Below are 56,944 nucleotides of genomic sequence, written 5' to 3'. Positions count from 1 at the left end.
CACGCTGCGTACGAGGGTGATTTCAAGTTTAGCCATGAGATTCCCTCCTTAACCCAACAGCTCTTCGACGGATTTGCCGCGAAGCTTGGCAACTTCTTCAACACGCTTCAGACGGGACAACCCTTCCAAAGTCGCATTGACCATGTTCATGGAGTTCGAAGAACCTAGAGATTTTGTCAAAATGTCGCCAACGCCAGCCAGCTCGAGTACTGCACGAACCGGTCCGCCAGCGATAACCCCAGTACCTTCAGATGCTGGCTTCAATAATACGCGGCCTGCTCCGAAGTGACCTGTTACGAGGTGAGGGATAGTTGTTCCAACGAGTGGAATGTGAATCAGGTTCTTCTTAGCATCTTCAATACCTTTGCGGATTGCATCCGGTACTTCGCCTGCTTTACCGATACCTGCTCCTACCCAACCTTTGCCATCACCGACAACTACCAGTGCACTAAAGCTAAAGCGACGTCCGCCTTTTACAACTTTAGCAACGCGGTTAATGTTTACAACTCTTTCAGTCAGTTCTAAAGTGTTAGGATCTATACGCAAGTCGTTTACCTCCTTTTGAAAATATCTTAGAATTCAAGGCCTGCTTCGCGAGCTGCTTCTGCAAGTGCTTGAATACGTCCATGGTACAAGTATCCGCCACGATCGAATACGATCGATTTATGACCTTTGTCTGCTGCACGTTTTGCAACGAGTTCGCCGACTTTACGAGCGGCTTCAACGCTTCCGCCGTTCTTAATGTCGCTAGCCAGTTCTTTGTCCAGCGTAGAAGCTGATGCCAAAGTCACGCCAGCCACGTCGTCGATCAATTGAGCATAGATGTGTTTCGAAGAACGGAACACGTTCAGACGTGGACGTTCTGCAGTGCCCTGGATTTTCTTACGGACACGCAGGTGTCTTTTTAGGCGAGCTTTGTTTTTGTCTTGTTTCGTGATCATGCTTCCATTTCCTCCCTTCAGTTTTGCCTCAAGAGCTTCACTTTTAGACGCATCGGGTAAGTATGGGAGAAGAGGCAAGTTATCCACCAGGCGAAATCCCGGTCAGCTAACCTTACTTCTTCTTACCAGCTTTACCTTCCTTACGGATAATGCGTTCACCTTCGTATTTAATCCCTTTACCTTTGTAAGGCTCAGGCTCACGTACGGAACGAATCTTAGCAGCGTATGCACCCACACGCTCTTTATCGATACCACGAACCGTGATTTTCGTATTAACTGGTACTTCAAATTCAATACCAGGCTCCGGTGTAATTTCAACTGGGTGGGAGTAACCCACGTTCAGAACGATTTTATCTCCGGATTTGCTTGCACGGTATCCGACACCGACCAACTCAAGGTTTTTCGAGAATCCTTCAGTTACACCGCTGACCATATTTGAGACAACGCTGCGGGTCGTGCCGTGAAGAGAGCGATGTGTTTTGTTGTCGGAAGGACGAACAACATTGATCTCGTTGTTTTCTACTGTAATTTGCATGTCTTTATGCAATTCACGAGTCAGGGTACCTTTAGGGCCTTTTACAGTGATTACAGTGTTATCCAGTGTGACTTCCACACCGTTTGGAATAGCAATTGGTTTACGACCAATACGGGACATTCATTACACCTCCTATCTTGTGACGTTGATTACCATACGTAGCAGAGAACTTCTCCGCCGGCTTTGGATTGACGAGCTTCTTTGTCGGTCATAACTCCCTTGGAAGTGGAGATGATCGCGATACCCAAACCACCAAGTACACGAGGTACTTCATTGCTCTTCGTGTAAACGCGAAGACCTGGTTTGCTGATTCTTTTCAGACCTGTAATTACACGTTCGTTGTTGGAACCATATTTCAGGAACAAACGAATGATCCCTTGTTTATTATCTTCTACAAACTCCGCATCACGAATGAAGCCTTCACGCTTCAAGATGTCTGCGATTTGCTTTTTAATCGTCGAAGCAGGCATTTCTACTGTTTCGTGGCGAACCGTGTTCGCATTACGAATACGAGTTAGCATATCTGCAATTGGATCGGACATAGTCATGTAGGATAAACCTCCTTCCCGTTTATAAACTTCTTACCAGCTTGCTTTTTTCACGCCAGGAATCTGGCCTTTATAAGCTAATTCACGGAAACAAATTCTGCAAATTTTAAACTTCTGCAGTACCGAATGTGGGCGACCACAACGTTCACAACGGGTATAAGCCCGCACTTTAAACTTAGGTGTACGTTGTTGTTTAACTTTCATCGAAGTTTTTGCCACTTAGCCTGACACCTCCTAAATAGTTTCGGAGAAAAGGATCAACCGTCTTATTTCGCGAAAGGCATTCCCAGTTGAGCGAGCAGCTCACGGGACTCTTCGTCGGTTTTAGCAGTCGTTACGAAAACGATGTCCATACCGCGAACCTTATCTACTTTGTCATACTCAACTTCAGGGAAAATGAGTTGCTCTTTCAGACCGAGCGTATAGTTACCGCGTCCGTCAAATGCTTTGGTGGACACGCCTTGGAAGTCACGTACACGTGGAAGTGTAACGTTGAACAGCTTGTCGAGGAAGTAGTACATACGCTCACCGCGCAGTGTTACCTTCACACCGATCGGCATGTTCTCACGCAGTTTGAATCCAGCGATGGATTTCTTCGCACGAGTGATAACCGGCTTTTGACCAGCGATCAGCTGCATGTCGTTCACAGCAGAATCAAGCACTTTCGAGTTAGCTACAGCTTCACCAACACCCATGTTGATGACAACCTTCTCGATTTTTGGTACTTGCATTACTGTTTTATAGCTAAACTTCTGCATCAGAGCAGGAGTTACTTCGTTCAGAAAACGTTCTTTCATTCTTGCTGCCATAATTCAAGGTCCTCCTTTCTAAACCGTCTTATTTATCGATAACTTCTCCGGATCTTTTCGCTACACGAACTTTTTTGCCGTTGTCCAGTACTTTGTAACCGATACGAGTTACGTTTCCGCTCTTCGGATCAACGTGCATAACGTTCGATACATGGATCGGAGCTTCCTTCTCGATGATACCGCCTTGTGGGTTCATCTGGTTTGGCTTCTGGTGCTTCTTGATCATGTTCACACCTTCAACCAAAACACGATTTTCACGAGGGTACGCTGCGATGACGCGGCCTTTTTTGCCTTTGTCTTTACCGCTGATGACGATAACTGTATCATCTTTTTTCACGTGCAATTTGTTGCTGTGGGATTCCAGAACTTTTTTCACTTTAGGCATTCGTTACACCTCCTATGACTAGCCAGATCAACTATTTATCGGGTTCCCGAAAAGTTACGTCACTTTTTGGGGTGTTATTAGATTACTTCCGGAGCCAAGGAAACGATTTTCATGTAGTCTCTTTCGCGAAGTTCGCGAGCAACTGGTCCGAAAATACGAGTTCCGCGTGGGCTTCTGTCGTCTTTAACAACAACAGCTGCATTCTCGTCAAATGAGATGTAAGATCCGTCTTTACGACGTACAGAACGCTTCGTACGAACGATTACCGCTCTTACAACATCACCCTTTTTGACAACGCCGCCTGGTGTTGCTTGTTTGACGGAACATACGATCAAATCACCGATTTGAGCTGTACGACGACCAGTACCACCCAATACGCGGATACACATCAGTTCCTTCGCACCGGAGTTGTCAGCAACAGCTAAACGTGTAAATGGTTGAATCATTTATATTTCCTCCTTCCATCAAAAACTGATCATATCTTAGATAATAACTGCTTTTTCAGTCACTTCTACCAGTCTCCAGCGTTTGTCTTTAGAGAGAGGACGAGTTTCCATGATTTTAACAGTATCTCCGATTCGAGCTTCGTTGTTCTCATCATGCGCTTTAAACTTTTTCGTGTATTTAATGCGCTTGTGATACAAGTCATGCTTCTTATAAGTTTCAACAGCTACAACGATGGTTTTATCCATTTTATCGCTGACAACTTTACCTACTTGCACTTTACGAGCATTGCGTTCTTCGCTCATTTGTTAGCCTCCTTCCTGAATACAGAACATGACGTTCCATTTCATTAACTAATCCCAAGTTCTCTTTCACGGATAACGGTTTTAGCACGAGCTATTTCTTTGCGAACGTCACGGATCCGAGTCGGGTTATCAAGCTGGCCAGTGGCCAATTGAAAACGGAGGTTAAAGAGTTCCTCTTTAAATCCGGAGATTTTTTGCTCGAGTTCTGCAGTGGTTAAGTTGCGCAGTTCATTAGCTTTCATTTGCTTCACCACCCACTTCTTCTCGTTTCACAAACTTCGTTTTAACAGGCAGCTTGTGAGCGGCGAGACGCATCGCTTCGCGGGCGATTTCCTCGGACACGCCTCCAAGTTCAAACATGATCTTGCCTGGTTTTACAACGGCAACCCATTTCTCAACGTTACCTTTACCGCTACCCATCCGCACTTCGAGAGGCTTTTGAGTAATCGGCTTATCTGGGAAAATCTTAATCCATACTTTACCGCCACGACGGATGTAACGAGTCATCGCGATACGAGCAGCTTCGATCTGACGGTTCGTGATCCAGCCTGGCTCTGTAGCTTGCAGACCGAATTCGCCGAAGTTCAGTTCAGTACCGCCTTTCGCTTGGCCTCTCATATGGCCGCGCTGTTGTTTGCGGTGTTTTACACGTTTTGGTACCAACATGATTAGTTGCCTCCTTCCTGAGCAGCTTGTTTCTTAGCCGTAGGAAGAACCTCTCCACGATAGATCCATACTTTCACGCCGATACGGCCGTAAGTCGTATGCGCTTCTGCTGTACCATAGTCGATGTCTGCACGAAGCGTATGAAGTGGAACAGTTCCTTCACTGTAGCCTTCCGTACGAGCAATCTCGGCTCCGCCAAGACGTCCGCTGACCGATGTTTTAATCCCTTTCGCTCCAGAACGCATTGTTCTTTGAATCGCTTGTTTCAGTGCACGACGGAAAGAAACACGACGTTCCAGTTGTTGTGCAATGCTCTCTGCAACAAGAATTGCGTCCAGTTCAGGGTTTTTAATTTCAGAAATGTTGATGTGAACTTTTTTACCACCGGCAATTTTAGTCACTTGTCCGCGCAGTACTTCTACTTCGGAACCACCTTTACCGATAACCATACCTGGCTTCGCAGTGTGGATCGTCACGTTCACACGATTAGCCGCTCTCTCGATTTCAATACGGGATACAGCGGAGTCTTTCAATTTATTCTTCAGGTATTCACGGATTTTAACGTCTTCCAGCAAAAGATCACCGAAGTCTTTGCCTGCATACCATTTGGATTCCCAATCACGGATAATACCGATACGGAGTCCTACTGGATTTACCTTTTGGCCCACACGTTTTCCCTCCTTATTTTTCAGCTACCACCAAAGTAATGTGGCTGGTGCGTTTATTGATCCGGCTTGCACGTCCCATCGCACGTGGGCGGAAACGTTTCATAGTCGGTCCTTGGTTTACATAAGCTTGCGTCACAACCAGTTTAGTTACATCCAAAGAGTAGTTATGCTCAGCGTTTGCGATAGCCGAGTTCAAAAGCTTCTCAAGAACCGGGGATGCAGCTTTCGGAGTGTGACGAAGAATTGCGATCGCTTCGCCCACTTGCTTACCGCGGATCAAGTCAACAACGAGTTGAGCTTTACGAGGAGCAATACGAATCGATCTAGCATGTGCTTTTGCTTCCATATGTTTAACCTCCTCTCAAACAAAGAGCTTCATTAATTATCTTCTTGTTTTCTTGTCGTCTTCATGACCTTTGTAAGTACGAGTTGGAGCAAATTCACCCAACTTGTGTCCTACCATGTCTTCCGTTACATATACAGGCACATGTTTACGGCCATCGTATACACCGAATGTGTGACCGATAAATTGCGGGAAAATAGTGGAGCGGCGGGACCAAGTTTTGATCACAGCCTTTTTGCTTGCGCTGTTCATGTCTTCCACTTTTTTGAGCAGGTATCCATCAATAAAAGGTCCTTTTTTCAAACTACGGCTCATATAGAAATCCTCCCTTCACCAAATTGTCTCGTTACCTTCGAGCCTGACACGAAGTTATGCACTAATCGCATTACTTCGTGCGGCGGCGAACGATATATTTGTCAGAAGCTTTACCTTTTTTACGTGTTTTGTAACCAAGGGTTGGTTTACCCCAAGGTGACATAGGCGATTTACGTCCGATTGGAGCGCGGCCTTCACCACCACCGTGTGGGTGATCGTTAGGGTTCATAACAACACCACGTACTTCTGGACGTTTTCCGAGCCAACGGCTGCGGCCTGCTTTACCGATTTTGATCAACTCATGGTCTTGGTTACCCACAGAACCGATGGTTGCACGGCAAACTTTCAGGATACGACGAACTTCACCGGAAGAAAGACGAACCGTTACGTACTTATCTTCTTTACCGAGAAGCTGAGCTTCTGTACCAGCAGCACGAACCAATTGTCCGCCTTTACCTGGTTTCAACTCGATGTTGTGGATAACTGTACCTACTGGAATGTTTTCCAGTGGAAGTGAGTTACCGATCTTGATGTCAGCACCTACTCCAGATACTACTTGGTCTCCAACTTTCAGACCTTTAGGAGCGATGATATAACGCTTTTCACCATCTACATAGTGAATCAGAGCAATGTTGGAAGTACGGTTCGGGTCATACTCGATTGTAGCAACGCGACCTGGAATGCCGTCTTTATTCCGTTTAAAGTCGATAATACGGTATTTACGCTTGTGTCCGCCGCCATGGTGACGAACCGTAATTTTACCTTGGTTGTTACGGCCAGCTGTTTTGCTCAGCGGAGCCAACAACGATTTTTCCGGCTGATCCGTAGTGATTTCTTCGAAAGTCGATACGGACATGTTGCGTCGAGCCGGGGATGTCGGTTTATACTTTTTAATAGGCACTGAATTTTCCCTCCTTACTTAAGAAATTCTTATTCAACCGATTCAAAGAACTCAAGCGGTTTGCTGTCTGGAGCCAAAGTCACGATCGCTTTTTTCCACTCAGTTGTGTAACCGAAATGACGTCCGTAACGCTTTGGTTTAGCAGGAACACGCATTGTATTCACGTTCGATACTTTAACTTTAAAAATAGATTCAACAGCTTGCTTGATCTCGGTCTTGTTAGCACGGATATCTACTTCAAAAGCATATTTCAGCTCTGCCATGTAGTCAGCCGTACGTTCCGTGATCACCGGGCGCTTGATTATATCGCGTGGGTCTTTCATTACGCGAGCACCTCCTCTACCTTCTGGACTGCTTCCTTCGTAATGATCAGTTGATCGTACGACATTACATCAAGAACATTAATGCCGTCAGCCGCTACGAATTTCACACCAGGAATATTACGTGCGGAAAGGGCTACATTATCATCATAGCTAGGAGCAACGATCAGAGCTTTACGGCCTACTTTCAGGTTGCTAAGAATGCTAGCAAACTCTTTTGTTTTCGGCGCGTTCAGCGTCAATTGATCCAGTACAATAATTGCGTTGTCCATCACTTTGGAAGACAATGCAGATTTAATAGCCAAACGACGAACTTTTTTAGGAAGTTTGAACGTATAGCTGCGCGGAGTCGGTCCAAATACCACACCGCCGCCTTTCCATTGTGGAGAACGGATCGAACCTTGACGAGCACGGCCGGTACCTTTTTGTTTCCAAGGCTTACGTCCGCCGCCGCGTACTTCAGAACGTCCTTTCACTTTGTGGGTACCACGACGAAGGGAAGCGCGCTGCAGCAATACTGCGCTGTGCAGAACATGCGTGTTCGGCTCGATACCGAATACTGCTTCGTTCAATTCTACTTCGCCAACTTGGCTACCGCTGACATTATAAAGTGCTACTTTAGGCATTGTTTGTTCCTCCTTTCTTCAGGCGATTATTTCTTCACCGTTTCTTTGATTTGCACGAAACCTCTTTTTGGTCCAGGAATGGAACCTTTAACGAGGATCACGTTACGCTCTGCATCGACTTTAACAACCTCGAGCTTTTGAATCGTAACTGTTTCATTACCCATATGACCTGGCAGACGCTTACCTTTTGGAACGCGGTTCGCTTGGATAGAACCCATGGAACCTGGTCCGCGATGGTAACGGGAACCGTGAGTCATCGGTCCGCGGCTTTGGCCCCAACGCTTGATTACACCTTGGAAACCTTTACCCTTGGAAATACCTGTTACGTCAACAAATTCGCCTTCTGCGAAGACATCAGCCTTCAGCTCTTGTCCAACCTCGACACTCGCGAGGTCAACACCACGAATTTCGCGAACGTAGCGCTTAGGCGCAGTGTTTGCTTTTTTCGCATGGCCTGCTTCTGGTTTGTTAGATCTGTTCTCTTTCTTATCGGAGAAACCAACTTGGATCGCTTCGTATCCGTCGTTTTCCAGATCTTTCTTTTGAAGAACAACACAAGGACCTGCTTCGATAACCGTAACAGGAATTACAATACCCTCTGGGGTAAACACTTGAGTCATTCCGAGCTTTCTACCTAAGATACCTTTCATGTTGACACCTCTTTTCTCTTCTCTAATTCGTTATGCAATGCTTACAGTTTGATTTCGATATCTACACCGGACGGCAGGTCCAAGCGCATCAAGGCATCCACAGTTTGTGGAGTCGGGCTCACGATGTCGATCAAGCGTTTGTGTGTACGCATTTCGAACTGTTCCCGAGAATCCTTATACTTGTGCACCGCACGGAGAATGGTAATTACTTGTTTTTCAGTTGGAAGCGGGATCGGACCGGATACACCAGCACCAGAACGTTTTGCTGTCTCAACAATTTTCTCAGCGGATTGATCAAGAACTCTGTGGTCGTATGCTTTCAAGCGAATACGAATTTTTTGCTTTGCCATTTTATTCCCTCCTTCTATCGCCCAATTTGGTATCGGACATACTCCGTGAAAATTTTCCTACCACCCACCTCATGGCAAAGGGGCCGGGTGTGTCGGTAACCTCTCACATCATCGCAACGTCGCAGAACAACATTCACTATTATATATAAAAGATAGGCGCATTGCAAGCATTAATTCTTAAATAATATGTATTCACATCTGCTCCGTATTTTCTTTGAAATTCTCAGCGGAGGATGCCGCTTCCGACGTTGCTACCTGGATGCTTCCAATCGTCATGGACAGCAGTTTCATCTCTTTTTCTGCGGTGATCATTTGATCTGCACTCGACTGGACAGACAGCATAATATCACTGAACAGTTTCTTGGTCTCCTCTGATTGTCTTTTCCCTTCGTCCGTTAACCGATGCACAGTATTAATCGATTCAACCACTTCTGTAATGATAGATCTGGATTTCGTTACGATATCAGCTATGCGGTTGACCGTTGTTCTTGTATCCTCGGATAAACGACTTACCTCCTGTGCTACCACCGCAAATCCCTTTCCATGTTCCCCTGCACGCGCTGCTTCTATAGTAGCATTAAGAGAGAGTAGTTTAATCTGTGCTGCCACTTCCTGAACGCTTACGGCAATCATCGCAATCTGTTTGGAAGAATCGTGTAGTTCCTGTACAGCATGCTGCATGCCTGCTGTGCTTTCATCTATCGCCTTCATCTGAATGGCCAAGTCTGCTAGCTTCGCCTCTCCTTCTATGGCATAAGAAATAGAGCCTTGCGTTGCGCTTGAAGTGCTCTGAAATGTAGTAGCCACTTCACCACTGCTCGTCATTAAACGTTCTACAGCTTCATTAATGTCCAGTGTCAGGTCTGATAACTCTCCTACAAAGGCGGCAATACTCTGCTTTAATTCCTTTCTCACTATATCATATTGAAGCTGCTTCTCATTTGCGTTTTCTTTCTCATAGGCTTCCAGCACAAGCTGCTGTTCCAAGCTCAGCAATTTGGTAATCGTTGAAACTAACCGTACTTGTTGTCCTTCTTCTTTAATCTCCCGATATATTAATCTTAAAAATTCATTCTGCAAATTCTGAAAAGCCGACAAGTACCACTTAGGTTCTAAACCGACCCGTTTATGCACCTGGGCAATCCGTAATCGCTTAGCCACGTAAGCTTCATTAATTTCTCCATTACATATTTCCAAAAGATGTGCCTTCAGAGTTTGCTTTAATCTTTCAATTGTACTATGTTCCAGGATAATGTTTTTAAGCTTTTCTACATCTAATACAGATTGGTAGAACGTTTCAATAATGGCATCAAGCCTCTGTTCCATCTGTGGACGAACCTGTCTCAGAAGCTGCAGATCTCCTTCCGTAAGACCAATCATGCGCATTTGTTCGTTCAGTTCACCTAATGTTTCATGATATATGTATTCTTCCTCTTCCTCATGATGCAGTCTCTCTGTGGATGGAACGACATTAACCGCATTTCTCTTCATAAACGCAAACGGATATTTCATCTCTTGTTGTAATCTCCATTCTATATAGTAGATGATTTCTATCCCGGTAACAGATCTCAATCACAGATTTTAATCATTATGAACCCAAATATATAGAATGAATCCTTCTATATATGGCATATTCTGTACAGAATCCTTACTTTTTTTCCGCAAGTCACCATTATTCATAAGATATCATGATGACACCAACCATCGTGAAATCGTCGATAAAATAAAAAAGGGCCTGATCCCTTGGGATCAGGCCCTTTTGAAATGACAACACATTGTTACTCGTTACAATACACTGTTGCTATATGCAAGGCTGTTCGTAAGCCTTAATTATTTAATGATGGAAGCAACGGAACCAGCACCTACGGTACGGCCGCCTTCACGAATGGAGAATTTTGTTCCTTCTTCAATCGCGATTGGGCTGATCAGGGTAACCGTTACAGTGATGTTATCACCAGGCATAACCATTTCAGAACCTTCTGGCAGTGTGATTACACCAGTTACATCCGTAGTACGGAAGTAGAACTGTGGACGGTAGCCAGTGAAGAAAGGCTTATGACGTCCGCCTTCTTCTTTGCTCAGTACGTATACTTGAGCAGTAAATTCTGTGTGTGGTTTAACGGAAGCAGGCTTAGCAAGTACTTGGCCGCGCTCGATTTGAGTACGGTCAACACCACGAAGCAATGCACCGATGTTGTCACCAGCTTGTGCGGAATCCAAGAGTTTACGGAACATTTCAACGCCCGTAACAACGGATTTCTTAGTTTCTTCAGTAATACCAACGATTTCGATCTCGTCGCCGACTTTGATCGTACCACGCTCTACACGGCCTGTAGCAACTGTACCACGACCAGTGATGGAGAATACGTCCTCGACAGGCATCAAGAAAGGCTTGTCAGTGTCGCGCTCTGGCAATGGGATGTACTCGTCGATAGTTTTGAACATTTCAACGATTTTTTGAGCCCATTCGCCATCTGGGTTTTGCAGAGCTTCACGAGCGGAACCACGAGTGATCGGAGTGTCGTCGCCTGGGAAGTCATACTCGCTCAGAAGGTCGCGAACTTCCATTTCAACCAATTCCAAGAGCTCTTCGTCTTCAACCATGTCGCATTTGTTCAAGAATACAACGATGTAAGGAACACCTACTTGACGGGACAAGAGGATGTGCTCACGAGTTTGCGGCATTGGGCCGTCAGCTGCGGATACAACCAGGATTGCTCCGTCCATTTGAGCAGCACCAGTGATCATGTTTTTAACATAGTCGGCGTGACCTGGGCAGTCAACGTGTGCATAGTGACGGCTGTCAGTTTCATACTCTACGTGGGAAGTAGAGATTGTGATACCGCGCTCGCGCTCTTCTGGTGCTTTATCGATTTGGTCGAAAGACATTGCAGCACCACCGTAAGTTTTGGACAATACAGAAGTGATAGCAGCTGTCAGAGTTGTTTTACCATGGTCAACGTGACCGATAGTACCGATGTTAACGTGTGGTTTCGTACGTTCGTATTTAGCCTTTGCCATTTGAACAATTCCTCCTTAAGGGGATATATATGTTGGGCCGGAAGCGGTGTTAACGGGATGTTGGTCCCGCCTTCTCCTATCCGGCAGGTAAAACGTTATTATTCTCCGCCCTTGATCTTGGACACGATTTCGTCGGAGATGTTCTTAGGAACTTCTTCATAGTGGGAGAGTTCCATGGAGAACACACCGCGTCCTTGTGTACCGGAGCGCAGGGTTGTGGAGTAACCGAACATTTCGGAAAGAGGTACTTTCGCACGGATAATTTGAGTACCACCACGGGAGTCCATACCTTCGATACGTCCACGGCGGGAGTTCAGCATACCCATTACGTCGCCCATGTATTCCTCAGGCACGGTAACTTCAACTTTCATGATTGGCTCAAGCAGGACAGGCTTACACTTTTCTTTAGCTGCTTTCAGTGCCATGGAGCCGGCGATTTTAAACGCCATTTCGTTGGAGTCAACATCATGGTAAGAACCGTCGACGATGGTTGCTTTAACGTCAACAAGCGGGAAGCCGGCAAGAACACCGTTCTTCATTTGCTCTTCAATACCTTGTTGTGCTGGTCCAATGTATTCTCTTGGTACGGAACCACCGACAACTTTGCTGTCGAATTGGTTACCACTACCTGCTTCCAGAGGTTCGAACTCAACCCATACGTGACCGTATTGACCACGACCACCGGACTGACGAACGAATTTACCCTCAACGCGAGCTGGTACACGGAATGTTTCACGGTAAGCAACCTGTGGTTTACCCACATTGGTTTCAACCTTGAACTCACGACGCATACGGTCGATGATAACGTCCAGGTGAAGCTCACCCATACCTGCCAGGATCGTTTGGCCAGTTTCCTCGTCGGTATGAGCACGAAGAGTCGGATCCTCTTCCGTCAATTTGCCGAGAGCCACGCCCAATTTATCTTGGTCAGCTTTTGTTTTTGGTTCAACCGCGATTTCGATAACCGGATCAGGGAAGTTCATGGACTCCAGAATAACTGGATTCTTCTCATCACACAGTGTATCACCAGTACCTGTATCTTTCAAACCAACAGCTGCTGCGATATCACCTGCGAATACTTCAGTGATCTCTTGACGGCTGTTTGCGTGCATCTGAAGAATACGTCCGATACGCTCGCGTTTGTTTTTCGTTGCATTCAGTACGTAAGAGCCGGATTGCAATACACCGGAATACACGCGGAAGAACGTAAGTTTACCAACATAAGGGTCAGTCATGATCTTAAATGCCAGAGCAGCAAACGGCTCTTCGTCGGAAGAGTGACGCTCTACTTCTGTACCGTCTTCCAATTGACCCTGGATGCTCGCTACATCAGTAGGAGCTGGCAAATAATCAATAACAGCGTCCAGCATAGGCTGAACCCCTTTGTTACGGTAGGATGATCCACAGATTACAGGGAAGATCTTAACTTCTACAACACCTTTACGAAGAGCAGCTTTAATCTCATCGACTGTAAGCTCCTCACCTTCAAGATATTTCATAGTCAAGTCTTCGTCAAGCTCTGCTACCTTCTCGATCAGTTCGTTACGCAGTTCTTCAACTTGTTCTTTGTATTCCTCTGGAACATCGGTTTCTTCGACATTTTGGCCAAGGTCGTCTTTGTAGATATACGCTCTTTCCGAGATAATGTCGATGATGCCGATAAAGTCAGACTCTGCGCCCATCGGAAGCTGAATAGCTACCGCATTAGCTTGCAGACGCTCCTTCATGTCTTTAACAACATTAAGGTAATCAGCACCGATAATGTCCATTTTGTTTACATATGCGATCCGCGGTACACCGTAACGGTCTGCTTGTCTCCATACGGTTTCCGATTGAGGTTCTACGCCCTCTTTCGCACTGAATACACCTACTGCCCCATCCAATACACGAAGGGAACGTTCAACTTCTACTGTGAAGTCAACGTGCCCCGGGGTGTCGATAATATTAACGCGGTGACCCTTCCAGGAAGCGGTAGTCGCAGCGGAAGTAATCGTAATTCCGCGCTCCTGCTCCTGCTCCATCCAGTCCATAGTAGCGGAACCCTCATGGGTCTCACCAATCTTATGAGTACGGCCTGTGTAGAACAAAATCCGCTCTGTTGTGGTCGTTTTACCAGCATCAATATGCGCCATGATCCCGATATTACGTGTATTTTTCAAGGAGAACTCTCTTGTCGCCATGCGAATAGTCTCCCTTCAAAATTAAAGTGTAAAGTTAATTGCTGAATCCTACCAGCGATAGTGTGCAAACGCTTTGTTCGCTTCAGCCATTTTGTGTGTGTCTTCACGTTTCTTAACGGAAGCACCAGTGTTGTTGGAAGCGTCGATGATCTCAGCCGCCAAACGCTCTTCCATTGTTTTCTCGCCGCGGTTGCGGGAGTAGTTTACGAGCCAACGTAATCCAAGGGATGTACGTCTCTCTGGTTTAACTTCGATTGGAACCTGGTAGTTAGCACCGCCGACACGACGAGCTTTAACTTCCAATACTGGCATGATGTTCTTGATGGCTGCTTCAAACACTTCCATCGGATCATTACCTGTACGTTCCTTGATGATGTTGAATGAATTGTAAAGGATGCTTTGAGCAACACCTCTTTTACCATCCAACATGATGCGGTTGATCAGACGAGTTACCAGCTTGCTGTTATACACTGGATCTGGCAGCACGTCTCTTTTAGTTACAGGACCTTTGCGTGGCATGGATATCCCCCTTTCTTCAGTCGTCAGTCATATTTCGAAAATATGATCAACTATTAGCTTTTTGCTTTAGGACGTTTCGCTCCGTATTTGGAACGAGCTTGCATCCGGTTGTTAACACCAGCAGTGTCAAGTGCACCGCGAACGATATGGTAACGAACACCCGGAAGGTCTTTTACTTTACCGCCGCGAACCAATACAACACTGTGCTCTTGCAGGTTATGTCCGATACCCGGAATATAAGCTGTCACCTCAATGCGGTTCGTCAAACGAACACGAGCATATTTACGAAGTGCAGAGTTCGGTTTTTTCGGCGTCATTGTGCCTACACGTGTGCAAACACCGCGTTTTTGCGGAGCGCTCAATTCAGTCTCCTCACGTTTCAAAGCGTTGAACCCTTTATGAAGAGCTGGAGATTTTGATTTGTACACTTTAGCTTGACGGCCCTTGCGAACCAGTTGGTTAATTGTTGGCATACTAGCCACCCCCTTCCCGTATTTATCATCCTATTACAAACTCGTTTAAGTCCACAGACCCAGGCGGTTCATAAAAGAACAAATGAAAAGTTTTTGCCGAGAGAAGTAACGCCTTCTCCAACAAAAACGATTTCTCAAATCATGATTTCAAGACAGCTACCATAGCTGCACCGACTTCAATTCCGCATGCTTCTCCAAGCTCGACCATCGTGGATACATAATGGATATGCACACCATTCTTATCGCACTCGGACACGACTTTTGAAATCAAACGCTGGTCGCAATCTTCAGCCACATATACTTCTGCAGCCAGACCAGATTCAATGGCCTTCATTGTTTGTTTGGTGCCAATCTTGATATGTGCATCCTGTAATCCTTTATCATTAGACATAAGTCATTCCTCCAAAAGAACAGGGAACAAAGAGACTAGTCACGCACCTTTGCTATATTAGCATCTGCCCAAAACGATGTCAAGCTATTTTAGCTAGAAAAAAAGAAACTTTGGGATGGAAAGAGTCCAGCGCCTTGCGGCGCTAAAATCCCCCCATCACCAGAACGTCTCTTAATCTATCGAAGCTGCTTCGAGTTGCTGACTTTCGTCATTCAAATCATCCTGTCCCTCGAACTTCACGCTGCGATAACGGTTCATACCGGTACCTGCAGGGATCAGCTTACCAATGATAACATTCTCTTTCAGACCAAGCAGCTGATCGACTTTACCTTTGATGGCTGCATCGGTCAACACGCGAGTCGTCTCCTGGAAGGAAGCCGCTGACAAGAACGAATCGGTTTCGAGAGAAGCCTTCGTAATCCCGAGCAGAACCGGTTTGGCAACCGCTGGTTCTTTTCCGGAGAGAATGGCCTCTTTATTGGCAGTTTCGTATTCATGCATATCCACGAAGGAGCCTGGCAGCAGGTTGGTATCTCCCGCATCAACGATACGGAATTTACGCAGCATCTGTCTGATCATAACTTCTACGTGTTTGTCATTAATTTCTACACCTTGGTTACGGTATACGCGCTGTACTTCCTGCAGGATGTAGTTCTGCACGCCACGGATACCTTTGATGCGAAGCATTTCCTTCGGATCAATGGAACCATCGGTCAGTTCATCCCCGGCTTCAATGTGCTTGCCTTCGCTTACGCGCAGACGGGAGCCATAGGTAACCGCGTATACTTTAGTCTCAGCTTCACCTTGTATTTCGATTTCACGACGGTCTTTCGTTTCGCGGATTTCTTTAACGACGCCGTCGATCTCACTAATGGTCGCTTGACCTTTAGGATTACGGGCTTCAAAGAGCTCCTGGATACGCGGAAGACCCTGCGTAATATCATCACCGGCAACGCCGCCTGTGTGGAATGTACGCATCGTAAGCTGTGTTCCCGGTTCGCCGATGGATTGAGCCGCGATAATTCCAACCGCTTCACCAATCTCAACATGCTTACCTGTAGCCAGGTTACGACCATAACATTTCTTACAAACGCCGTAACGTGCACGGCAGCTCAAGATGGAACGAATTTGAAGTTTCTCAACGCCAGCTGCCACGATTTCTTCAGCTTTGTCGGAGTCAATCAATTCGTTACGATTAACGATGATCTCCTTGGTCTCCGGATGACGGACAGTTTCAAATGCATAACGTCCTTCAATACGGTCGTAGAGATCCTCGATAACTTCTTTACCGTCCTGAATACGGCTAACGGTAAAGCCTTTATCTGTGCTGCACTCGTCTTCGCGGACGATAACATCCTGAGCAACGTCAACGAGGCGGCGAGTCAAGTAACCCGAGTCAGCGGTACGAAGCGCTGTATCGGCAAGACCCTTACGAGCACCGTGCGTGGACAGGAAGTACTCGAGTACTGTCAGTCCTTCACGGAAGTTCGATTTGATTGGGAGTTCGATGATACGACCCGACGGGTTCGCCATCAGACCCCGCATACCACCGAGCTGGGTGATCTGCGATTTGTTACCCCGTGCCTTGGAGTCCACCATGAGCATGATGGAATTGAAGCGGTCCATCGACTTCATGAGTACTTCCGTAATATCGTCTTTGGTCTTGGACCAAATGTCGATGACACGGTCATAACGTTCTTCATTCGTGATCAAGCCGCGACGATATTGATTCGTTACCACTTTAACCTTCTCGTCGGACTCTTTCAGAATTTCATTCTTCTCGTCAGGTACGATAACGTCCGATACCGCAACGGTTACGCCTGCACGAGTAGAATAGGTGAAACCGAGCTGCTTGATTTTATCCAAAATCACAGAGGTTTCCGTTGTATGGTACGTTTCGAAGCAGCGTGCAATGATGGAACCCAGGTATTCCTTGCCAACAGCTCCGCTGATCGGCAGCTCCTGAATCACCTTCTGAATATCTGCACCCTTTTCGTATACGAAATACTTCTCCGGCGTACCATTCAGCAGATTTGTGCGAGTCGCTTCATTGATATACGGGAAGCTGGCTGGGAAAATCTCGTTAAAGATAATCCGGCCGATCGTCGTAACCAAAATCGCATCCTGCTGTTTTTCCGTAAAGCTGGTTTTGCCAAGTGCCTTAACCGGAATCGCTACGCGTGCATGCAGACCAGCTGCTTCACGCTGATAAGCGGATACCGCTTCGTTTACACTGCCCAGGATCATGCCAGTACCTTTCTCTTCCTTGTTATCCATGGTGAGATAGAAGGAACCCAGCACCATATCCTGAGATGGTGTAACAACCGGTTTACCGTCTTTCGGGTTCAAAATGTTACCCGAAGCCAGCATGAGCAGGCGTGCTTCAGCCTGTGCTTCAGCAGACAAAGGAACGTGAACCGCCATTTGGTCACCGTCAAAGTCAGCGTTATACGCTGTACATACGAGCGGGTGAAGACGGATCGCATGGCCTTCGACCAGAATCGGTTCAAATGCTTGAATACCGAGTCTGTGAAGCGTCGGTGCACGGTTCAGAAGAACCGGATGCTCTTTAATGACTTCTTCGAGCACATCCCATACTTCTGGACTTACACGTTCTACTTTGCGTTTGGCACTCTTGATATTATGGGCAAGGCCTTTGTTTACGAGTTCCTTCATCACGAAAGGCTTGAAGAGCTCAAGGGCCATTTTCTTAGGAAGACCGCATTGGTACATTTTCAGGTAAGGACCTACAACGATAACGGAACGACCGGAATAGTCAACCCGTTTACCGAGCAAGTTCTGACGGAAACGTCCTTGCTTACCTTTCAGCATGTGGCTGAGAGATTTAAGCGGACGGTTACCAGGACCTGTGACCGGACGACCGCGGCGGCCGTTATCGATCAGTGCATCGACGGCTTCCTGCAGCATGCGCTTCTCGTTCTGTACGATAATGTCCGGTGCCCCGAGATCAAGCAGTCTTTTCAGACGGTTGTTCCGGTTAATAACACGACGGTACAGATCGTTCAAGTCGGAAGTCGCAAAGCGTCCACCATCAAGTTGAACCATTGGACGAAGCTCCGGCGGAATGACCGGCAATACATCCATGATCATCCATTCCGGACTGTTGCCCGAGTTGCGGAACGCCTCAATCACTTCCAGACGTTTGATCGCCCGGTTGCGGCGCTGACCTTGTGCAGTGCGCAGTTCTTCTTTGAGGAATTCAAGCTCTTTGTCGATATCAATATCTTGAAGGAGCTTCTTGACAGCTTCAGCACCCATGCCTGCCTGGAATCCGTAACCATATTTCTCGCGATAGCTGCGGTATTCTTTCTCGGACAGCAGTTGTTTCTTCTCCAGTGGTGTATCTCCTGGATCGGTTACAACATACGATGCGAAGTAAATGATCTCCTCAAGAGATCTTGGGGACATATCCAAAGCCAGACCCATACGGCTAGGAATCCCTTTGAAATACCAAATATGCGATACGGGAGCTGCAAGCTCGATATGACCCATCCGTTCACGACGAACTTTAGCCCGTGTAACTTCAACGCCACAGCGATCGCAGACGACTCCTTTATAACGGACACGCTTATACTTACCGCAATGACATTCCCAGTCCTTCTGCGGACCAAAAATCCGTTCACAGAACAAGCCTTCCTTCTCCGGCTTCAATGTACGGTAGTTAATCGTTTCGGGCTTCTTCACCTCTCCGCGAGACCAGGAGCGAATTTTTTCCGGTGAAGCAAGGCCGATCTTCATATACTCAAAATTGTTAACGTCCAACAAGGAGCAACCCTCCTCAACTTAGTCCTATTTATGTGCTATACGACCATAACACCACCGCCGACCATAAGCCGACGGGGGTGAATGATGACCGTTATTCCACTCCGACTTCAGTGCCTTCCAAGTTAAGGCTCAGTTTATCGCCTTGAGCATCATCTTCGTCATCGAGCTCTTTCATCTCGATTTCCTCTTCGTTCTCGCTGAGGATCTTGACATCCATACCGAGAGACTGAAGCTCTTTAATCAATACCTTGAATGATTCAGGAACACCCGGTTCCGGCACATTCTCGCCTTTGACGATGGATTCGTAGGTTTTCACCCGGCCGACCACGTCATCCGACTTGACGGTAAGAATTTCTTGCAATGTGTATGCAGCACCGTAAGCTTCAAGCGCCCACACTTCCATCTCACCGAAACGCTGTCCGCCAAACTGTGCTTTACCACCCAGCGGCTGCTGTGTAACAAGCGAGTATGGTCCCGTAGAACGGGCGTGGATTTTATCGTCAACCATGTGCGCGAGCTTGATCATATGCATGACACCAACGGTAACTTCACGTTCGAAACGCTCACCTGTCCGTCCGTCATACAATACGGTCTTACCATTGCGCTGCATGCCGGCTTCTTCCATCGTATCAAACACGTCATACTCACTCGCACCGTCAAATACCGGCGAAGCTACATGAATACCGAGCTGGAGTGCAGCCATACCCAAGTGAACCTCGAGTACCTGACCGATGTTCATCCGTGATGGAACCCCTAGCGGGTTCAACACAACTTGAACTGGTGTGCCATCTGGCAGGAACGGCATATCTTCTTCAGGCAAAATACGGGCAACGACACCCTTGTTACCGTGACGTCCGGCCATTTTGTCGCCTTCGGAGATTTTACGTTTCTGTGCGATGTAAACGCGAACCAATTGGTTAACTCCCGGCGGCAATTCGTCGCCGTTCTCACGTGTAAACACCTTCACATCCACGATGATACCATCACTACCGTGAGGAACACGCAGCGAGGTATCGCGCACTTCGCGAGCCTTCTCACCGAAAATCGCATGCAGGAGACGTTCCTCGGCTGTCAGCTCGGTTACACCCTTAGGTGTTACCTTACCAACCAGAATATCCCCGGCGCTGATTTCGGCACCGATACGGATGATACCGCGCTCGTCAAGATTCTTCAGCGCATCTTCACCAACGTTAGGAATATCACGCGTGATTTCTTCTGGTCCAAGCTTCGTATCACGAGCTTCGGACTCGTACTCCTCGATATGAATCGAAGTGTACACATCTTCTTTGACAAGTTTCTCAGAGAGAAGAATCGCATCCTCGTAGTTGTAACCTTCCCAAGTCATGAACGCAACGACAACGTTGCGACCCAGTGCCAATTCGCCCATCTCTGTAGATGGTCCGTCTGCGAGGATGTCACCTGTTTTGATTACATCGCCACGTTTAACGATCGGACGCTGGTTAATGCATGTTCCTTGGTTCGAACGCATAAATTTGTGTAATTTATGTTTAATAAGATCGCCTTTGACTTCTTGTCCGTCCACATTCTCCACGCGGCGGAGCCAGATTTCATTAGCGGAAGACCGTTCAATAATCCCGTCATATTTGGATACAATACATACACCAGAGTCTTTCGCAGACTTGTGTTCCATTCCTGTTCCCACCAGCGGTGCTTTAGGAATAAGAAGTGGAACAGCCTGACGCTGCATGTTGGATCCCATCAGGGCGCGGTTGGAGTCATCGTTCTCAAGGAACGGAATGAGCGCTGTCGCTACCGACACAACCTGCTTAGGCGAAACATCCATGTAATCTACGCGATCACTCGGCATAGGCAGGATGTTATCCGACTGCTTGTTATAACGGACGATAACCATTTCATCAGCAAAAGTGTTATCTTCCTTAAGCTCAGCGTTCGCCTGTGCCACGATATAGTTATCCTCTTCGTCCGCGGTCAGATAATCGATTTGTTCGGTTACTTTACCCGTCTTCGGATCCACCCAACGATAAGGTGCTTCAATAAAGCCGTATTCATTGATACGCGCAAACGTTGACAAGGAGTTGATCAAACCGATGTTCGGTCCTTCCGGCGTCTCGATTGGACACATACGGCCATAGTGACTGTGGTGAACGTCCCGCACTTCAAAGCCCGCGCGTTCGCGTGTCAAACCGCCCGGTCCGAGTGCAGACAAACGACGCTTATGCGTAAGTTCCGCAAGTGGGTTCGTCTGATCCATGAACTGGGACAACTGAGAGCTGCCGAAGAACTCTTTAATCGATGCAATAACCGGACGTATGTTGATCAGCGCCTGCGGTGTAATTACGTTCGCATCCTGAATCGACATTCTTTCACGAACGACACGCTCCATCCGGGACAAACCGATACGGAATTGGTTCTGCAGCAATTCACCCACAGAACGCAAACGACGGTTACCCAGGTGGTCAATATCATCCGTGTTTCCGATTCCATGCAGCAAGTTGATGAAGTAGCTGATGGAGGAAATGATATCCGCTTGCGTAATATGCTTCACGGATTTATCAATGTTTGCGTTGGCGATGACCTTCACGACTTTCCCATCCTCGATTGGAGAGAATATGTCGATCGTCTGCATTGGAATATCCACGCTGTCCATGACACCGCCGGCAACATGATAATTCTTAAAGCCAACACTCTTCTCAAGGTAAGGCATAATCTCGTCCAAAAGGCGACGGTCTACGGTTTGACCAGCTTCTGCAACGATCTCCCCTGTATCCGTGTCTATCAAACTCTCTGCCAAACGCTGATTAAAGAGACGATTCTTAATGTGAAGCTTCTTATTAATCTTGTAGCGGCCTACATTAGCCAGATCATAACGCTTTGGATCGAAGAAACGGGCAACAAGAAGGCTCTTTGCATTCTCCAGTGTTGGCGGCTCGCCCGGACGAAGACGTTCATAGATTTCGATGAGCGCTTTTTCCGTAGAGTCCGTATTGTCTTTATCCAGCGTGTTTTGAATATATTCATCATTGCCCAGAAGATCCAGAATCTCGGCATCTGTGCCAAAACCAAGTGCACGCAAAAGCACCGTCACAGGGATTTTACGGGTACGGTCGATCCGGACATAAATTATGTCCTTCGCGTCCATCTCCAGTTCAAGCCAAGCGCCGCGGTTAGGGATCACTGTAGCAGTGTACGTCGTCTTACCGTTTTTATCCACTTTTGTGCTGAAATAGACGCTGGGAGAGCGAACCAACTGGCTGACAATAACCCGTTCGGCACCATTGATAATGAATGTTCCGGTTTCCGTCATTAACGGGAAGTCTCCCATGAACACTTCCTGCTCCTTGACCTCTCCGGTCTCTTTGTTAATGAGCCGGACTTTCACGCGGAGCGGCGCCGCATAAGTAACGTCGCGTTCTTTCGCGTCATCGACGGTGTATTTCGGTTCTCCAAGGCTGTAGTCAATAAACTCTAGTACCAAATTACCCGTGAAATCCTGAATCGGCGAGATGTCCTGGAACATTTCGCGGAGTCCTTCCTCCAAAAACCATTCATAAGATTTTTGTTGGATTTCAATCAGGTTCGGAACTTCGAGTACCTCGTTAATACGAGCATAACTTCGCCGAGTGCGTCGACCATATTGAACAAGATGTCCTGCCAACTTAAACTCACCCCTCATGTCTACTCACTTTAAAAATTTCGTTGCGAACCTCTGTTTGTAACACTATAATGGACATACAGAGGACACTCCCATAAATAGAGAAAAGCCCTTATCGAATACCTTTTCGAAAAAAGAGCAGCTTATCCATGGTTATGATAATCATCTCATATCTTGTAGATTTGCCCAAAATGTACATATTATACGTCATTACGACCGACTTTATGCATAACTTCACACATTAAGTCTTGACATTTCAGTCAACTAAAGACAAAGAGACCATCCTAATACTGACATTTTATAATAATACCACACCAGCATACCCAAGTCAACAGCCTAGTTTAATCTATTTAAGAGGTTGTTCAAAAAGTCCGATTTTGATCACGAAGCGAATCAGGAAGCAACTTGGCATCGAATCTTGAATTCAGCCGGGCCTTCCGGTGCTCACGTACCCAAAACGTACGCTCCGCTCCTCGGTCCCTAGCTTCATCCAACCTTCTCGGTGCTGAAAATCGACCTTTTTGAACACGCATTTTAAGAATGTTTAATCGCTTTATAAATCCGATACCCTTTATCCTTTGTTACTTCCTCCACCTCTTGAAACAGACTCTCCAATTTTGCTTTCGCGGAAGGCGCACCCTGCTTCTTCTGAATGACAACCCACAACTGCCCATCTTCAGCCAAGTGACTCCAGGCTTTCTCGAATACAGCATGTACCGTATCTTTCCCGGCACGGATCGGTGGATTGGTTAGAATCACATCGAATTGCTGCCCCTCTACCGCTGCAAACAGATCACTCTCCAGAATGGACACATTGGAAATCCCGTTTCGCTTTGCATTCTCCTTAGCCAATTCGACAGCCCGGCTATTGATGTCGATCATTGTCACATGTCCCTGCGCTGCCAGCTTTGCCGCTGATAGACCAATTGGACCGTAACCACAGCCTACATCCAGCACTCTGGCATTTGAACGAAAGTTCATGGCTTCTATCAAAACCCGGCTTCCATAATCTACACCGCTCTTAGAGAACACACCTGCATCACTGATGAATTTGAAAGTCTGCCCACGCAGCTCCGTCTTTAACTCCTTGCGGTCATGAGCAATCTCCGGCTGATTTGAGTAATAATGTTGATTCGGCATCATTTCCTCCGTTTTGAATCAAATTCTGCCATCCTAAGATATCTAAGCTCCAAAATGCTCCATTATCCCAGTATAACCTTCCTTATGAAGAATCAATACGCTGTGCATTGAACTCCCTGCCACAATAACAAACCCCTTGAACAAATATTCAAGGGGTTTGTCTCTTGCTGACATGATCCAAAAAGTCGTTATTACTTAACTTCTACGGATGCGCCTGCTTCTTCCAATTTAGCTTTAACAGCTTCTGCTTCTTCTTTAGCTACTTTTTCTTTCAATGGTTTTGGAGCGTTGTCAACCAGTTCTTTTGCTTCTTTCAAGCCAAGACCTGTGATTTCGCGAACCACTTTGATTACGTTGATTTTGGACGCGCCTGCACCAGTCAGGATTACGTCGAATTCGGATTGCTCAGCAGCTTCAGCTGCACCAGCGCCACCTGCAACAGCTACTGGAGCTGCAGCAGTTACACCAAATTCTTCTTCGATTGCTTTTACAAGATCGTTCAGTTCCAGAACAGACATACCTTTAATTGCTTCCAAGATTTGCTCTTTGCTCATTTAAGTTGAACCTCCATTTATTATTAAGATTTAATGTTGTCGTTACATAGCTGAGGCAAGACAAAGCTTATGCGCTTTGCTCTTCCTTCTCAGCAACAGCTTTAACTGCAAGCGCGAAGTTGCGCACTGGCGCTTGAAGCACGCTGAGGAGCATGGACAAGAGACCTTCGCGGGAAGGAAGCTCTGCCAGAGCTTTGATTTCGCTCTCTCCGATTACGCGACCTTCTACTACGCCGCCTTTCAATTTCAACGCGTCGTTTTTCTTAGCAAAATCGTTAAGGATTTTGGCTGCAGCGACAGCGTCATTGGAACTAAATGCAACAGCAGTAGGACCAGTCAAGACTTCGTCCAGATCACTCAGTTCTGCTGCCGCAGTTGCGCGGCGAAGCAACGAGTTTTTCAGTACTTGGAACTCGACGCCAGCTTCGCGAAGCTGTTTACGAAGTTCAGTTACTTGCGCAACGTTCAGACCGCGATAGTCAGCAACTACTGTAGATACACTCTCGCGCATCTTAGCAGCAATAACATCAACCGCTTCTTGTTTCGCTTGAATCACTTTTGCGTTTGCCAATGATTACACCTCCTGGTTGTATTAGTAGCGTAAGAGCACCAGGCTCTCCGCTCTTCCTACGGGCACTAAAAAAGCCTCCGTAGAATCACGAAGGCCTGATGAATCATCATTTGGCCGGCATAACCGGACAAATCGTTGACGTTCTATCATAACACCTCGGTAGGAGATTAAGCCTGCTTAGGGCACCTACTGTCTACGGTAAGCATATTCAACTTTAGGGGTCAGTCTCGAAGACTCACAACTTTTACATAATAACAAACTTCATCGACATAAGTCAATGGTAATATTATTTGTAAGAAGCAGTGTTCACGCGAGCGCTAGGTCCCATAGTCGAGGAAACAGCCAAGCCTTTCAGGTATACACCTTTAGCAGCCGCTGGTTTCGCACGATTCAATGCATCGATGAGAGCTTTGAGGTTCTCATTCAGTTGAGCTGCATCGAAAGACACTTTTCCGATTGGCGCGTGAATTTGACCAGCTTTGTCCAGACGGTACTCGATTTTACCAGCTTTGATTTCTTGAACAGCTTTGGCAACATCGAATGTAACCGTACCAGCTTTAGGGTTAGGCATCAGGCCTTTACCACCGAGCAGACGGCCAAGTTTACCGACTTCACTCATCATATCAGGTGTAGCTACGCAGACATCAAACTCGAACCAGCCTTGTTGGATTTTGTTGATCATATCCTGATCACCAACATAATCAGCGCCAGCCGCTTCTGCCTCTTTCACTTTGTCACCTTTTGCAAATACCAGAACGCGTTGTGTTTTACCCGTGCCGTGAGGCAGGACAACAACACCACGAACAGCCTGGTCTTGTTTACGAGGGTCTACACCCAAACGTACAGCCGCTTCAACAGTTTCGTCGAATTTGGCAGATGCAGCCTTCTTCACAAGCTCTACAGCTTCCAAAGGCTCATAAGTTGCTTCGCTGTCAATCAGCTTCGCAGCTTCAACATACTTCTTACCATGTTTAGCCATGTTTGTTTTCCTCCTTTGTGGTGTTAGCGGAAATTCCTCCCACATAATCCGGACAAACGTCCGGTTTCAATCATAAGACGATTAGTCTTCGATTGTGATACCCATACTGCGGGCAGTACCTTCTACCATCTTCATTGCAGCTTCAACAGTTGCAGCGTTCAGGTCAGGCATTTTTGTTTCAGCAATTTGACGCACAGCATCACGCTTAACAGTAGCCACTTTTACTTTGTTAGGCTCGCCGGATCCTTTTTCGACCTTAGCAGCCACACGAAGCAGAACAGCAGCCGGTGGTGTTTTAGTGATGAACGTAAAGGAACGATCTTCAAACACCGAAATTTCAACCGGAATGATCAGACCAGCTTGATCAGCAGTACGAGCATTGAATTCTTTACAGAATGCCATGATGTTGACACCCGCTTGACCCAATGCAGGACCTACTGGAGGAGCCGGGTTCGCTTTACCTGCAGGAATTTGCAGTTTCACAATCTTGATAACTTTTTTAGCCATGGTTGACACCTCCTTGCATCAATAGTGGTAGCGGACGACAGAATGCGCCCTCCCACAAGAAACCTGAAGATTTAGATCTTCTCCACTTGAGTATAATCCAACTCCAGCGGGGTTTCCCGTCCAAACATGTTGACGTGAACTTTCAACTTGCTCTTTTCAGCCAAAATCTCTTCCACGGAGCCCACAAAATTCGCAAAAGGACCCACCTTGATCCGAACGGATTCCTTGATGTCGAATTCGATCCTCGGTTTCGGTTCTTCCATGCCCATATGCTTCAGAATCTGTTCTACTTCTTCTGGAAGCAAAGGCGTCGGTTTAGAACCGGACCCTGTCGAACCAACAAAACCGGTCACTCCTGGTGTATTGCGGACAACATACCAAGAATCATCGGTCTGAATCATTTCGACCAAGACATATCCCGGGTAAACTTTACGCATGACGGTTTTTTTCTTGCCGTCTTTGTTTACAATTTCTTCTTCCATCGGAACAAGAACGCGGAATATTTTGTCCTCCATGCCCATGGACTCGACACGTTTTTCCAAATTGGCTTTGACTTTATTCTCATACCCAGAGTAGGTATGAACTACGTACCATCTTTTTTCCATATCAAGCCACCTGGGACCCTTCTAAATTATCGCTTCGATCACAGCGGAAATACCGATGTCTACAACCCAAAAATAAATCGTGACAAACACAATGGTGCCGAGAACAATTAGAGTATAGTTCGTCAGTTCTTTACGATTGGGCCAGCGAACTTTTTTAAGTTCCGCCCAGCTTTCAGAGAAAAAGGAAAACAGAGACTTGAAACCACGTTTCACGCCGACTACACCTCCAAAAGAAAACTATCTGGTTTCGCGATGAGGAGTTTGCTCGTTACAGAACTTGCAAAATTTCTTCATCTCCATGCGGTCGGGGTGATTTCGCTTGTTTTTGGTGGTTGTGTAGTTTCTTTGTTTGCAGCTTGTACAAGCCAAAGTGATAATTACCCGCATGATGTGCACCTCCCGAAGACGTCCTTCTTTGACAGAAGAATCGATATTAATCCTAGTAGAAACAACCTCGTTCTCATCGAAACTCGGTTATTTCTGCGAGATGAATAAAACCGTTGTTCCAAGAGCTGTAACAACGATCCATCCATAAAACACGCGAATTTAGGCCTACCTAAAACACTTTATCACAAGGATAGCGCCATTTCAAGCCTTTTTCTCTCTGATTGCGGACTGCAATAAATGCCATTGCAAGCTGAACCAAGGAGCAAATCCCCGGTTATTGTAAACATGCCACTGTAAAAAACTGTGGCGTTTCACAGTCTTTGCCCATCCTGCATTGCATTTATTCCTATATTCAGTATGTTCAATCTTCTGACAGATGAAACACAAAAGAATATCATTTTGCAGGATGGACATCTTAGATTTATTCCTCATCATGTCTCGCCAGCTAAAAATACTGATAGAAAAGTAGACGAAAGATCCTGCCTCAGCCAACTTCCCATGCTCAGCAATTAAAAAAAGGCTCTGTTGAGCCTTCTGCTAATTATCCGACATTCACTTCTAGTTATCCCTGACCTCCAAATAACGTTCAAGCTTACGCTTTACCCGCTGGAGAGCGTTGTCAATCGATTTCACATGACGTCTTAAATCTACCGCAATTTCCTGGTAGGATCGACCGTCCAAATATAGCATCAGGACTTTCCGTTCCAGGTCACTCAAGATCTCGGACATCTTATCTTCCAGGCCGACAAACTCTTCTTGGTTGATGATCAGTTCTTCCGGATCGCTTACCGTTGTGCCGCAAATAACGTCCAGCAGCGTGCGATCAGAGTCCTCATCATAAATCGGCTTGTCCAATGAGACATACGAATTGAGCGGAATATGCTTCTGTCTCGTAGCGGTCTTGATTGCCGTAATAATCTGCCTGGTAATGCAGAGTTCGGCAAAAGCCTTAAACGAGGACAGCTTATCCCCTTTAAAATCACGAATTGCCTTGTACAGCCCTATCATGCCTTCCTGGACAATATCCTCCCGGTCAGCGCCAATCAAAAAATAAGAACGGGCTTTAGCTCGTACAAAATTCCGGTATTTATTGATTAAATACTCCAACGCTCCGCTGTCACCCTCACGGACCGCCTCGACAATGTCTTCATCACTTATCACATCATACCCTGACAACATGACTTCCTTGAGGTCCACACTCAATAGAATCCCTCCGGCCCGGAACGCACGGTAGCCCGTCACTCGCTTGAAATATATGACAAGTATATATGATGTCTACTAGACCGTCAACCATGTTCTACCTAAAATAGGCCGATAATAACATTTAATGTAAATCGTTTCATAGATTCACATACCGTTTCACTTTTTCCATGAGCCGGTCATACGTCCCTATTGTATCCGAACAGGGCTACTCCCTCCGCCAGCGCTCGAACATCTGCCTCACATCCGGCGGGAGCTTCCCATCCAGTGTATTTCTGCTCTTGGCCTGCTCTTTCGTTATCTTCTGCTTCACTTCACGCTCGCTCTGCTCTACTTCATTGAGCAATTCCCGGGCGGATAGCCGGAGTGCTCCGCGAGCAAAAATCACGTGCTGCTCAATCAAATCACTAGTCGCCACATAGATTTTTCGCCGGCGATGACTGAACTCTCCAACTAGCCGTTCAATGCACTCGTCGGCTGTCTCCTTCTCTTTCGTGAAGAATACCTGCACCTTGCCCTGCGTATAGGATCTTCCCAATCCAGGAACCCGGTAAGCATCAAAAATCACCACGACTCGAAGGCCTGAAAACGCTTGGTAATCCGCTAACTTTTCAAGCAGCACGTCCCGCGCTTCATGCATGCTGCTATTGGCGAGCTTCGCAAGAAATGGCCAGCCGCCGATCATATTATAACCGTCGACCAGCAGCACATCCCGCCAATCGGCCATCATCGCTAACCTTGAAGGCGGCGACGGCGAAGCACTTCATACATCACGACTCCAGCAGCAACCGAGGCATTAAGCGAGTTGATCTGGCCGGCCATCGGCAGCTTCACAAGCACATCGCATTTCTCGCGGATCAATCGCCCCATCCCTTTATTCTCATTACCGATGACGATAGCAACCGGCCCATCAAAAACTTCAGTGTCATACAGTTCCTGATCAGCGTCCACGACGGTTCCTACTACCCACACGCCCATTTCCTTCAGCTGGTCGATGGTTTGGCCCAAGTTGGTCACTCTGGCTACAGGCACATACTCTACTGCGCCGGCGGACGTTTTGGACACCGTTGCTGTTACTTGCGCGGCTCTGCGCTTAGGCAGTATGACGCCGTGAGCGCCCGTGCAGTCTGCCGTACGGAGAATCGAACCCAGATTGTGCGGATCCTCGATCTCATCAAGCAGCAGCAGGAAAGGCGGTTCGCCTTTTTCCTCCGCAACCTTCAGCAAATCTTCCACTTCCACATAAGCATAGGGTGCCGCTTGGGCAACCACGCCTTGATGCTGAACGCCCGGAACCATCTGATCCAGCTTGCGTTTGTCCACATGCTGAATGACGATGCCCAATTTCTTTGCTTCGGCGATAATCGGCAGGGTCAGATGCTTTTGCGCGTTTTCGGCAATCCATATTTTGTTGATCGTACGTCCTGATTTCAGCGCTTCCGTTACGGAGTGCTTACCGGCTACTATTTCCTCTTCTTGCATCATGTCGGTTTCCTCCTGCATATCAACCGGTCTTCCCTATCCTGTAACCTGAGGATACCGGCTGTATTGTTTCAATGTTGATGCTATTCTTTTCCCGCGGCTATTGAACAGACTCCTCAATAAACATAATGCTCTTCCCAATCAGATCACGGAGCCGATCCTGCTCTCCTGTATAATATAAATATCCGACCAGTGTTTCAAACGCTGTTGCATGCCGATATTCGAGCACGTCAGCATTTTTCGGGATGCTGCCTGACTTGGCATTGCGTCCCTGACGCACAATATCGCGTTCTTCCCCTGTCAGCTCTGGCTCCAGAAAAGCCAATATTCGGCTCTGCGCCTTCGCTGACACATATCCCGTTGCTGTACGGTGCAAGTGATGAGGGCGAAGATTGGCTTTTGATATCAAAAACTGGCGAACCGCCACCTCATAAATAGCATCCCCGATGTAGGCAAGCACGATGGGCGGGATTAACCTCGCCGGCTTTGATGGCGGAAAGTCAAACCAGCCTGCTGCGGGATCATGATGCTCCGGCCCGCCGCTCATTTGCGCCGCCAGCGCATGCCTTGCGCTGTATCCTCGAGCACGATGCCTTCGTCCGCCAGCTTGTCGCGAATTTCATCCGCTCTGGCCCAATTCTTGTTCTTCCGGGCTTCGATACGTTCGGCGATGAGCGCTTCAATCACCTCGTCCAGAAGTTCCTCCGTGCCTGTATTTACGATACGCAGCACACCGTTCATTTCATTGAAAGCACGCAGCATATCATGCAGATCAGCGGCTGGAATAGAGGCCTCCTTCAGCAGCTGGTTGGCCTCACTGGCCCATTGGAACATCGCGGTAATAGCATCCGGCGTGTTGAAATCATCCTGCATCTTCTGGTGGAATTCCGCCAGTACAGCTGATATTTTCTCCGCAACATGCGGACTCACTTGATCTTCCTTGGAGCCGATTGCCGTATTCAATCGATAATTGATATTCGCTGCCGCATTCGCCAAACGCTCCACACTCTTCTGTGCTTGATCCATCACCTCATCGCTGTAATTCAGCGGGTTGCGGTAGTGGGTGGACAACATAAAGTAACGTACAGCTTCTTTTGTATATTGTTCGCGAAGTTCCTTAACCAATACACCATTGCCTAGCGATTTCGACATTTTCTCGTTATTAATACGGATATACCCATTGTGCATCCAATAATTCGCAAGCGGTTTACCTGTCAATGCTTCGGATTGGGCTACCTCGCATTCATGGTGCGGGAACTGCAGATCCTGACCGCCTCCGTGAATATCCAGCGTATCCCCAAGATAGCGGCGCGCCATAGCGGAGCACTCAATATGCCAGCCTGGACGTCCATCCCCCCACGGGCTGCTCCAGGAAATCTCTCCTGGCTTCGCGGCTTTCCAAAGAACAAAATCCTCCGGGCTCTCTTTCCGCTTATCCACCTCGATCCGAATACCGAATTGCAGCTCATCCAGGTTTTGCTGGGACAGCTTGCCGTAATCGTCAAACTTGCGTGTCCGGTAGAACACGTCTCCCCCGTTCTCATACGCAAAGTCACGATCTATAAGTTCCTGGATGAACTCAATGATGCTCTCCATATTGTCCGTCACCCGCGGATTCAACGTCGCTCTTGGAATGCCGAGGCCATCCAAATCTTCGTAATAAGCGCCAATAAACTTATCCGCCACTTCGGGAACTGTCGTGCCAGTCTGCTCAGCTTTGCGAATCATTTTGTCATCCACGTCGGTAAAGTTGACTACATAATTCACATCATTACCCTGATTCTCAAAATAAGCTCGAACCACGTCGAAGAAGATCATCGGCCTGGCATTTCCGATATGGATATAATCGTAAACTGTAGGACCGCATACATAGATCTTTACTTTCCCAGGTTCCTGAGCGATAAACGTTTCCTTCATACGGGTTAGTGTATTATAGATTTGCAGTGCCATATTGTATCATCTCAATCCTTTCGTTCTATGGTTTGTTTCAATAAAAACTCTCTATTCTTCTTTAGTCGTAGATACGACCGCCCCCGAAACTCTTGCCTGCTGCTGATCCTGTTTGTTCTCATGAAGCTCTGCGCGCAGCTGATCGATCTCCTTCTGCATGGAGCGCAGGGTATCAACGATCGGATCGGGCAGGTTCGTGTGATCCAGCCGGTCGCGCACCCGCTCCCCGTTCTGCTTCACGATCTTCCCTGGGTTCCCAACGACGGTACTGTTTGGAGGAACCGGCCTTAAGACAACGGCATTGGAACCAATATTACAGTTATCCCCTATCGTGAAGGAACCTAGCACTTTGGCCCCGGAACCGATGACCACGTTATTGCCAATGGTCGGATGCCGCTTCCCCTTTTCCTTACCAGTTCCGCCGAGCGTGACTCCCTGGTAAATCACCACATCATCTCCGATTTCGCAGGTCTCTCCAATGACAACCCCCATACCATGGTCAATAAACAAACGCTCTCCGATACGAGCTCCTGGGTGAATCTCAATCCCGGTCATAAACCGGCTGATCTGAGATATGATCCGGGCCAGCGAATACCAGCGCCGCTTAAACAATGCATGAGCTACCCGATGCCCCCATAATGCGTGAAGCCCCGAGTAGGTGAATACCACTTCGAAAAGTCCCCGGGCAGCCGGGTCATTCTCGAACACTGTCCGAATATCCGATTTCATCTGTTTAAACATGAACGCTCCCTCTTTCCCCTCTTCCAATCGCGCATGCCATTTGCTGTCCATCGTTATTCCTGTAAATAAAAAACGCCCCTGCAGCTTATCGCTGCAGAGGCGCTTGACCGCGGTTCCACTCTGCTTAGAACCGGTACAAGCTTCCTCCCTTGGTGAGGGACGGATTCTACCGATTCTCTTCATGTCATTAACGGCAGACGACCGGCATGATCTAACGATATTGTTCGCTTCAACCATGCAGCTCACAGGTGCATTTCCGCTGCAGGCGACGGGACAATTCTCAGCCGGCAAATTCAAGGTGGTCCTTGTCTTCTGCCGATTGCCCTCTCTGGAACGTGCCTGTTTTACGCGTACTTCTCCTGATCGTAGCTTTTATATGTTTTATATTTGTTGATCTAGTTGATGGCAACCACAACGCTCTATAGAACGCTGCGCTGACGGATTGTGCTTCCGATCGCTGTTGCCTCCCGATTTCTTTAACGATATTACTAAGGTTGAAATCGGAAGACAAAGGCGAACGCTTCGCTTCTACAACACAATTCCGTCCTCTCCGCTACTTTCGCCGTAAAAGTGGTTGCAACTAACCTAGATCAAATAATATTCGACTTATAGTTTGGAGTAATTATAACTGATGTTATACAGACTGACAAGGCACGTTTATCAGGGGAAACGTCTGCTCGGTTTATGCACCCTTAATCTGCGAACGCAAACGGTCAAGCACGCGGCCCTTGCCCAGCAGCCAGATCGTTTGATTGAGATCGCGGCCATGCGTTTGACCAGTTAAAGCCACACGGATCGGCATGAAAAGCTGTTTGCCCTTAAATCCGGTCTCCTTCTGCACTTCTTTGATCATGGCAGCGATCTTCTGTGCGTTAAACTCATCGGACTGTTCAATCTTCGCAAGGAATGCGGACAATACGGCTGGCACCTGCTCACCGCTCATCACTTCAATCCCCTCGGCATCCAGCTCCAGATGAGTACGGAAGAACACATCGGACAGATCTACGATATCCGAAGCCGCCGTCATCTGCTCTTGATACAGCGCTACGAGTGCGCGTGCCCATTCTTCTTGCTCTGCGGTCAGCTCGGATGGCAAGCGGGTGGCTTTCTGCAAATGCGGAATGGCTAGATCAGCAATGCGATCCGGATCGGCATTCTTGATATACGTATTGTTCAGATGAGCCAGCTTATTCGTATCGAATACCGCCGGGCTCTTGGAGAGGCGATGCTCATCAAAGATCGAGATCAGCTGCTCCCTAGAGAACACTTCCTCTTCCCCTTCCGGAGACCAGCCGAGCAGTGAGATGAAATTGAAGAGCGCTTCAGGCAGATAGCCAAGCTGGTCATACTGCTCGATGAACTGAATAATTGATTCATTACGTTTGCTCAGTTTCTTGTGATCATCACCTACGATCAGGGTCATATGTCCAAACTGAGGCGGCTCCCATCCGAAAGCTTCATAGATCATCAGCTGGCGCGGCGTGTTGGAGATATGATCCTCTCCGCGGAGCACATGGCTGATCTTCATCAGATGATCATCCACCGCTACAGCGAAATTATAGGTAGGAATGCCGTCTTTTTTGACAATAACGAAGTCGCCGGTCTCTTTGCTATTAAAGCTAATGGTACCCTTCACCATATCATCGAATGTGTAGGTACGCTCTTCCGGTACGCGGAAACGAATGCTCGCCACACGACCTTCGGCTTCAAATGCGCTGCGCTGCTCGTCCGTCAGATCGCGGTGCTTGCCAGAATAACGCGGCGTTTCGCCACGAGACATCTGCTCTTCCCGCTCCTGCTCCAGCTCCTCCTCGGTGCAATAACAACGATAAGCAAGGCCCCGATCCAATAGATCCTGCCAATATTCTTTATAAATATCAAGACGTTCGGTCTGGCGATAAGGTCCATACTCGCCGCCGACATCCACGCTTTCATCCCAATCCATACCCAGCCACTTTAAGTATTTCAGTTGACTCTGCTCGCCGCCTTTAACATTGCGCTTCACGTCGGTATCCTCAATGCGGATAATCAACTTGCCGTTATGCTTTCGTGCGAATAAATAATTAAATAATGCCGTTCTAGCATTACCGATATGTAAATGTCCCGTTGGACTCGGTGCATAGCGCACGCGGACTTCTTCGGTCATTGTAACCCCTCCGCTTCTCTATTCTTTCAAGTTATCAGTTTATCAGAAATTCCCTTCCTGAATACATGCTTTAAGATGATAGCATACCTTTTACGAGGCAGACAACCGACTGTGCGGCAATGCCTTCGCCCCTGCCGGTGAACCCGAGCTGTTCGGTAGTCGTTGCCTTTACGTTCACCTGTTCCACTGTAGCATCAAGCGCCTTGGCGATCACTTCTGCCATTTGCGGAATATAAGGTGCCATCTTCGGTTTCTGTGCAATAATCGTAGAATCGATATTACCAAGTGTATACCCGCGTTCCTTCGCCATGACCCATACTTGCTCCAAAAGTTTCAAGCTGTCTGCGTCTTTATAGGCCGGATCATTGTCTGGAAAATGACGTCCAATATCGCCAAGCCCGAGCGCCCCCAGAATCGCATCGGTTACAGCGTGCAGCAGCACGTCGGCATCGGAGTGTCCAACCAATCCTTTTTCATACGGAATTGTAACACCGCCGATAATGCACGGCCTTCCTTCTACGAGCTGATGTACGTCAAACCCTTGTCCTACTCGAATCATTCCAAGTTCTCCCCCTTACGTTTCTGTAAAAAAGCCGCATATTCCAAATCCTCCGGCGTGGTGATCTTAATATTGCTGTATTTCCCCTCTACCACCGTTACCGGATACCCTGCACGCTCCATGAGCATAGCATCATCGGTACCTGTGAACCCATCCAGCGCTGCGCTCTCATGAGCAGATCGCAAGTCGGAAAGACGAAAAGCCTGTGGGGTCTGAACGGCCCACAGACTTTGACGGTCCGGGGTGCCTGTAATCTGCCCCTTACCGTTCACCTGCTTAATCGTATCCTTCACAGGAACCCCCAGCACGGAGGCACCCTCGCGGATAGCTGCATCGCGGCAGGATTCAATTTCTTCTTGTGTTACAAACGGCCTAACACCGTCATGTATCATTACCCATTCCGAAGAGATTTGCTTAATGCCTTCATACACGGACTGCTGCCGCTCACTTCCGCCCGGAATGACAGCGGACACCTTGTCCAATCTGTAATCCTGAATCCAGGTTTGGCAGCGCGGGACATCCTCTCTTCCCGTCACAAGCACAATCTCCTGCAGCCATGGGATCTGGCTGAACACTTCAAGCGTATGAACAATGATGGGTTTACCTTCCAGAGCCAAGTATTGCTTGCTCTCCCGGGTCCCCATCCTCGTCCCCTTGCCCGCTGCTACAATAACAGCGCCGAAGTTACCCATCATTATACCAAACTCCTGTCTTCACCCTTCACGCCGCACCTCGGCGGAAAACGGATATGTATATCCCCATCATACTCCGTTTACTGGGCTTTTTCCAACAGTTTTGGTTTGGCGAAGATCATCCGGCCCGCCGAGGTTTGCAATACGCTGGTCACGAGGACTTCCATCATCGTGCCGATATACTCGCGTCCGCCCTCCACGACGATCATCGTGCCGTCATCCAAATAAGCTACGCCTTGTCCGTGTTCCTTGCCATCCTTGATGATCTGCACCAGAATTTCTTCCCCTGGAAGAACCACCGGTTTGACCGCATTGGCCAGATCATTAATGTTCAACACCGACACACCCTGCAGTTCGCAAACCTTGTTGAGGTTGAAATCATTGGTCACGACTTTGCCCTGCAGCACCTTGGCCAGCTTCACCAGCTTGCTGTCAACTTCGGATATCTCCTCAAAGTCACCTTCATAAATGAGCACTTTGACATCCAGTTCTTTCTGGATTTTATTCAAAATATCAAGACCGCGTCGGCCACGATTTCGCTTCAGCAGATCCGAAGAATCCGCAATATGCTGGAGTTCCTCCAGAACAAACTCCGGAATGACAATCGTACCTTCGATAAATCCCGTTTTGCAAATATCCGCTATTCTCCCGTCAATAATGACGCTTGTGTCCAAAATCTTGTGCTCCTCAACACGACGGCCTTCCGGTTCCGTGGTCTGACTCCATTTGCCGGACATCCAGAGAGACGCCAATTCATCCTTTTTCTCCAGACCAATATGAAATCCGATATAACCCCCGAGAAGTGTTATTCCCACCTGCAGCAGCTGCCCTGCTTGTCCAAGCAAGGTTAAGCCAGGTGATAACAATAATGACAGCAGAAGACCACACAGCAATCCAGCTGTTCCTGCAGCCAGCTCATTCATTGGAATTCCTGAGAACGAAGAGATCAGACTGTGCAGCCATCTCCCGACCCGATCCGAGGACAATACCCCGATCATACCAAACAGTAACCCTCCAAGCACCGCGAAGGCTCCAGCCCCCGCTGCAAAAATCCCCTGACCAAACATAGGCGAGAGTCCTGAGAAAGACCGTTCCAATGTATGATATAACGTATACCCGCCCCATGCTCCGCATAATACTGTAAATGCTAAGATAGCTTTTTTTAACATGAGCTTCCGCACACCTCCTTTTTGCACCTATATAGTTTTGCTTCTATTTTCCAGTATGGTCCAATTTATAAAGTCGTAATCGTACAGTGTCATCTTTTTTTGAAATTATCACCGGAACTCTATGCCAACAAAGAATTTTATAAAGAAGTTTTACTTGCCTTATCTCTCAAATTTGCCTATCCCCATCAGGCTTTATTGCGTGCCGACGCCAGCTTAATCCACGCGATCGACCGCACTTAGTTGCCTGATATTGGTTGAAATCGTCCGAAGGAGTGGAATATAATGAACTCAATTCATAATATCGAGGTGGATGTATAAATGAGCGCTCCTAGTCTACAGGCTTTTCAGGATCAAGTTTCCGAATTGTTGCTCCGTCACCGCAGTCTCTTGGATGTTCTGTCAAAAAATGGTCAAGCCAATGCCTCAGTCAACCGGGCCGTTACCAAGGCTATCACAGAATGCGGATGTATCGAGCTCCACGCCACGAAGCAAACCTTCGATATCGACGCTAATCTCGAGTCAGCCCGAGAAGTAGCAGGAACCCACGTCGAAGGCCATCTATGCGAAAATTGCCGTGAGGCGGTAAGCGCTGAGCTTGGCCGCAGCATATTCTATATGTCTGCCCTTGCAAATCTTCTGGACATTCAACTGGATGAAGTCATTGTTAAGGAGTCACAGAAGTGTTCTACATTGGGGCTTTTTAACCTGTCATAGACCCGCTTTATGATAAAACGGTTCTAACGACCAGGTATTCCATGCATACAAAAAAAAGCATTTATCTCGCTGCTTAAGCAGGGAAATAAATGCTTTTTATTTTTGGTATGCGTTAACGGTCTGAGGAGGAATAAGCCTCGTCAGAGTTGTGGTCATCCTTTTTCCGCCGTTTTTTGCGGGAAAGCCTGCGGAAATTCTGCTTCAAGCCATAGCCTGCATAAAGGACCAGCGGAACAAAAATCAGCTTGGAGGTCTGCTCCGGAAAGAACACGGCAACCATGACTGCCCCAATAATGACGAGCGGGGTAAATTTAATTGCAGTTTTCGGAATGCCAATCTTCTTAAAGTTAGGGTACTTCACTGCGCTAACCATGAGATAAGATAAAAGTAATACGGCAAAAATCATATAAGGAGCTGTAATCTCTTCATGGAATAACGCCAAGGTTGCAAGCACGCCTCCCGCTGCGGGGATCGGCAATCCAATAAAATATCCCGGTATGCCCGGGCGAACATTAAATCTGGCAAGCCGCATTGCGCCGCACATCGGAAATATAGCGGTCACCGTCCAAGCCAGTGCAGTATTGATATCCGTGAACGCTACGGTATACATTATGAGTGCCGGAGCTACGCCAAAGGAGATCACGTCCGATAATGAATCAAGTTCCTTACCGAGTTCGCTTTGAGCATTCAATGCCCGAGCTACCCGGCCATCCAATCCGTCAAGAAGCATGGCAACGATAATCATAATAGCGGCCATACTCGTTCGACCTTCCGTCGCTAAGATGATGCCCACCATTCCGAGAAACAGATTACCTAGCGTAAACATGTTCGGAATTGATTTCGTCATTATTATATTCACCTCGTTAAATGTGCACTTCGATCATCGATTGTAGGCCTTTTAGATTTGTCTGTCAATGAATACTTGTTCCTGCAATCGTTTAAGACCTTCTTTTATGGTGCGCGCACGTACTTCGCCAATCCCATCCACTTCATCAAGCTCGAGGATAGAAGCAGCCATAATGCTGGACAAATCCTGGAACTGGTCCACCAGATTACGGATAATCACATTCGGCAGGCGTGGGATTTTGTTCAGAATACGATAACCGCGCGGCAAGATTTCTTCCTCTGAAGCAGCAGCGGAAGCCGGATAGCCGAGAAGCCTTACAATATGATGAATATCCAGCAATTCCTCATCGGTTGAACGTTTCAGCGACTGTATAATCTCGCGAACCTTCTCTTCGCTGTACTCCCTTGCATAGTCTGCATACAGCAGCCAAGCCTCTTCCTCTATATTGCTTACGAGCTCATCCATTTGCATACTGATCAAACGGCCTTCGTTGCCAAGTTCGTTAATGTAGCGCTTGATCTCTTTCTTGATGCGGAGCACCATCTCCACTCGCTGGATCACATTGATGACTTCCGGAATGGTAACCAGCTCTTCAAATTCGGAAGCGGACAGGTTGGTGAGCGACTGATTAAGTACCACTCGGTATCGCTCCAATGTCTGTATAGCCTGATTGGCTTTAGTTAAGATGACACCAATCTCCTTCAATGAATATCGAAGCGATCCTTGGTACAGTGTAATAATATTCCGGCGCTGCGAAATGGACACGACCAGTTTACCCGTCTGCTTCGCCACGCGTTCAGCCGTTCTGTGCCTTATTCCTGTCTCGATGGAGGATATCGAGGAATCTGGAATGAGCTGAGTATTTGCATATAGAATTCGTTTCAAGTCTTCACTCAAAATAATCGCGCCGTCCATCTTGGCCAGCTCATATAAATAGTTTGGCGAAAAATCGCAGTTAATGGAGAAGCCGCCATCAACCACTTCCATTACCTCCGGGCTATACCCTACGACGATCAGGGCGCCGGTCTTTGCCCGCAGCACGTTCTCCAGCCCGTCGCGAAACGGCGTTCCCGGTGCTACAAGCTTTAGCAAATCATTCATTTTATCCAGTTGGCTCGTTTCTTTCACCTTCATATGCCCCCTAATCTAACGCAACCGCTAATGCATCTGCAACAGTATTTACTCCTATAATTTCAATTCCTTTCGGATGCTTCCATCCCTTCAAGCTCTTCTCCGGCATGAGCACACGCTTAAAGCCCAGCTTCTCTGCTTCCCTTACCCGTTGTTCAGCCCGAGATACGGCACGAACCTCGCCGGTCAGGCCAACCTCGCCAAATATAACATCGTAGGGCTTCGTCGGAATGTCGCGGAAGCTCGATGCAATACTTACCGCTATGGCCAGATCCACTGCAGGTTCATCAAGCTTTACGCCACCCGCGACGTTCAGATAAGCGTCTTGGGTTTGCAGGTACATGCCCATCCGTTTCTCCAGCACAGCAATAATCAGATTCATTCGATGATGATCCACGCCTGTGCCCATCCGCCGCGGGGACGGAAAATGAGTTGTCGAGATAAGAGCCTGCAGTTCGACAAGAACCGGGCGGGTTCCCTCCATACTCGCAACAACCGTCGAACCTGCTACGCCTAATGGCCGTTCGGATAAAAACAGTTCCGATGGATTCCCGACTTCGCGAAGCCCATCCTCACCCATCTCAAAAATGCCGATCTCATTCGTTGAACCGAAACGGTTCTTCACCGCCCGAAGCAAGCGGTACGTATGATGACGCTCCCCTTCAAAATAAAGCACACAGTCCACCATGTGCTCCAGCATCCTCGGTCCTGCAATCGCACCTTCCTTGGTCACGTGACCAACCAGGACGGTAGCAATACCCTTTACTTTTGCCAGCCGCATGAAGCGTGCGGTACACTCCCTCACTTGGGAAACGCTGCCCGGTGCACTGGTTACCTCAGGCAAATACACCGTCTGAATGGAGTCAATGACAACGAAGCCAGGCTGTACGCTCTCAATGGCCTCCTCGATCGATTCCAGATTGGTTTCGCAGAGGACAAACAGCTCCGGGGACAACGCCCCGAGCCGGTCTGCACGGAGCTTGGTCTGGCGTACAGATTCCTCACCGGAAATGTACAGAACGCGAATGCCGTTTTGGGCCAAGCGATTAGAGGCTTGCAGCAGCAATGTGGATTTGCCGATACCGGGGTCGCCGCCTACTAACACAAGCGAGCCCGGGACAAGTCCGCCGCCGAGTACGCGGTTCAGTTCCGCTATGCCCGTCTGGATTCTGGGTTCTTTGCCGCTTTCTATATTTATGATGGAAAGGGGTTTTTCTTTACTATGAAAAAGAGGGGAATTCATCCCCTGCGTCTTGATTACCGTTTCGGTTTCTTCCACCATGGAATTCCATGATTGGCAGCCGGGGCATTTTCCGAACCACTTGGGTGCTTCATAACCACATTCGGTACAGAAAAATTTCGTTTTAGTTTTTGCCATGTAAGTCTCCTTTATGTCGCACATCCTTTGTCGGATTTCGTAAAACCCTGCAAAATCAGGCATTACTCAAAGTTTACCATTTCTTATAATTGGGCGTAAAGGATAATTGGGAACTTTACGCGAAAGCAGGGGTATTTGCTTCAAATTTAAAGGATCAGGAATTAAAAACCCCCGCTGGATTGATTTCCAGCAGGGGTTAACATGCTCTTATTCCGTCTCGGTGGAGACAGCGTTAGCCTTTTCGATCTTGTTCACAACCAGCTCGCCATTCTCCTCATCGATGATGAGCGAGTCACCTTTGGTAACGTTACCCTTCAAGAGCTCCTCGGAGAGACGATCCTCAATGTGCTTCTGGATAGCCCGGCGCAAAGGACGAGCACCGAAAGCAGGATCGTAGCCTTCCTTCGCAATGAAGGCCTTCGCCTTGTCTGTGAGATCGAAATGCACTTCGAAGTCTCTCAGACGCTTGCGCAGCTCGTCGGACATGAGGGTCACGATCTCGGCAATGTGTTTCTCCTCCAGAGAATGGAACACGATGATCTCATCAATTCGGTTCAGGAACTCTGGACGGAAGCTCTTCTTGAGCTCATCCATTACTTTACCCTTCATGTTGTTGTAATCGCGTCCTGCATCCGTCACGGCAGTAAAACCAAGTGTAGAGTTCTTCTTGATCGCTTCCGCACCTACGTTGGAAGTGAGGATGATCAGGGTGTTCCGGAAATCAACCACACGGCCCTTCGAATCGGTCAGACGTCCGTCTTCCAGCACTTGAAGCAAGATATTGAATACCTCAGGATGCGCCTTCTCGATTTCATCGAGGAGAACGACGGAATATGGCTTGCGGCGTACCTTCTCGGTCAATTGACCGCCTTCTTCATAGCCGACATATCCCGGAGGCGCTCCAACAAGGCGGGATGTGGAATGCTTCTCCATGTACTCGGACATATCGATCCGTACAACAGCGTTCTCATCGCCGAACATCGCCTCAGCAAGCGCACGTGCCAGCTCGGTTTTACCTACTCCTGTAGGACCTAGGAAGATGAAGGAGCCCATTGGACGCTTCGGATCTTTCAGACCTGCACGTGCCCGGCGAACGGCCCGGCTGACCGCTTTAACTGCTTCTTCTTGACCAATCACACGGCTGTGCAGAATTTCTTCCAAATTGAGAAGACGCTCAGTCTCTTCTTCCTTCAATTTGTTTACCGGAATCCCCGTCCAGTTGGCTACCACGTCGGCGATATCCTCTGGCGTTACCTCGGAATCGGTACGGCCTTGTTTTTCTTTCCACTGATTCTTGGTGACTTCCAGCTCTTCACGGAGTTTCTGCTCCGTATCACGCAGAGCGGCAGCCTTCTCGAATTCCTGACTTTGAACCGCTGCGTCTTTCTCTTTGCGGATGTCTTCCAGATGAGCTTCCTGATCTTTCAGGTTTGGCGGTATAGTATACGTATGAAGACGAACTTTCGAACCCGCCTCATCAATCAGGTCAATCGCTTTATCCGGCAGGAAGCGGTCCGTAATGTAGCGGTCGGACAATTTCACAGCCTGCTCGATCGCTTCATCCGTAATTTTCACGCGGTGATGCGCTTCATAACGGTCACGCAGTCCATACAGAATCTGAATAGCTTCCTCCGGCGACGGTTGGTCCACCGTAATCGGTTGGAAACGGCGCTCCAGAGCAGCATCTTTTTCGATATATTTGCGATATTCATCCAATGTGGTTGCCCCGATGCACTGAAGCTCCCCACGTGCCAATGAAGGCTTAAGGATGTTTGAAGCGTCAATCGCTCCTTCAGCACCACCTGCGCCGATCAGCGTATGCAGCTCGTCAATGAATAGAATGATATTGCCCGCTTGGCGGATCTCATCCATGATCTTTTTGAGACGATCCTCAAACTCGCCGCGGTATTTGGTTCCTGCAACTACGGAGCCCATATCCAGCGTCATGACTCGTTTATCGCGCAGAGTCTCCGGAATTTCATTGTTAATGATGCGCTGAGCTAACCCTTCCGCAACAGCTGTCTTACCAACACCGGGTTCACCAATCAATACCGGGTTGTTCTTCGTGCGGCGGCTCAGCACCTGAATTACGCGCTCAATCTCCTTGCCCCGGCCAATAACCGGATCCAGGTTGCCTTCCTTGGCGCTTGCCGTCAGGTCACGGGCCAGGCTATCAAGAGTAGGCGTGCTTACATTCTGCGGCGTGCCATGATGACTTGATACCGCCTCACTGCTTCCAAGCAGCTGCAGCACCTGCTGACGGGCTTTGTTCAGGCTGATGCCCAGGTTGTTCAGCACGCGTGCCGCAACCCCTTCACCCTCGCGAATCAGCCCCAGCAAAATATGCTCAGTGCCGACATAGGTATGGCCAAGCTTGCGAGCTTCGTCCATGGAGAGCTCAATTACTTTTTTGGCTCTAGGCGTATAAGCGATATTGGTTGGCTGCTCCTGCCCGCGTCCAATTAATGTTTCCACTTCATCTTGAATCTTCTCAAGACCCAGTCCAAGACCGATCAGCGCTTTGGCTGCAATGCCGTCTCCTTCACGAATAAGTCCAAGCAGGATATGTTCTGTGCCGATATTGTTGTGTCCCAGACGTACTGCTTCTTCTTGAGCCAATGCAAGCACCTTTTGTGCACGTTCTGTAAATCTGCCAAACATCATCGTATTGCACCTCCACGTTTCGATTAATATATTAAATCTCGTGAATTTCGGTGTATCGCCGCTAAGAAGACGTTACAAACCGTTATCCAATGTAAAACGAGATCGTTCCTTAATGATTACCCAATGTTTCTCTGATAAGCTTTGCCCTGTACATGTCGCGTTCGGAAGGATCCATGCCGATACCATAGGTCTTCTGCAGAAATCCCGGCTGTGTTTTTACGTTCAGCTCATTCATGACCGATATATCCGGACCTTCCAGCAGGCCCAAATCCACACCCAGCCGAACATCGGACAATCGCTGGGCCGCTTCCTTGGAATCCATAACTGCCGCATAGGAGAGTATCCCGTACGATCGCATGATCCGATCGGTAATACGAAGCTTGGATTCACCCAGAAGCCTTGCTCTGGCATTCTTCTCATGCTCAATGATTTGCAAGGCGACGCTATGAAGATTCTCAATGATCTCTGCTTCGGTTTGACCGAGTGTAATCTGATTCGAGATTTGGAACAGATTACCCAGTGCTTCACTGCCTTCACCGTAAATGCCTCTAACCGTTAAGCCGACTTGGGATACAGCTGAGAGGATTCGGTTAATCTGCTGTGTCATCACAAGCGCGGGCAGATGCATCATAACCGACGCCCGAAGCCCCGTACCGACATTGGTCGGACAACTCGTAAGATATCCCCGTTTGTCATCAAACGCATAATCGATTTCGGATTCAAATACATCATCGAGCGCTGTCGCACGAGCCCATGCCTCACGAACCTGAAATCCAGGATATAAACACTGTATGCGCAAGTGATCCTCTTCATTGATCATAATGCTGACGGATTCATCTTCTGTAAGGATAACTGCACCGTTTCGGGATTCGTTTGCCAGATTGGGACTAATCAGATGCTTCTCAACGAGAACCTTCTTATCCAGCTCATCAATCTCACTTAATTTAATTACATGCAAATCCCCAAAATCCTGCAAATCCTCTTGATCTTTATCCTCAAGCACACGGGTCAAACGCTCCAGCACTTCTCCCGACTGCTGGTCCGTTGCAAGCAGCGGGAAAGGAAGATGCTGCAGATTGCGCGCCACCCTGACACGGGTGCTGATGACAATGTCGGAATCCTGACCGTTTCCACGCATCCACTCGCTCAGCGCCGAATCGGTAAACCGGAGATTAGACATCACGCATTCCTCCTATTAAAGTGCAAAATCATAATGGTTATTCCTGAGCTATGCTCTTCTCCAGCTCACGGATTTGATCGCGGATCTCGGCAGCTGTTTCAAACTCCTCCTGCACGATCCGCATTTGGAGTTCTTTCTTAAGCTCATCGATCTGACGCTTGATCTGTATCCGACCGCCTGATCGCTTCGGCACCTTCCCGACATGGGAGGTACCTCCATGGACTCGCTTAAACAACGGATCCAATCGATCCGAAAAATATTTATAACACGAGCTGCAGCCAAAACGCCCAAGCTTGCTAAACTGGGAATACGTCATCCCGCATTCTTCGCATCGCAGTGACTGGGCTGTTTTTGCACCAGGGCTCTGCCCTTTGCCAGCAGGATCCAAATCGAGCAGACCCGACAGCAAACTGTGTATAGAAAAACCATTCGACGTGCCGGGGATCAATTCCCCTTTTTCACGGGCACAAGTTTCACAGAAATGGAACTCGGTTTTCTCCCCGTTCACAATTTTGGTGAAATGAAGTGTCGCCGGCCGTTTACCACATTCTTGGCATAACATAACTCCAATGCCTCCTTACACAGACTCACTTACCCAATAAAGAAATAAGCATTGCCTTCATCAATCTTGCGCGCAGCTCATCCCGAAACGGAAGCTTCACATTCAGGCACTCCCTGGAAATGGCAGCCCGCATCAGACTGGCCTCGCGTCTCGTTAGAATCCGGGCTTCTTCCAGCTGATAGATCAATCCTTCAGCTACCGTCTGATCGATCATGGTACCGATGGTATGATGAATATGCTGATGTAACGCAGCATGCTGGGGAAGCTCAATACGCTGAATGCGTATGTATCCGCCTCCCCCTCGCTTACTTTCGACAAGGAAGCCCTTCTCCAGCGTGAATCGTGTACTGATCACATAGTTAATCTGAGATGGAACGCAAGAAAATTGCTCCGCCAGATCGTTTCGTTGAATTTCAACGGTACCTTCCGGACTTTCCTGCAATATACTCTTCAAGTATTGTTCGATAATATCCGAGATATTACGCATGGTCTGTTCATCCTCCACTGTTTGAAACGTTAAGACGGATAGTGACCTTACACGTCCGCACAGAGCCTTACGTTCATTTAACCATAACCAAAATCAGCGAACCCGCCAGCTGACTTTGACTTTCTTTGACTTTAATCTTATTATAGCACATTTTTTCATTTTGCCAAGAGGGCTTTCCGCGAATATCAACAAACTTTTTCCTTCTTATTGTACCCACTTTCCCAAGCTCTTATAGCCTCTATTTGAAGAACATGTTCAAACCTTGGGTAACCTAACATAGAAAAACAGCCTGAAAGCCGATCACACCCGGCCTTCAAGCTGCTTCTTCATAACGCATTCAATTATATATAAATTACGCATCATAGCTGATCAAATAATGCTGCAACTCCGTATTATAATAACCAATACTGTACTCGATAATATTGCCCGCCCCGTCATAAGAAGACCTTAACCGTTTCAATAGCGGAGCACCTACGCTCACGTCCAGTAATTTAGCTGTCGCTTCATTCGCAACGGCAGCGAGAAAGCGATCCCTGAAATTCTCCAGCGTGATTTGGCTCTCCTCGATGCGGTCATACAATGACGGCAGTTCGGTCGAACCGAACGCCTCACCCATGTCTACCTGAGACGATACGTAGTGGGTATAGTAAATAAACGGATTCCCATCAAGCAAATACAATCGTTCAATGAGTAAACAGCGTTCACCAAACTTCTGGAACAAATCGCTGTCAGGCTCATTATGTACCCATTCTGTCTTCAGGTGCCGCTTCCGAATCTGATGTCCCTCTTCAACCAGAATCTCCGTAAACAGCTTTCCCTTGGAAAGCTTGGAGAAGGATGTATTCCGGGTCACCATCGTCCCCACTCCGCTGCGCTTCTCTACATACCCTTCCTGATACAGTTCCTGGATAGCATTACGGACCGTCATTTTACTGACATTGAATTCTTGTTCCAGCTGCGGCTCCGAAGGAATAAGAGAACCTAGGGGATACTCCCCATGCAGAATCCGATCTTTAATGATCTTCTTAATTTGCAAATATAGCGGACCGTTCTTCCGCGTGATCGACATGCCACTCCTACCTTTCCACGTCAGACATATGATGACTCATCGCCTGCAGGACTTCACGTTCGTTCGCGGTCGGCGTATCCCCCGTTACGGTATGGGCCAGCATTGCCGCAGCAGCAGCAAAGTCAACCGTCCGTCCCGGATCGAATCCCTCCGCTATCCCGTGAATAATCCCACTGGCATAGGCATCCCCCGCTCCAATGCGGTCATGGACGGAAAAGGTTAGAGTCTGGGAAAAATAGAACGTTCCATCCGTGTAAAGGTAACCTTGCAGGGAATGGGTATTATCACCGTTGATCTTGCGGTGAGTACCCGATGCAACCTTAATATTATACTTCGCCGTCACCTGCGGGATCAACTCCTGCAGCTGTTCCTTTCGATCCTCCCGGGTCGTCTCCATACCAAGGATATACATGGCGTCTTTCTCATTCATAAATACGATATCCGCCAGGCTCAGCATTTCTTCATAGTGCGGCTTGGCAAATGAATAACGATCTGCTCCCCATAAGGAAGGGCGGTAATTGCAATCGAACACAACCGTGCCGCCATTCGCTTTGACTTCACGGGCCAATGCCTTCATCTGCCCCCGTACCGTATCATTCATGGAGAGCGTGATGCCGCAGAAGTGAATGATATCAATCTGTTCAGCTATCGCTCGGAAATCATACATAGCGTCCTCGGCCGTATTAAAGCTGCTGCCCAAACGATCTGTATAGGTCACGCGTCCAGGCCGGACACCGAATCCGTTCTCCAGAAAATACATGCCCACATACTTGCCGCCACGACTGATTAGCGATGTGCCGATCCCAAGCTTACGCAGGTAAGAGAGCGCTGCTTCGCCAAGTGGATTGTCCGGCAGTGTGCTCACTAAATATCCGTAATGACCAAGCCTTGCTATGGCCGAAGCGATATTCACACCCGTCCCGGAGAAGGAATAATTCAGATGACTCTCTTGAGCCAAGGATGCATATCCCGGTACTTGCAGACGCATCATCACTTCACCATAGGCAGCTATTCTCTTAGGCATATTGATCAACCAGCGCTTTTAGCTTATGGTGCAGCTCTTGAACATCGCTGATGATCGTATCTCCGCTTGCGGAGTCGATAATGGATGAGTACACGTGAGGGATGATCTGCTGTACTCCGGCTTCGAGCGCGATGCGAACGATAGCTTCAAAATTGTCTTTATCAATTCCGCCTGTAGGCTCAAGCGCAAATCCTTCCTCTGCACATGCCTTCGCTACCGCGCGGTACTCATCCTCCAGCTTCAGGCCCTGCATCGGGAAGTACTTGAGCGCATTGCCGCCCATATCGCGGACAAGAGCGATCGCTGACTTCACGGGTACGATGGCTTTGTCAGATCCGGCTGCGCTCACTGGCCCGGTGCTGATGTTCACATATCCCACTTGACCGGAAGGAGACACGAGACTGTTAATCCAGCTATCCTCGCCGCCCAGATTGGCACGTGTAGCCCCAACTGCAGGAAACACCTGATTAATATGTGTCCCCGGATAGCTCTTCACGATCTCTGCTACCACGGCAGCCTGGCGATTATCGCCCGCTCCAAGCCCAATGGATACCGCATCTTCAATAGCGGCGCCGTATTCTTTCATCGCGATCACAGCTTCTTGCGCGCTCGGATAATTCTTGGATAACACACCGACCAGAACATGCCCTTCAGACGCTTCAAATATGTCCTTAGCATTCTGAATGCTGCCTGCAAGAACGTTCAAGGCCGTGCGGTTTTTGTAAAGACGTTTCTCCATATTTGCCATCTTAGTTTCCCCCTGCAATCTGTTGTATTCTTGTAATAATGACTTGCAAATCATCGCCGGATAACGAGCGTGGATCAATATCAAAATACCCTTGGCGAACTCCGTAGTCCCTTGTATAAACGGCGATATCACCTTCGCGAAGCTGGTCGTTCATGTTCTTGGCACTAACTCTTGCCGCTTCCTCATCCACTTTTACCCGACCCCGGAAGATCGCTCTTCCTGCTTCATCCTGCACAATAGTTACCTCAATGCCCCGTAAATTCGACAGAGTTTTCATTTGCTCAAGGGCAGCCTTTTCCTGTTCACTCTTGTCTTCCTTGACCATATATTCGTCCAATGCCTGGAGAAGTCCGAATGTCGTTTCCTTACCTACCTTCATGCTGCGACCGATACCATGAAGCTGCGCCTTCACCCATTCGACATATTGACGCTTGCCGCCTACGATGCCCGAGGTCGGACCTTCGATGGCTTTGGAGCCGCTGTATATAGCCAGATCCCCATACTTTACATACTTCTGAATATCCTCTTCCGCAGCAGCATCCACGATCAGCGGCACCCCATGCGCCTGAGCCACTTCCGCCGCTTCCTCTACCGAGATCATATTTTTCTGTACACAGTGATGGGATTTAACATATAAAATAGCAGCTGTCCGCTCATTAATCGCCTCGGCAATATGCTCTTTACGGCCTTCGTTAGCGTATCCAACTTCAACAACCTTGCCGCCTCCGAGGTAAACCATCGTCTCAACCGGAGCGCCGTATTGCACATTATGTCCTTTGAACATAATGATTTCATTTTTTGCGATCGGCTCTTGATGCAGTCTGTCGCTGCGCCGGCGCTGACCTTCAGTGACAATGCCTGCCACGGAAAGCGCAATTCCACTGGAAGCGGAATTAACAACAACCGCTGCTTCTGAGCCGAGAATACGAGCTATGTAATCGCCGGCCTTGTCTACCAGGTCCGCGATCTCGACGTAGCTCTGACCGCCGATCCGCATCGCTTCCATCACGCTGTTCGTTGGGGCCGATACTCCGAGAATACTCATTCGCCCGCTCGCGTTAACGACACGTTTTAGTCCATATTTAGCATGTAACGAATGATCCATTGACTACCACTCCTCTGGCTTCAATATATCGGTCAGCAACTCGGACTTCCCCTTCGGAATCCGTTAAGTTCATAGCTCCCTGCTGGACCGCGAACAACGTCAGGTGAGCAGCATCGCCGACCTGAATTCGGCCAAGCTCGGGCCTGTGCAGCCACGCCGCTGCTTGGTCCGTCACGGCAGAGACGACCTCCTGCAGACTATAGCCTAAATACAAAAATTTCGTCAAAACATTGGCCAAGCTGTATACTGGACCATCGATGCGATTGCCGCGATATATATCGGTGCTGATCGTATCAAATTTAATCCCATGTTTCTTCGCATATTCCGCAACCAGGAACGAGAAGCTTGCTGTTCCGTGACCCACGTCCAGATGTACGCCGCGGTCTATCGCTTCCAACAATGCAGGGATAGGCTCTCCGGTCGATTCAAACAGATTGTTGGCTTTTCCGTTCAAATAATGTGTGATGATGTCATCCTTTTGAAGCAGCTCCAGCACTTCCTCAATCGGAGGAGGGCCTGATCCAATATGCACCATAAGCGGGAGCGACGTTAACTTGGACAGCTCTCTGGCTAGTCGAAGCGGCTCTACCCCGTTGTCCTTGACTACGCTTTTGCTGATTCTTGCCTTGAGACCAACGATTAAATCCGGATATGTGCATATCGCTTTCTGTGCCTTCTCGGCATCGATCCACTCCAGACGGGAAAGCTCGTCGATCCGCTGAAGTCCGATATGGGAAATATTTAAAAAAGCAAACACATTCGTCTTGGATTTGGCAACCTCGTTCGCAAGGTCCCCGATCGTATCCGCTCCACAGCTCCCGGCATCGATAATCGTAGCAACTCCTTGCTTAACGCCGATCTCGTCGATGGCATCCCCGTAAGGATTGAGCTTGGCAACCGCATGAACATGCATATCGATCCAGCCGCTGGAAACATATAATCCTGTACCATCAAAGCGGTTGGTTCCCGAAGCCGTATTTGCTTCAGTTATCTCCGTGATGAACCCATTCTCCATGACAATGTCAAAAGGTTTATCATCGTGTACGGTCTGTACATTATGCAGCACAAAACGCTGCTCCAATATCTTCATATCCTCACCCCTTTGGCCTTGCTGGTCTTTCCTGAACTCTTCTTCATTCCGCTGATTTACATGGGGAATATTCGTAACGGTTATAGCATAGCACAGAACTTCGTTCACGTGAATATAACGTTATAATGTTTAAATTATTTTATATCATATGAAGACTATTCCGGCTTATCGTATCCAATAAAATCGATGTAGTATGGTTATGGTTCTATTTTACCAGTACGATCTCCTTCCATTCGGGGACGAAAAAAGAGACCGCCGTCAGAAGGCTGCCTCTTTTGTTCACATTCTATGATATGTTCCATTCATTCATATTAACCGGACACATGAAGCAAGTCTCTAAGATTAAACTTCTACCTTCCGATCAATCAAATAGACAGTAGCATACAAGATTAAGACCGCTGCTACTACTTCAAAAGCAAATGCGCCCCATACCCAGGCATGATGCCCTTGGGAGAAAGTAAAGCCCGTGTAATCGATAACTGAAAAGGAAGCTACCGGTCCGCTGAATGCTGTATCATCTCCGAAGAGAAATTCACTAAGCCAGCCCAGAACATTTTGCAATAGGAAGAAAATAAGAATACCAATCCAGACGCCACCCTTCCTTGTTAAGCTGCTGGCCACAGCGATGGAAAAAAACAACGTTATCATCACGTAGATGAATTTCCATACTATGAACACCAAGAGACTGACATAATACATCAATGACGAATCGGAAAAATGGATGACCTCCCACGGAAAGCCTGCAGCGCTCCCATAGTACCAAATATGCAGAGCCATCAGTACGCCCAGGACCAGCAGGTTTGCACATGCGAGTATCAGTGAGGAAACCACGCTCCACACGGAGCGTACCGGGAGCAGACGCCGATGATATGCTTTAATATTGTAGCCAAAGGTCTTGCCAGTCACCACAAGAAGCAGAACACTCATCGAAGTGTAAGCCAACATACTTAAGACGATCATGACTGCCAGGTCCCAGTTCCTCACAGTGCCTAACACCGTGATTCCTATCTGTACCATCAGGAGGATGGCGAAGGCGCCAAGCAGCATCGTAGAGTTTCTTTTCCAGTCGTATTTCAACACTCTCATCATTCCGCATACACCTCTTTAAACATCTCATCCACGCTTTTTCCGTGTTTTAAGCGGATGTTCTCCACTTCGTCATACATGACAACCTCACCATCGCGAATAAATATGACTTCATCAAATATCCGTTCAATATCCCGGACAAGATGGGTTGAAATGATAATGCTGCTGTCCTCGTCGTAGAATTCCACGATTGCATCCAATATTTTTCCGCGAGCTATGGGATCTACCCCGCCGATGGGTTCATCCAGCATATACAGCTGAGCTTCACGGGACAAAGCCAATGTTAACTGCAAACGTTCATTCATGCCCTTGGACAAGGAACTGATGCGATCATTGGTTTTTAAGTTCATGAATTCCAGCATCTTGCGGGCTTTCTCTACATTAAAATCCTCATAAAAATCCTTAAAGTATGCCAAGGCATCCGATACCTTCATCCATGATTCGGTCACGGGACGGTCCGGCATGAAGGATAGCATGACTTTGGTCTCCAGACCGACCGGTTTGCCGCACACCTCCACACTGCCTGCTGTAGGATGGATCAGCCCAGCTGCCATCTTCATGAGGGTGCTCTTTCCGCTGCCGTTGGTGCCTAGCAGGCCAATAATTTTTCCACCGCTTATCTCTAGATTCACATCATGTAATGCTCTCCGTCCCCCTGCATAAGTCTTGCTCACATTCCGTACTTTTAACAGGTTCTCCATCATGGTATCACCTCTGTTCTAAATTTATGGCTGCTTCACAGCATCTTCCACGACCGTTATGATATCTTGTTCCGTAAAGCCAAGCTCCTGCATACCGCGAATGAATCGTTCCAGCAGATCGCCGGCCATTTCTTTTTTAATCGCCATTATTGTAGACTCCTCGCCTGTTACATATCGGCCCAATCCCCGCCGCGTTTCCACGATACCCTCACGCTCCAATTCTTGAAAAGTACGCTGCACCGTATTTGGATTTATTTGAAGCTCACTTGCTAATTCTCGAACTGACGGTATTTTATCTCCTGGCTTAAGATTGCCGATGATGATTTCTTTTTTTAGATACGTCATGATCTGTAAATAGATTGGCAGATTATTATCAAATTCTATACTCACTGTCGGGTTGCTCCTTTCCGCCGCTCTACCTCGTACTCTGGTTTCTTATGCGACATCCCTTTTTTTAAACGTAACAAAGCCTATCAGTAGAAACAAGAGGAGGTATACAGCGAGCACAATCATTGAGAAGGTCAAGCTCATGCCGGGAATCGGAGAACTCGAACCCCCGCTATATATCGATAGATCCACATTCAGAAACAGCAGGTATTTGGACCAGGAGTAGCGTGCAAGCAGCTGAACCACCATGCTCTCCATAATCACTATAAACATCCCAATGCCGATGGCAGGACCTGTTGATCTCGTGAGAATGCCTACCATAAAGGTTAGCGTTACATATACGATGGTATACACCAGGTTGTTCACTGCAGCACTGAGCACATCGCCAAGAGTAACGGTGCCGCCATCCATGCCGAACGTAATTTGACCGGTCAGCACAGCTACTGCACACATGAAAGCCACAAGCGTTATCAAGTACAACAACACGGCCACATATTTTGATGCCAAAATGGTTGAGCGGCTCTGTGCTCGTATGAGCAGCAGTTTAATTGTTCCCATGCTGTGCTCCTTCGCCACGGTTCCTGCCGTAACGACAATAGCCAGCAAGGTGAGCATTTGTCCCATTCCCTTGGTAGAAACGGCCATGTGGGCAAATTCATAACCGGTATTCCCGCCGCCAGCAAACTTGTAGAGCATGAAAGCCGTGATGATCACCATTCCCGCTAGAAGTACATAAGGCAGGATAAAGCTGCGTTTTTTGGCCATTTTGAGCCACTCGTTCCAGACGAGATTTCCAAAGCTACGCAATGCGGTTGCCTCCTGTCCATTTTAAGAATTCTTCTTCGAGTGATGACTTTATCTCTTCCACCCGGTAAATCCGCACTCTAGCATCGCACAGAGACTGGATCAGCGCAGGTATATCCTCTTCACGAAGTTGAAGGATAATAGTTCCCTCCTCCGCTTTGCTTTGCATGGTGATATTCTGCAGATGTCTAATGGTTTGTTCAGCCATTGCCACATCATTCACGCGGACGCGTACCGTGGGGAGCTCTTCATTAACGGTTTTCGCCCCGATAGAACGTTCGGTGACCAGCTTACCTTCTTGAATGACAACCACACGACTGCACATCAGTTCCATCTCCGATAGTAAGTGACTGGATACAAGAATGGCAATTCCCTCATTTATAGCAATCTGTTTCAAGTAATCTCGCATCTCGCGGATGCCGGCTGGATCAAGTCCATTCGTCGGCTCGTCAAGAATAAGAATCGATGGATTATGCAGCAATGCCTGTGCTATTCCTAGCCGTTGACGCATTCCCAGAGAATAAGCACGAACCTTCTTGTGAATGGCATCTTGCAGCCCGACCAGCTTCACCACCTCCATAATTCTGGTAATGGTTACTCCATCAGTCATTCGCTGGTACTGTCTCAGGTTGTCATACCCGCTCATATAAGGATAAAATTCAGGATTCTCGATAATGCCGCCAATATGGCGGATCGCTTGAACAAAATCGGACTTAATGCTGTGTCCCTTCACCCGCACATCACCATGGGACATCTCGATCAATCCTACGATCATCCGAATAGTTGTCGTTTTGCCTGCACCGTTTGGTCCAAGCAAGCCTACAATTTCACCGCTATGAATGTCGAAGGATAAGCTGTCTACAATATTTTTCTTACCAATTGTTTTGGTGACCTGTTCGACACTAAGAACGACTGGCCCTTTCTTGGGATCTTTCCTTTTGGTGGAGACCGACCCGCTTATTTCATCAATCAATTCGCCTGAGGTATTCTCTATGTTCGTTGTTAATTCGTTTGAATCGTTTCCGCTCATGTATTTGTTCCACTCCTCTTCGTACCAGTGTTATAGTTAAATAGTACACTAGTGTTTTGGTTCTGTAAAGCCTATTTTATTAAATTCTATACATTGACATCCAAGGGTTGGGAAAATATACTGGTTATACATAACCAAATGGTTATGTATAACAGAGATGGGGGAATCGAATTGAGTGATTTATACCGTGCAATATCAGATCCCATCCGTAGGAAGATATTGAATATGGTTGCTCATCAGGAGCTGGCCCAGCTTGAGATCGTGAAAGCTTTCCATATCTCGCAGCCAGCCATTAAAAAACATCTTACAATCTTGATGGATGAAGAGTTATTGCTTGTTCGTAAGGAAGGGAAATACTGCTATTACCGGCTGAATACACCGATTTTTCAGCGCGGATATGAGGATCTTCAAGATGAATTGGGTGCGATTCTGGAGAACAAATTGAGCAGACTCAAACAATATTTAGAGGGGGATAACTAATTGACATCTATTTTCAAGCATGTAAAACGAGAGATCATTATTCGCACTACACCGGAGAGAGTATGGTCGGCGTTAACCGATCCGCAAGAACGCAATCGTTGGGAAACCCAGCATTGTGAAATCGACTTAAAGCTCGGAGGCCAAATAGCTCTGGATTATGGCTGGGGCGTGTCTTATAAAGGTACCATCGTTGAACTTGTCCCTCCTCATAAACTTACTCTCAAGGGAGAGGATGAAGAACTGACAATTTGGACAATAACACCGCATGCGGAGGGAAGCCTAGTCAACATTGAATACACTGGTTTATGGTCTAATGAACGGGAATACATGATGATGGACAATATGGCTTTTGGTACATACCGATTTATGCGCAATATGAAAAGCGTACTGGAAGGACAATCTGATCTCCGCCCCACTTTCTGGTCCAGCTGGATCGGCGTAAATCATTATACATACCGTGACAGCCGCATAGAGGGCGTTAAAGTCATAGAAGTGTTTCCTAATACAACCGCTGACGGTGTCATCGAAATAGGTGACATTATCATCCGTGTGGATGGTAAGGGCATTCACGACTATGATGAGTTTGAAGATAAAGTCACTTCTATGACACCCGGCGAGGAGATTGCGATCGAATTCGTTCGACACGGGACCTTACACCGTGTTGTGCTTCTCGCACTCCCTTATGGACTGAAGAAAGAAATTGAAGCTTAGCAATGAGCAAATATCAGGGACATTGGAAATAATCCAGGGACTTCTGATGAAGCGCTTATTATCATTAGCTCTAAAATTCTATGGACGATCCTGTCGGGTCGTCTTCTTTATGAATGCTCCAAGAGTTTCTTCAGATGATATGAGGGCTAAAAATAGGAAAAGACCGTTATCGATGACTCGATAACGGTCTTTATGGTTGTTCGCTTGGCGACGTCCTACTCTCCCGGGACCCTGCGGTCCAAGTACCATCGGCG

The 56,944-nt window shown here is 47.7% G+C and carries 67 protein-coding genes and 1 other annotated feature (1 of these 68 cut by a window edge); of the genes, 4 read left to right on the top strand and 63 right to left on the bottom strand.

Annotated elements, in window-relative coordinates; all coding sequences use genetic code 11:
- The 42 genes from rpmD to cysE all read right to left on the bottom strand — a co-directional run.
- On the bottom strand, nt 1-36 hold the beginning of the coding sequence (gene rpmD, locus AM231_RS27770) for a 50S ribosomal protein L30 (RefSeq protein WP_006212904.1). It extends 150 nt beyond the left edge of the window; 36 of the gene's 186 nt are visible here — the first part of the coding sequence; the start codon lies at nt 34-36; its stop codon lies off the left edge, out of view.
- Between the two features lie 12 nt (nt 37-48).
- Nucleotides 49-546 (bottom strand): 30S ribosomal protein S5, encoded by a 498-nt coding sequence (gene rpsE, locus AM231_RS27765; protein WP_053491306.1) that lies wholly within the window; start codon nt 544-546, stop codon nt 49-51.
- A 26-nt stretch (nt 547-572) separates the two neighbouring features.
- Nucleotides 573-941: a 50S ribosomal protein L18 gene (gene rplR, locus AM231_RS27760; RefSeq protein ID WP_053491305.1), complete on the bottom strand. Its 369-nt coding sequence runs from the start codon at nt 939-941 to the stop codon at nt 573-575.
- 112 nt (nt 942-1,053) lie between these two features.
- Nucleotides 1,054-1,596 carry a 50S ribosomal protein L6 gene (gene rplF / locus AM231_RS27755; RefSeq protein ID WP_053491304.1) on the bottom strand — a complete coding sequence of 181 codons (543 nt, stop codon included), beginning with the start codon at nt 1,594-1,596 and terminating at the stop codon, nt 1,054-1,056.
- A gap of 29 nt (nt 1,597-1,625) precedes the next feature.
- Nucleotides 1,626-2,024: a 30S ribosomal protein S8 gene (rpsH, locus tag AM231_RS27750; protein ID WP_053491303.1), complete on the bottom strand. Its 399-nt coding sequence runs from the start codon at nt 2,022-2,024 to the stop codon at nt 1,626-1,628.
- 33 nt (nt 2,025-2,057) lie between these two features.
- Nucleotides 2,058-2,243 (bottom strand): type Z 30S ribosomal protein S14, encoded by a 186-nt coding sequence (locus tag AM231_RS28485; RefSeq protein ID WP_013312154.1) that lies wholly within the window; start codon nt 2,241-2,243, stop codon nt 2,058-2,060.
- 47 nt (nt 2,244-2,290) lie between these two features.
- Entirely contained in the window at nt 2,291-2,833 is a 543-nt protein-coding gene (gene rplE / locus AM231_RS27745; RefSeq protein ID WP_053491302.1) for a 50S ribosomal protein L5, read from the bottom strand.
- Nucleotides 2,834-2,861: 28 nt separating this feature from the next.
- The gene (gene rplX, locus AM231_RS27740; protein ID WP_082341822.1) at nt 2,862-3,218 is read right to left on the bottom strand and encodes a 50S ribosomal protein L24; all 357 of its coding nucleotides are present in this window, start codon (nt 3,216-3,218) and stop codon (nt 2,862-2,864) included.
- 77 nt (nt 3,219-3,295) lie between these two features.
- Complete coding sequence (rplN, locus tag AM231_RS27735; RefSeq protein WP_015737623.1) at nt 3,296-3,664, bottom strand: 50S ribosomal protein L14; 369 nt, start codon at nt 3,662-3,664, stop codon at nt 3,296-3,298.
- Nucleotides 3,665-3,700: 36 nt separating this feature from the next.
- Nucleotides 3,701-3,967, bottom strand: a complete 267-nt coding sequence (gene rpsQ, locus AM231_RS27730; protein ID WP_053491301.1) for a 30S ribosomal protein S17 — start codon at nt 3,965-3,967, stop codon at nt 3,701-3,703.
- 44 nt (nt 3,968-4,011) lie between these two features.
- Nucleotides 4,012-4,209 carry a 50S ribosomal protein L29 gene (gene rpmC / locus AM231_RS27725; RefSeq protein ID WP_053491300.1) on the bottom strand — a complete coding sequence of 66 codons (198 nt, stop codon included), beginning with the start codon at nt 4,207-4,209 and terminating at the stop codon, nt 4,012-4,014.
- Nucleotides 4,199-4,633, bottom strand: a complete 435-nt coding sequence (gene rplP / locus AM231_RS27720) for a 50S ribosomal protein L16 (protein WP_009589221.1) — start codon at nt 4,631-4,633, stop codon at nt 4,199-4,201. Before rplP ends, rpmC begins: the two co-directional genes overlap by 11 nt.
- Before the next feature lie 2 nt (nt 4,634-4,635).
- Entirely contained in the window at nt 4,636-5,301 is a 666-nt protein-coding gene (gene rpsC, locus AM231_RS27715) for a 30S ribosomal protein S3 (protein ID WP_006212915.1), read from the bottom strand.
- A 13-nt stretch (nt 5,302-5,314) separates the two neighbouring features.
- Nucleotides 5,315-5,647: a 50S ribosomal protein L22 gene (gene rplV, locus AM231_RS27710; RefSeq protein WP_006212916.1), complete on the bottom strand. Its 333-nt coding sequence runs from the start codon at nt 5,645-5,647 to the stop codon at nt 5,315-5,317.
- Nucleotides 5,648-5,683: 36 nt separating this feature from the next.
- A complete protein-coding gene (gene rpsS, locus AM231_RS27705) occupies nt 5,684-5,959 on the bottom strand; it encodes a 30S ribosomal protein S19 (RefSeq protein ID WP_023964919.1) in 276 nt (91 codons plus the stop codon).
- 70 nt (nt 5,960-6,029) lie between these two features.
- A complete protein-coding gene (rplB, locus tag AM231_RS27700; RefSeq protein ID WP_054405491.1) occupies nt 6,030-6,860 on the bottom strand; it encodes a 50S ribosomal protein L2 in 831 nt (276 codons plus the stop codon).
- A gap of 29 nt (nt 6,861-6,889) precedes the next feature.
- Nucleotides 6,890-7,183, bottom strand: a complete 294-nt coding sequence (gene rplW, locus AM231_RS27695; protein WP_053491298.1) for a 50S ribosomal protein L23 — start codon at nt 7,181-7,183, stop codon at nt 6,890-6,892.
- On the bottom strand, nt 7,183-7,806 hold the full coding sequence (rplD, locus tag AM231_RS27690) for a 50S ribosomal protein L4 (RefSeq protein ID WP_054405490.1): 624 nt from the start codon (nt 7,804-7,806) through the stop codon (nt 7,183-7,185). The genes rplW and rplD overlap by 1 nt, the downstream gene beginning before the upstream one ends.
- A gap of 26 nt (nt 7,807-7,832) precedes the next feature.
- On the bottom strand, nt 7,833-8,456 hold the full coding sequence (rplC, locus tag AM231_RS27685) for a 50S ribosomal protein L3 (protein ID WP_053491296.1): 624 nt from the start codon (nt 8,454-8,456) through the stop codon (nt 7,833-7,835).
- 41 nt (nt 8,457-8,497) lie between these two features.
- Nucleotides 8,498-8,806, bottom strand: a complete 309-nt coding sequence (gene rpsJ / locus AM231_RS27680; RefSeq protein WP_053491295.1) for a 30S ribosomal protein S10 — start codon at nt 8,804-8,806, stop codon at nt 8,498-8,500.
- A gap of 192 nt (nt 8,807-8,998) precedes the next feature.
- A complete protein-coding gene (locus tag AM231_RS27675; RefSeq protein WP_207383694.1) occupies nt 8,999-10,297 on the bottom strand; it encodes a globin-coupled sensor protein in 1,299 nt (432 codons plus the stop codon).
- Between the two features lie 339 nt (nt 10,298-10,636).
- Nucleotides 10,637-11,827, bottom strand: a complete 1,191-nt coding sequence (tuf, locus tag AM231_RS27670; protein WP_054405488.1) for an elongation factor Tu — start codon at nt 11,825-11,827, stop codon at nt 10,637-10,639.
- A 98-nt stretch (nt 11,828-11,925) separates the two neighbouring features.
- Nucleotides 11,926-14,007, bottom strand: coding sequence for an elongation factor G (fusA, locus tag AM231_RS27665; protein WP_054405487.1), 2,082 nt, complete (start codon nt 14,005-14,007; stop codon nt 11,926-11,928).
- A 48-nt stretch (nt 14,008-14,055) separates the two neighbouring features.
- Nucleotides 14,056-14,526, bottom strand: coding sequence for a 30S ribosomal protein S7 (gene rpsG / locus AM231_RS27660; RefSeq protein WP_006212929.1), 471 nt, complete (start codon nt 14,524-14,526; stop codon nt 14,056-14,058).
- 53 nt (nt 14,527-14,579) lie between these two features.
- A complete protein-coding gene (gene rpsL / locus AM231_RS27655; protein WP_053491291.1) occupies nt 14,580-14,999 on the bottom strand; it encodes a 30S ribosomal protein S12 in 420 nt (139 codons plus the stop codon).
- Nucleotides 15,000-15,138: 139 nt separating this feature from the next.
- Complete coding sequence (locus AM231_RS27650; RefSeq protein ID WP_053491290.1) at nt 15,139-15,390, bottom strand: ribosomal L7Ae/L30e/S12e/Gadd45 family protein; 252 nt, start codon at nt 15,388-15,390, stop codon at nt 15,139-15,141.
- Between the two features lie 171 nt (nt 15,391-15,561).
- Nucleotides 15,562-19,176: a DNA-directed RNA polymerase subunit beta' gene (gene rpoC, locus AM231_RS27645; RefSeq protein ID WP_054405486.1), complete on the bottom strand. Its 3,615-nt coding sequence runs from the start codon at nt 19,174-19,176 to the stop codon at nt 15,562-15,564.
- 91 nt (nt 19,177-19,267) lie between these two features.
- On the bottom strand, nt 19,268-22,813 hold the full coding sequence (gene rpoB, locus AM231_RS27640; RefSeq protein WP_054405485.1) for a DNA-directed RNA polymerase subunit beta: 3,546 nt from the start codon (nt 22,811-22,813) through the stop codon (nt 19,268-19,270).
- Nucleotides 22,814-23,344: 531 nt separating this feature from the next.
- Nucleotides 23,345-23,950, bottom strand: coding sequence for a class I SAM-dependent methyltransferase (locus AM231_RS27635; RefSeq protein WP_054405484.1), 606 nt, complete (start codon nt 23,948-23,950; stop codon nt 23,345-23,347).
- Between the two features lie 191 nt (nt 23,951-24,141).
- Complete coding sequence (rplL, locus tag AM231_RS27630) at nt 24,142-24,504, bottom strand: 50S ribosomal protein L7/L12 (RefSeq protein ID WP_053491286.1); 363 nt, start codon at nt 24,502-24,504, stop codon at nt 24,142-24,144.
- Between the two features lie 67 nt (nt 24,505-24,571).
- A complete protein-coding gene (gene rplJ, locus AM231_RS27625; protein ID WP_053491285.1) occupies nt 24,572-25,075 on the bottom strand; it encodes a 50S ribosomal protein L10 in 504 nt (167 codons plus the stop codon).
- Nucleotides 25,076-25,133: 58 nt separating this feature from the next.
- Nucleotides 25,134-25,292 (bottom strand) — a sequence feature (ribosomal protein L10 leader region).
- Between the two features lie 69 nt (nt 25,293-25,361).
- Nucleotides 25,362-26,054: a 50S ribosomal protein L1 gene (rplA, locus tag AM231_RS27620; RefSeq protein ID WP_053491284.1), complete on the bottom strand. Its 693-nt coding sequence runs from the start codon at nt 26,052-26,054 to the stop codon at nt 25,362-25,364.
- A gap of 81 nt (nt 26,055-26,135) precedes the next feature.
- Nucleotides 26,136-26,561 (bottom strand): 50S ribosomal protein L11, encoded by a 426-nt coding sequence (gene rplK, locus AM231_RS27615; protein WP_053491283.1) that lies wholly within the window; start codon nt 26,559-26,561, stop codon nt 26,136-26,138.
- Nucleotides 26,562-26,632: 71 nt separating this feature from the next.
- Complete coding sequence (nusG, locus tag AM231_RS27610) at nt 26,633-27,166, bottom strand: transcription termination/antitermination protein NusG (RefSeq protein WP_053491282.1); 534 nt, start codon at nt 27,164-27,166, stop codon at nt 26,633-26,635.
- Nucleotides 27,167-27,187: 21 nt separating this feature from the next.
- A complete protein-coding gene (gene secE / locus AM231_RS27605; protein WP_006212940.1) occupies nt 27,188-27,379 on the bottom strand; it encodes a preprotein translocase subunit SecE in 192 nt (63 codons plus the stop codon).
- A gap of 24 nt (nt 27,380-27,403) precedes the next feature.
- Complete coding sequence (gene rpmG / locus AM231_RS28480; RefSeq protein ID WP_006212941.1) at nt 27,404-27,553, bottom strand: 50S ribosomal protein L33; 150 nt, start codon at nt 27,551-27,553, stop codon at nt 27,404-27,406.
- A 558-nt stretch (nt 27,554-28,111) separates the two neighbouring features.
- The gene (gene sigH, locus AM231_RS27595; RefSeq protein WP_053491280.1) at nt 28,112-28,756 is read right to left on the bottom strand and encodes an RNA polymerase sporulation sigma factor SigH; all 645 of its coding nucleotides are present in this window, start codon (nt 28,754-28,756) and stop codon (nt 28,112-28,114) included.
- Between the two features lie 205 nt (nt 28,757-28,961).
- Nucleotides 28,962-29,480 (bottom strand): NYN domain-containing protein, encoded by a 519-nt coding sequence (locus tag AM231_RS27590; RefSeq protein WP_053491279.1) that lies wholly within the window; start codon nt 29,478-29,480, stop codon nt 28,962-28,964.
- Between the two features lie 5 nt (nt 29,481-29,485).
- A complete protein-coding gene (gene rlmB / locus AM231_RS27585) occupies nt 29,486-30,238 on the bottom strand; it encodes a 23S rRNA (guanosine(2251)-2'-O)-methyltransferase RlmB (protein WP_054405483.1) in 753 nt (250 codons plus the stop codon).
- Nucleotides 30,239-30,335: 97 nt separating this feature from the next.
- Nucleotides 30,336-30,782 (bottom strand): Mini-ribonuclease 3, encoded by a 447-nt coding sequence (locus tag AM231_RS27580; RefSeq protein WP_053491278.1) that lies wholly within the window; start codon nt 30,780-30,782, stop codon nt 30,336-30,338.
- A complete protein-coding gene (gene cysS / locus AM231_RS27575; protein ID WP_054405482.1) occupies nt 30,779-32,185 on the bottom strand; it encodes a cysteine--tRNA ligase in 1,407 nt (468 codons plus the stop codon). The genes AM231_RS27580 and cysS overlap by 4 nt, the downstream gene beginning before the upstream one ends.
- A gap of 51 nt (nt 32,186-32,236) precedes the next feature.
- On the bottom strand, nt 32,237-32,926 hold the full coding sequence (cysE, locus tag AM231_RS27570; RefSeq protein ID WP_054405544.1) for a serine O-acetyltransferase: 690 nt from the start codon (nt 32,924-32,926) through the stop codon (nt 32,237-32,239).
- 181 nt (nt 32,927-33,107) lie between these two features.
- On the opposite strand from cysE, the gene AM231_RS29760 reads away from it, so the two are divergent.
- On the top strand, nt 33,108-33,320 hold the full coding sequence (locus AM231_RS29760) for a hypothetical protein (RefSeq protein ID WP_131724809.1): 213 nt from the start codon (nt 33,108-33,110) through the stop codon (nt 33,318-33,320).
- A gap of 288 nt (nt 33,321-33,608) precedes the next feature.
- Here the strand turns inward: AM231_RS29760 and gltX are convergent, their stop codons facing one another.
- The 4 genes from gltX to AM231_RS27550 form a co-directional block, all read right to left on the bottom strand.
- A complete protein-coding gene (gene gltX / locus AM231_RS27565) occupies nt 33,609-35,072 on the bottom strand; it encodes a glutamate--tRNA ligase (RefSeq protein ID WP_054405481.1) in 1,464 nt (487 codons plus the stop codon).
- 70 nt (nt 35,073-35,142) lie between these two features.
- On the bottom strand, nt 35,143-35,631 hold the full coding sequence (gene ispF / locus AM231_RS27560) for a 2-C-methyl-D-erythritol 2,4-cyclodiphosphate synthase (RefSeq protein WP_054405480.1): 489 nt from the start codon (nt 35,629-35,631) through the stop codon (nt 35,143-35,145).
- The gene (ispD, locus tag AM231_RS27555) at nt 35,628-36,326 is read right to left on the bottom strand and encodes a 2-C-methyl-D-erythritol 4-phosphate cytidylyltransferase (protein ID WP_423212949.1); all 699 of its coding nucleotides are present in this window, start codon (nt 36,324-36,326) and stop codon (nt 35,628-35,630) included. Before ispD ends, ispF begins: the two co-directional genes overlap by 4 nt.
- A gap of 77 nt (nt 36,327-36,403) precedes the next feature.
- The gene (locus tag AM231_RS27550) at nt 36,404-37,492 is read right to left on the bottom strand and encodes a PIN/TRAM domain-containing protein (RefSeq protein WP_053491274.1); all 1,089 of its coding nucleotides are present in this window, start codon (nt 37,490-37,492) and stop codon (nt 36,404-36,406) included.
- Nucleotides 37,493-37,810: 318 nt separating this feature from the next.
- On the opposite strand from AM231_RS27550, the gene AM231_RS27545 reads away from it, so the two are divergent.
- Nucleotides 37,811-38,206 carry a nucleoside triphosphate pyrophosphohydrolase family protein gene (locus tag AM231_RS27545; protein ID WP_054405479.1) on the top strand — a complete coding sequence of 132 codons (396 nt, stop codon included), beginning with the start codon at nt 37,811-37,813 and terminating at the stop codon, nt 38,204-38,206.
- A 112-nt stretch (nt 38,207-38,318) separates the two neighbouring features.
- Here the strand turns inward: AM231_RS27545 and pssA are convergent, their stop codons facing one another.
- From pssA to AM231_RS27460, 17 genes are all read right to left on the bottom strand, one after another.
- Complete coding sequence (gene pssA, locus AM231_RS27540) at nt 38,319-39,056, bottom strand: CDP-diacylglycerol--serine O-phosphatidyltransferase (protein WP_053494090.1); 738 nt, start codon at nt 39,054-39,056, stop codon at nt 38,319-38,321.
- A 48-nt stretch (nt 39,057-39,104) separates the two neighbouring features.
- On the bottom strand, nt 39,105-40,181 hold the full coding sequence (gene disA, locus AM231_RS27535) for a DNA integrity scanning diadenylate cyclase DisA (protein ID WP_053494089.1): 1,077 nt from the start codon (nt 40,179-40,181) through the stop codon (nt 39,105-39,107).
- A 13-nt stretch (nt 40,182-40,194) separates the two neighbouring features.
- Nucleotides 40,195-41,562, bottom strand: coding sequence for a DNA repair protein RadA (radA, locus tag AM231_RS27530; RefSeq protein ID WP_054405478.1), 1,368 nt, complete (start codon nt 41,560-41,562; stop codon nt 40,195-40,197).
- 207 nt (nt 41,563-41,769) lie between these two features.
- Nucleotides 41,770-44,226, bottom strand: coding sequence for an ATP-dependent protease ATP-binding subunit ClpC (gene clpC, locus AM231_RS27525; protein WP_054405477.1), 2,457 nt, complete (start codon nt 44,224-44,226; stop codon nt 41,770-41,772).
- 109 nt (nt 44,227-44,335) lie between these two features.
- On the bottom strand, nt 44,336-45,406 hold the full coding sequence (mcsB, locus tag AM231_RS27520) for a protein-arginine kinase McsB (protein ID WP_054405476.1): 1,071 nt from the start codon (nt 45,404-45,406) through the stop codon (nt 44,336-44,338).
- Between the two features lie 37 nt (nt 45,407-45,443).
- Complete coding sequence (gene mcsA, locus AM231_RS27515) at nt 45,444-45,968, bottom strand: protein-arginine kinase activator protein McsA (RefSeq protein WP_053491269.1); 525 nt, start codon at nt 45,966-45,968, stop codon at nt 45,444-45,446.
- 25 nt (nt 45,969-45,993) lie between these two features.
- Nucleotides 45,994-46,455 (bottom strand): CtsR family transcriptional regulator, encoded by a 462-nt coding sequence (locus AM231_RS27510; protein WP_054405475.1) that lies wholly within the window; start codon nt 46,453-46,455, stop codon nt 45,994-45,996.
- Between the two features lie 352 nt (nt 46,456-46,807).
- Nucleotides 46,808-47,524: a GntR family transcriptional regulator gene (locus AM231_RS27505; protein WP_054405474.1), complete on the bottom strand. Its 717-nt coding sequence runs from the start codon at nt 47,522-47,524 to the stop codon at nt 46,808-46,810.
- A 7-nt stretch (nt 47,525-47,531) separates the two neighbouring features.
- Entirely contained in the window at nt 47,532-48,548 is a 1,017-nt protein-coding gene (locus AM231_RS27500) for a sugar kinase (RefSeq protein ID WP_054405473.1), read from the bottom strand.
- Nucleotides 48,541-49,296: a 2-dehydro-3-deoxy-phosphogluconate aldolase gene (gene dagF / locus AM231_RS27495; protein WP_054405472.1), complete on the bottom strand. Its 756-nt coding sequence runs from the start codon at nt 49,294-49,296 to the stop codon at nt 48,541-48,543. The genes AM231_RS27500 and dagF overlap by 8 nt, the downstream gene beginning before the upstream one ends.
- Before the next feature lies 1 nt (nt 49,297).
- Entirely contained in the window at nt 49,298-50,401 is a 1,104-nt protein-coding gene (locus tag AM231_RS27490) for a DgaE family pyridoxal phosphate-dependent ammonia lyase (protein WP_054405471.1), read from the bottom strand.
- Nucleotides 50,379-51,482 carry an amidohydrolase/deacetylase family metallohydrolase gene (locus AM231_RS27485; RefSeq protein WP_054405542.1) on the bottom strand — a complete coding sequence of 368 codons (1,104 nt, stop codon included), beginning with the start codon at nt 51,480-51,482 and terminating at the stop codon, nt 50,379-50,381. Before AM231_RS27485 ends, AM231_RS27490 begins: the two co-directional genes overlap by 23 nt.
- 351 nt (nt 51,483-51,833) lie before the next feature.
- Entirely contained in the window at nt 51,834-52,580 is a 747-nt protein-coding gene (locus AM231_RS27480; protein ID WP_054405470.1) for a hypothetical protein, read from the bottom strand.
- Nucleotides 52,577-53,278 (bottom strand): ABC transporter ATP-binding protein, encoded by a 702-nt coding sequence (locus AM231_RS27475; RefSeq protein WP_207383701.1) that lies wholly within the window; start codon nt 53,276-53,278, stop codon nt 52,577-52,579. The genes AM231_RS27480 and AM231_RS27475 overlap by 4 nt, the downstream gene beginning before the upstream one ends.
- A gap of 24 nt (nt 53,279-53,302) precedes the next feature.
- The gene (locus AM231_RS27470; protein ID WP_054405468.1) at nt 53,303-53,668 is read right to left on the bottom strand and encodes a GntR family transcriptional regulator; all 366 of its coding nucleotides are present in this window, start codon (nt 53,666-53,668) and stop codon (nt 53,303-53,305) included.
- A 45-nt stretch (nt 53,669-53,713) separates the two neighbouring features.
- On the bottom strand, nt 53,714-54,472 hold the full coding sequence (locus AM231_RS27465; RefSeq protein ID WP_054405467.1) for an ABC transporter permease: 759 nt from the start codon (nt 54,470-54,472) through the stop codon (nt 53,714-53,716).
- Complete coding sequence (locus AM231_RS27460) at nt 54,465-55,499, bottom strand: ABC transporter ATP-binding protein (RefSeq protein ID WP_054405466.1); 1,035 nt, start codon at nt 55,497-55,499, stop codon at nt 54,465-54,467. Before AM231_RS27460 ends, AM231_RS27465 begins: the two co-directional genes overlap by 8 nt.
- A 138-nt stretch (nt 55,500-55,637) precedes the next feature.
- Between AM231_RS27460 and AM231_RS27455 the strand changes: the two genes are divergently transcribed.
- Together AM231_RS27455 and AM231_RS27450 are read left to right on the top strand one after the other, a co-directional pair.
- Nucleotides 55,638-55,979, top strand: a complete 342-nt coding sequence (locus AM231_RS27455; RefSeq protein ID WP_242615324.1) for a metalloregulator ArsR/SmtB family transcription factor — start codon at nt 55,638-55,640, stop codon at nt 55,977-55,979.
- Nucleotides 55,980-56,690, top strand: coding sequence for an SRPBCC family protein (locus AM231_RS27450; protein WP_054405464.1), 711 nt, complete (start codon nt 55,980-55,982; stop codon nt 56,688-56,690).
- Nucleotides 56,691-56,944: the final 254 nt, after the last annotated feature.

The organism is Paenibacillus solani, assembly GCF_001277345.1.
In the GTDB taxonomy this organism is placed as follows: Bacteria; Bacillota; Bacilli; order Paenibacillales; family Paenibacillaceae; genus Paenibacillus_AQ; species Paenibacillus_AQ solani.
Note: the sequence above shows the minus strand (reverse complement) of the source record. Positions and strands in the feature narration are given on the sequence as shown.

Coding starts and splice junctions, on each gene's coding strand:
- rplD (WP_054405490.1), bottom strand. CDS start 7,806: ATGCCTAAAGTAGCACTTTATAATGTCAGCGGTAGCCAAGTTGGCGAA.
- rplA (WP_053491284.1), bottom strand. CDS start 26,054: ATGGCTAAACATGGTAAGAAGTATGTTGAAGCTGCGAAGCTGATTGAC.
- mcsB (WP_054405476.1), bottom strand. CDS start 45,406: ATGTCTAATCTCCGGTTTACCGATTCGGCGCTGAGCGAGTGGATGCGT.
- rplE (WP_053491302.1), bottom strand. CDS start 2,833: ATGGCAGCAAGAATGAAAGAACGTTTTCTGAACGAAGTAACTCCTGCT.
- rpmC (WP_053491300.1), bottom strand. CDS start 4,209: ATGAAAGCTAATGAACTGCGCAACTTAACCACTGCAGAACTCGAGCAA.
- rpsJ (WP_053491295.1), bottom strand. CDS start 8,806: ATGGCAAAGCAAAAAATTCGTATTCGCTTGAAAGCATACGACCACAGA.
- AM231_RS27675 (WP_207383694.1), bottom strand. CDS start 10,297: ATGAAGAGAAATGCGGTTAATGTCGTTCCATCCACAGAGAGACTGCAT.
- AM231_RS27510 (WP_054405475.1), bottom strand. CDS start 46,455: ATGCGTAATATCTCGGATATTATCGAACAATACTTGAAGAGTATATTG.
- rplR (WP_053491305.1), bottom strand. CDS start 941: ATGATCACGAAACAAGACAAAAACAAAGCTCGCCTAAAAAGACACCTG.
- rplW (WP_053491298.1), bottom strand. CDS start 7,183: ATGAAAGACCCACGCGATATAATCAAGCGCCCGGTGATCACGGAACGT.
- mcsA (WP_053491269.1), bottom strand. CDS start 45,968: ATGTTATGCCAAGAATGTGGTAAACGGCCGGCGACACTTCATTTCACC.
- cysS (WP_054405482.1), bottom strand. CDS start 32,185: ATGGCACTGCAAATCTATAATACACTAACCCGTATGAAGGAAACGTTT.
- AM231_RS27580 (WP_053491278.1), bottom strand. CDS start 30,782: ATGAGCGGCGGGCCGGAGCATCATGATCCCGCAGCAGGCTGGTTTGAC.
- AM231_RS27590 (WP_053491279.1), bottom strand. CDS start 29,480: ATGGCCGATTGGCGGGATGTGCTGCTGGTCGACGGTTATAATATGATC.
- AM231_RS27505 (WP_054405474.1), bottom strand. CDS start 47,524: ATGTCGATCACGCGGAAGAACGGTCCGCTATATTTGCAAATTAAGAAG.
- rplK (WP_053491283.1), bottom strand. CDS start 26,561: ATGGCTAAAAAAGTTATCAAGATTGTGAAACTGCAAATTCCTGCAGGT.
- gltX (WP_054405481.1), bottom strand. CDS start 35,072: ATGACCGAAGAAGTCCGCGTGCGCTATGCACCGAGTCCAACGGGACAT.
- rpsG (WP_006212929.1), bottom strand. CDS start 14,526: ATGCCACGCAAAGGTCCTGTAACTAAAAGAGACGTGCTGCCAGATCCA.
- AM231_RS27490 (WP_054405471.1), bottom strand. CDS start 50,401: ATGGATCATTCGTTACATGCTAAATATGGACTAAAACGTGTCGTTAAC.
- nusG (WP_053491282.1), bottom strand. CDS start 27,166: ATGGAAAAAAGATGGTACGTAGTTCATACCTACTCTGGGTATGAGAAT.
- rplN (WP_015737623.1), bottom strand. CDS start 3,664: ATGATTCAACCATTTACACGTTTAGCTGTTGCTGACAACTCCGGTGCG.
- AM231_RS27455 (WP_242615324.1), top strand. CDS start 55,638: ATGGTTATGTATAACAGAGATGGGGGAATCGAATTGAGTGATTTATAC.
- rpsL (WP_053491291.1), bottom strand. CDS start 14,999: ATGCCAACAATTAACCAACTGGTTCGCAAGGGCCGTCAAGCTAAAGTG.
- rplC (WP_053491296.1), bottom strand. CDS start 8,456: ATGAAAGGTATCTTAGGTAGAAAGCTCGGAATGACTCAAGTGTTTACC.
- rplF (WP_053491304.1), bottom strand. CDS start 1,596: ATGTCCCGTATTGGTCGTAAACCAATTGCTATTCCAAACGGTGTGGAA.
- fusA (WP_054405487.1), bottom strand. CDS start 14,007: ATGGCGACAAGAGAGTTCTCCTTGAAAAATACACGTAATATCGGGATC.
- rlmB (WP_054405483.1), bottom strand. CDS start 30,238: ATGATGCAAGAAGAGGAAATAGTAGCCGGTAAGCACTCCGTAACGGAA.
- AM231_RS27650 (WP_053491290.1), bottom strand. CDS start 15,390: ATGTCTAATGATAAAGGATTACAGGATGCACATATCAAGATTGGCACC.
- ispD (WP_423212949.1), bottom strand. CDS start 36,326: ATGATGGGTAACTTCGGCGCTGTTATTGTAGCAGCGGGCAAGGGGACG.
- rpsH (WP_053491303.1), bottom strand. CDS start 2,024: ATGACTATGTCCGATCCAATTGCAGATATGCTAACTCGTATTCGTAAT.
- cysE (WP_054405544.1), bottom strand. CDS start 32,926: ATGTTTAAACAGATGAAATCGGATATTCGGACAGTGTTCGAGAATGAC.
- rpmG (WP_006212941.1), bottom strand. CDS start 27,553: ATGCGGGTAATTATCACTTTGGCTTGTACAAGCTGCAAACAAAGAAAC.
- AM231_RS27545 (WP_054405479.1), top strand. CDS start 37,811: ATGAGCGCTCCTAGTCTACAGGCTTTTCAGGATCAAGTTTCCGAATTG.
- rpsQ (WP_053491301.1), bottom strand. CDS start 3,967: ATGAGCGAAGAACGCAATGCTCGTAAAGTGCAAGTAGGTAAAGTTGTC.
- AM231_RS27475 (WP_207383701.1), bottom strand. CDS start 53,278: ATGGAGAACCTGTTAAAAGTACGGAATGTGAGCAAGACTTATGCAGGG.
- ispF (WP_054405480.1), bottom strand. CDS start 35,631: ATGATTCGAGTAGGACAAGGGTTTGACGTACATCAGCTCGTAGAAGGA.
- rplX (WP_082341822.1), bottom strand. CDS start 3,218: ATGCCTAAAGTGAAAAAAGTTCTGGAATCCCACAGCAACAAATTGCAC.
- tuf (WP_054405488.1), bottom strand. CDS start 11,827: ATGGCAAAGGCTAAATACGAACGTACGAAACCACACGTTAACATCGGT.
- AM231_RS27500 (WP_054405473.1), bottom strand. CDS start 48,548: ATGCCTAAGAGAATAGCTGCCTATGGTGAAGTGATGATGCGTCTGCAA.
- radA (WP_054405478.1), bottom strand. CDS start 41,562: ATGGCAAAAACTAAAACGAAATTTTTCTGTACCGAATGTGGTTATGAA.
- AM231_RS27550 (WP_053491274.1), bottom strand. CDS start 37,492: ATGTTAAAAAAAGCTATCTTAGCATTTACAGTATTATGCGGAGCATGG.
- AM231_RS29760 (WP_131724809.1), top strand. CDS start 33,108: ATGTCATTAACGGCAGACGACCGGCATGATCTAACGATATTGTTCGCT.
- dagF (WP_054405472.1), bottom strand. CDS start 49,296: ATGGCAAATATGGAGAAACGTCTTTACAAAAACCGCACGGCCTTGAAC.
- rpsS (WP_023964919.1), bottom strand. CDS start 5,959: ATGAGCCGTAGTTTGAAAAAAGGACCTTTTATTGATGGATACCTGCTC.
- rplL (WP_053491286.1), bottom strand. CDS start 24,504: ATGAGCAAAGAGCAAATCTTGGAAGCAATTAAAGGTATGTCTGTTCTG.
- AM231_RS27480 (WP_054405470.1), bottom strand. CDS start 52,580: ATGATGAGAGTGTTGAAATACGACTGGAAAAGAAACTCTACGATGCTG.
- AM231_RS27635 (WP_054405484.1), bottom strand. CDS start 23,950: ATGCCGAATCAACATTATTACTCAAATCAGCCGGAGATTGCTCATGAC.
- AM231_RS27460 (WP_054405466.1), bottom strand. CDS start 55,499: ATGAGCGGAAACGATTCAAACGAATTAACAACGAACATAGAGAATACC.
- clpC (WP_054405477.1), bottom strand. CDS start 44,226: ATGATGTTTGGCAGATTTACAGAACGTGCACAAAAGGTGCTTGCATTG.
- rplV (WP_006212916.1), bottom strand. CDS start 5,647: ATGGAAGCAAAAGCACATGCTAGATCGATTCGTATTGCTCCTCGTAAA.
- rplP (WP_009589221.1), bottom strand. CDS start 4,633: ATGTTGGTACCAAAACGTGTAAAACACCGCAAACAACAGCGCGGCCAT.